Origin of the sequence: Methylibium sp. (assembly GCF_013817345.1) — a bacterium.
In the GTDB taxonomy this organism is placed as follows: domain Bacteria; phylum Pseudomonadota; class Gammaproteobacteria; order Burkholderiales; family Burkholderiaceae_C; genus Methylibium.
The window spans coordinates 1-54,590 of the sequence record NZ_JACDCW010000008.1 but is presented as its reverse complement, the minus strand read 5'-3'; the positions used below and the strand labels follow the sequence as shown (position 1 = coordinate 54,590).

General features: G+C 68.1%; 59 protein-coding genes (1 of these 59 running past the window's edge). 29 read left to right on the top strand and 30 right to left on the bottom strand.

What is annotated here, in order from left to right:
- The 6 genes from H0W40_RS02860 to H0W40_RS02835 all read left to right on the top strand — a co-directional run.
- Positions 1–230, top strand: partial view of a GspE/PulE family protein gene (locus H0W40_RS02860; protein ID WP_292442996.1) — the 3' portion only. 1,642 nt of this gene lie to the left of the window's left edge; the window shows 230 of its 1,872 coding nt (coding positions 1,643–1,872); the start codon falls outside the window, past its left edge; the stop codon is at positions 228–230.
- 183 nt (positions 231–413) lie between these two features.
- Positions 414–875: a tripartite tricarboxylate transporter TctB family protein gene (locus H0W40_RS02855; protein WP_292442994.1), complete on the top strand. Its 462-nt coding sequence runs from the start codon at positions 414–416 to the stop codon at positions 873–875.
- Between the two features lie 11 nt (positions 876–886).
- Positions 887–2,395, top strand: a complete 1,509-nt coding sequence (locus H0W40_RS02850) for a tripartite tricarboxylate transporter permease (RefSeq protein WP_292442992.1) — start codon at positions 887–889, stop codon at positions 2,393–2,395.
- 344 nt (positions 2,396–2,739) lie between these two features.
- On the top strand, positions 2,740–3,480 hold the full coding sequence (locus H0W40_RS02845; protein WP_292442989.1) for a PIN domain-containing protein: 741 nt from the start codon (positions 2,740–2,742) through the stop codon (positions 3,478–3,480).
- The gene (locus H0W40_RS02840; RefSeq protein WP_292443008.1) at positions 3,372–4,100 is read left to right on the top strand and encodes an SDR family oxidoreductase; all 729 of its coding nucleotides are present in this window, start codon (positions 3,372–3,374) and stop codon (positions 4,098–4,100) included. Before H0W40_RS02845 ends, H0W40_RS02840 begins: the two co-directional genes overlap by 109 nt.
- Positions 4,101–4,376: 276 nt before the next feature.
- Positions 4,377–4,778: a hypothetical protein gene (locus H0W40_RS02835; RefSeq protein ID WP_292442988.1), complete on the top strand. Its 402-nt coding sequence runs from the start codon at positions 4,377–4,379 to the stop codon at positions 4,776–4,778.
- A gap of 40 nt (positions 4,779–4,818) precedes the next feature.
- On the opposite strand, the gene H0W40_RS02830 is transcribed toward H0W40_RS02835, so the two are convergent.
- On the bottom strand, positions 4,819–5,775 hold the full coding sequence (locus H0W40_RS02830) for a DMT family transporter (protein WP_292442986.1): 957 nt from the start codon (positions 5,773–5,775) through the stop codon (positions 4,819–4,821).
- Positions 5,776–5,782: 7 nt separating this feature from the next.
- A complete protein-coding gene (locus H0W40_RS02825; protein ID WP_292442985.1) occupies positions 5,783–6,094 on the bottom strand; it encodes a DUF2007 domain-containing protein in 312 nt (103 codons plus the stop codon).
- Between the two features lie 69 nt (positions 6,095–6,163).
- Here H0W40_RS02825 and H0W40_RS02820 point away from each other — a divergent pair, with 69 nt between their 5' ends.
- Complete coding sequence (locus H0W40_RS02820) at positions 6,164–7,159, top strand: quinone oxidoreductase (protein WP_292442983.1); 996 nt, start codon at positions 6,164–6,166, stop codon at positions 7,157–7,159.
- On the opposite strand, the gene lspA is transcribed toward H0W40_RS02820, so the two are convergent.
- The 6 genes from lspA to pqqA all read right to left on the bottom strand — a co-directional run bounded on the left by lspA (position 7,149) and on the right by pqqA (position 12,619).
- Entirely contained in the window at positions 7,149–7,664 is a 516-nt protein-coding gene (gene lspA / locus H0W40_RS02815; protein WP_292442982.1) for a signal peptidase II, read from the bottom strand. The two genes, H0W40_RS02820 and lspA, sit on opposite strands and share 11 nt — an antisense overlap.
- A 27-nt stretch (positions 7,665–7,691) precedes the next feature.
- Entirely contained in the window at positions 7,692–7,868 is a 177-nt protein-coding gene (locus tag H0W40_RS02810; RefSeq protein WP_292442980.1) for a DUF5615 family PIN-like protein, read from the bottom strand.
- Positions 7,865–8,098, bottom strand: a complete 234-nt coding sequence (locus H0W40_RS02805) for a DUF433 domain-containing protein (RefSeq protein WP_292442978.1) — start codon at positions 8,096–8,098, stop codon at positions 7,865–7,867. Before H0W40_RS02805 ends, H0W40_RS02810 begins: the two co-directional genes overlap by 4 nt.
- Before the next feature lie 59 nt (positions 8,099–8,157).
- On the bottom strand, positions 8,158–11,250 hold the full coding sequence (ileS, locus tag H0W40_RS02800; RefSeq protein ID WP_292442975.1) for an isoleucine--tRNA ligase: 3,093 nt from the start codon (positions 11,248–11,250) through the stop codon (positions 8,158–8,160).
- A 118-nt stretch (positions 11,251–11,368) separates the two neighbouring features.
- Positions 11,369–12,391: a bifunctional riboflavin kinase/FAD synthetase gene (locus H0W40_RS02795; protein WP_292442974.1), complete on the bottom strand. Its 1,023-nt coding sequence runs from the start codon at positions 12,389–12,391 to the stop codon at positions 11,369–11,371.
- 153 nt (positions 12,392–12,544) lie between these two features.
- The gene (gene pqqA, locus H0W40_RS19980; protein ID WP_367153720.1) at positions 12,545–12,619 is read right to left on the bottom strand and encodes a pyrroloquinoline quinone precursor peptide PqqA; all 75 of its coding nucleotides are present in this window, start codon (positions 12,617–12,619) and stop codon (positions 12,545–12,547) included.
- Positions 12,620–12,884: 265 nt separating this feature from the next.
- Here pqqA and H0W40_RS02790 point away from each other — a divergent pair, with 265 nt between their 5' ends.
- From H0W40_RS02790 to H0W40_RS02780, 3 genes are all read left to right on the top strand, one after another.
- The gene (locus tag H0W40_RS02790; RefSeq protein ID WP_292442972.1) at positions 12,885–14,261 is read left to right on the top strand and encodes an ATP-binding protein; all 1,377 of its coding nucleotides are present in this window, start codon (positions 12,885–12,887) and stop codon (positions 14,259–14,261) included.
- Positions 14,258–14,887: a response regulator transcription factor gene (locus H0W40_RS02785; protein ID WP_292442970.1), complete on the top strand. Its 630-nt coding sequence runs from the start codon at positions 14,258–14,260 to the stop codon at positions 14,885–14,887. Before H0W40_RS02790 ends, H0W40_RS02785 begins: the two co-directional genes overlap by 4 nt.
- 88 nt (positions 14,888–14,975) lie before the next feature.
- On the top strand, positions 14,976–15,863 hold the full coding sequence (locus H0W40_RS02780; protein WP_292442968.1) for a LysR substrate-binding domain-containing protein: 888 nt from the start codon (positions 14,976–14,978) through the stop codon (positions 15,861–15,863).
- 18 nt (positions 15,864–15,881) lie between these two features.
- Here the strand turns inward: H0W40_RS02780 and H0W40_RS02775 are convergent, their stop codons facing one another.
- The 10 genes from H0W40_RS02775 to H0W40_RS02730 all read right to left on the bottom strand — a co-directional run bounded on the left by H0W40_RS02775 (position 15,882) and on the right by H0W40_RS02730 (position 26,284).
- Positions 15,882–16,679: an amino acid racemase gene (locus H0W40_RS02775; RefSeq protein WP_292442966.1), complete on the bottom strand. Its 798-nt coding sequence runs from the start codon at positions 16,677–16,679 to the stop codon at positions 15,882–15,884.
- A gap of 27 nt (positions 16,680–16,706) precedes the next feature.
- A complete protein-coding gene (locus H0W40_RS02770; RefSeq protein WP_292442965.1) occupies positions 16,707–17,591 on the bottom strand; it encodes a transporter substrate-binding domain-containing protein in 885 nt (294 codons plus the stop codon).
- A gap of 111 nt (positions 17,592–17,702) precedes the next feature.
- The gene (locus H0W40_RS02765) at positions 17,703–18,122 is read right to left on the bottom strand and encodes a GtrA family protein (protein WP_292442963.1); all 420 of its coding nucleotides are present in this window, start codon (positions 18,120–18,122) and stop codon (positions 17,703–17,705) included.
- The gene (locus tag H0W40_RS02760) at positions 18,119–19,150 is read right to left on the bottom strand and encodes a UbiA family prenyltransferase (protein ID WP_292442962.1); all 1,032 of its coding nucleotides are present in this window, start codon (positions 19,148–19,150) and stop codon (positions 18,119–18,121) included. Before H0W40_RS02760 ends, H0W40_RS02765 begins: the two co-directional genes overlap by 4 nt.
- 3 nt (positions 19,151–19,153) lie before the next feature.
- Positions 19,154–20,599 (bottom strand): hypothetical protein, encoded by a 1,446-nt coding sequence (locus H0W40_RS02755; RefSeq protein WP_292442961.1) that lies wholly within the window; start codon positions 20,597–20,599, stop codon positions 19,154–19,156.
- Between the two features lie 879 nt (positions 20,600–21,478).
- A complete protein-coding gene (locus H0W40_RS02750; RefSeq protein WP_292442960.1) occupies positions 21,479–22,207 on the bottom strand; it encodes a 16S rRNA pseudouridine(516) synthase in 729 nt (242 codons plus the stop codon).
- Positions 22,208–22,356: 149 nt separating this feature from the next.
- Entirely contained in the window at positions 22,357–23,490 is a 1,134-nt protein-coding gene (locus tag H0W40_RS02745; protein ID WP_292442959.1) for an acyl-CoA dehydrogenase family protein, read from the bottom strand.
- Between the two features lie 86 nt (positions 23,491–23,576).
- Complete coding sequence (locus H0W40_RS02740) at positions 23,577–24,758, bottom strand: acyl-CoA dehydrogenase family protein (RefSeq protein WP_292442958.1); 1,182 nt, start codon at positions 24,756–24,758, stop codon at positions 23,577–23,579.
- A gap of 260 nt (positions 24,759–25,018) precedes the next feature.
- The gene (locus H0W40_RS02735; RefSeq protein WP_292442957.1) at positions 25,019–25,777 is read right to left on the bottom strand and encodes a TIGR02281 family clan AA aspartic protease; all 759 of its coding nucleotides are present in this window, start codon (positions 25,775–25,777) and stop codon (positions 25,019–25,021) included.
- Between the two features lie 6 nt (positions 25,778–25,783).
- Positions 25,784–26,284: a YajQ family cyclic di-GMP-binding protein gene (locus H0W40_RS02730; RefSeq protein ID WP_292442956.1), complete on the bottom strand. Its 501-nt coding sequence runs from the start codon at positions 26,282–26,284 to the stop codon at positions 25,784–25,786.
- A 55-nt stretch (positions 26,285–26,339) separates the two neighbouring features.
- Here H0W40_RS02730 and murB point away from each other — a divergent pair, with 55 nt between their 5' ends.
- The 3 genes from murB (at position 26,340) to H0W40_RS02715 (ending at position 28,560) form a co-directional block, all read left to right on the top strand.
- Positions 26,340–27,380: a UDP-N-acetylmuramate dehydrogenase gene (gene murB / locus H0W40_RS02725; protein WP_292442955.1), complete on the top strand. Its 1,041-nt coding sequence runs from the start codon at positions 26,340–26,342 to the stop codon at positions 27,378–27,380.
- A 31-nt stretch (positions 27,381–27,411) separates the two neighbouring features.
- The gene (locus H0W40_RS02720) at positions 27,412–27,810 is read left to right on the top strand and encodes a 4a-hydroxytetrahydrobiopterin dehydratase (RefSeq protein ID WP_292442954.1); all 399 of its coding nucleotides are present in this window, start codon (positions 27,412–27,414) and stop codon (positions 27,808–27,810) included.
- 132 nt (positions 27,811–27,942) lie between these two features.
- On the top strand, positions 27,943–28,560 hold the full coding sequence (locus H0W40_RS02715; RefSeq protein ID WP_292442953.1) for a DUF924 family protein: 618 nt from the start codon (positions 27,943–27,945) through the stop codon (positions 28,558–28,560).
- 21 nt (positions 28,561–28,581) lie between these two features.
- On the opposite strand, the gene H0W40_RS02710 is transcribed toward H0W40_RS02715, so the two are convergent.
- Both H0W40_RS02710 and H0W40_RS02705 read right to left on the bottom strand, forming a co-directional pair.
- On the bottom strand, positions 28,582–28,944 hold the full coding sequence (locus H0W40_RS02710; RefSeq protein WP_292442952.1) for a general secretion pathway protein GspB: 363 nt from the start codon (positions 28,942–28,944) through the stop codon (positions 28,582–28,584).
- 530 nt (positions 28,945–29,474) lie between these two features.
- Entirely contained in the window at positions 29,475–31,169 is a 1,695-nt protein-coding gene (locus H0W40_RS02705) for an AAA family ATPase (protein WP_292442951.1), read from the bottom strand.
- A 57-nt stretch (positions 31,170–31,226) separates the two neighbouring features.
- Between H0W40_RS02705 and H0W40_RS02700 the strand changes: the two genes are divergently transcribed.
- Positions 31,227–31,652 carry a hypothetical protein gene (locus H0W40_RS02700; protein WP_292442949.1) on the top strand — a complete coding sequence of 142 codons (426 nt, stop codon included), beginning with the start codon at positions 31,227–31,229 and terminating at the stop codon, positions 31,650–31,652.
- Between the two features lie 64 nt (positions 31,653–31,716).
- On the opposite strand, the gene H0W40_RS02695 is transcribed toward H0W40_RS02700, so the two are convergent.
- Together H0W40_RS02695 and H0W40_RS02690 are read right to left on the bottom strand one after the other, a co-directional pair.
- Entirely contained in the window at positions 31,717–32,103 is a 387-nt protein-coding gene (locus tag H0W40_RS02695) for a cupin domain-containing protein (protein ID WP_292442947.1), read from the bottom strand.
- A 77-nt stretch (positions 32,104–32,180) separates the two neighbouring features.
- Positions 32,181–33,047 (bottom strand): methyltransferase domain-containing protein, encoded by an 867-nt coding sequence (locus H0W40_RS02690; RefSeq protein WP_292442945.1) that lies wholly within the window; start codon positions 33,045–33,047, stop codon positions 32,181–32,183.
- A 126-nt stretch (positions 33,048–33,173) separates the two neighbouring features.
- Between H0W40_RS02690 and H0W40_RS02685 the strand changes: the two genes are divergently transcribed.
- A complete protein-coding gene (locus H0W40_RS02685) occupies positions 33,174–35,240 on the top strand; it encodes a transcriptional regulator (protein WP_292442944.1) in 2,067 nt (688 codons plus the stop codon).
- A gap of 4 nt (positions 35,241–35,244) precedes the next feature.
- Here the strand turns inward: H0W40_RS02685 and H0W40_RS02680 are convergent, their stop codons facing one another.
- Positions 35,245–36,573, bottom strand: a complete 1,329-nt coding sequence (locus H0W40_RS02680) for an argininosuccinate synthase (protein ID WP_292442941.1) — start codon at positions 36,571–36,573, stop codon at positions 35,245–35,247.
- A gap of 347 nt (positions 36,574–36,920) precedes the next feature.
- Here H0W40_RS02680 and H0W40_RS02675 point away from each other — a divergent pair, with 347 nt between their 5' ends.
- Positions 36,921–37,244: a hypothetical protein gene (locus tag H0W40_RS02675; RefSeq protein ID WP_292442940.1), complete on the top strand. Its 324-nt coding sequence runs from the start codon at positions 36,921–36,923 to the stop codon at positions 37,242–37,244.
- A 34-nt stretch (positions 37,245–37,278) separates the two neighbouring features.
- Here the strand turns inward: H0W40_RS02675 and H0W40_RS02670 are convergent, their stop codons facing one another.
- Positions 37,279–37,818, bottom strand: coding sequence for a hypothetical protein (locus tag H0W40_RS02670; RefSeq protein ID WP_292442939.1), 540 nt, complete (start codon positions 37,816–37,818; stop codon positions 37,279–37,281).
- A gap of 157 nt (positions 37,819–37,975) precedes the next feature.
- Here H0W40_RS02670 and H0W40_RS02665 point away from each other — a divergent pair, with 157 nt between their 5' ends.
- Genes H0W40_RS02665 through H0W40_RS02655 form a run of 3 tightly spaced genes read left to right on the top strand, consistent with a single transcriptional unit; the run spans position 37,976 to position 39,554 of the window.
- Entirely contained in the window at positions 37,976–38,419 is a 444-nt protein-coding gene (locus tag H0W40_RS02665; protein ID WP_292442937.1) for a hypothetical protein, read from the top strand.
- A gap of 51 nt (positions 38,420–38,470) precedes the next feature.
- A complete protein-coding gene (locus H0W40_RS02660; RefSeq protein WP_292442936.1) occupies positions 38,471–38,671 on the top strand; it encodes a DUF3460 family protein in 201 nt (66 codons plus the stop codon).
- A gap of 52 nt (positions 38,672–38,723) precedes the next feature.
- Positions 38,724–39,554: a ScpA family protein gene (locus H0W40_RS02655; protein WP_292443006.1), complete on the top strand. Its 831-nt coding sequence runs from the start codon at positions 38,724–38,726 to the stop codon at positions 39,552–39,554.
- Between the two features lie 88 nt (positions 39,555–39,642).
- On the opposite strand, the gene H0W40_RS02650 is transcribed toward H0W40_RS02655, so the two are convergent.
- Complete coding sequence (locus tag H0W40_RS02650; RefSeq protein WP_292442934.1) at positions 39,643–40,794, bottom strand: FAD-dependent oxidoreductase; 1,152 nt, start codon at positions 40,792–40,794, stop codon at positions 39,643–39,645.
- Positions 40,791–40,958 (bottom strand): rubredoxin, encoded by a 168-nt coding sequence (locus H0W40_RS02645; RefSeq protein ID WP_292442932.1) that lies wholly within the window; start codon positions 40,956–40,958, stop codon positions 40,791–40,793. The genes H0W40_RS02650 and H0W40_RS02645 overlap by 4 nt, the downstream gene beginning before the upstream one ends.
- A gap of 94 nt (positions 40,959–41,052) precedes the next feature.
- On the opposite strand from H0W40_RS02645, the gene panB reads away from it, so the two are divergent.
- The 3 genes from panB to H0W40_RS02630 all read left to right on the top strand — a co-directional run bounded on the left by panB (position 41,053) and on the right by H0W40_RS02630 (position 44,954).
- Entirely contained in the window at positions 41,053–41,892 is an 840-nt protein-coding gene (panB, locus tag H0W40_RS02640; protein WP_292442930.1) for a 3-methyl-2-oxobutanoate hydroxymethyltransferase, read from the top strand.
- A 63-nt stretch (positions 41,893–41,955) separates the two neighbouring features.
- Positions 41,956–42,795 (top strand): pantoate--beta-alanine ligase, encoded by an 840-nt coding sequence (gene panC / locus H0W40_RS02635; protein ID WP_292442927.1) that lies wholly within the window; start codon positions 41,956–41,958, stop codon positions 42,793–42,795.
- A gap of 2 nt (positions 42,796–42,797) precedes the next feature.
- Positions 42,798–44,954, top strand: coding sequence for a S9 family peptidase (locus tag H0W40_RS02630; protein WP_292442926.1), 2,157 nt, complete (start codon positions 42,798–42,800; stop codon positions 44,952–44,954).
- Between the two features lie 21 nt (positions 44,955–44,975).
- On the opposite strand, the gene kefC is transcribed toward H0W40_RS02630, so the two are convergent.
- Both kefC and H0W40_RS02620 read right to left on the bottom strand, forming a co-directional pair.
- Positions 44,976–46,778: a glutathione-regulated potassium-efflux system protein KefC gene (gene kefC, locus H0W40_RS02625; RefSeq protein ID WP_292442925.1), complete on the bottom strand. Its 1,803-nt coding sequence runs from the start codon at positions 46,776–46,778 to the stop codon at positions 44,976–44,978.
- Positions 46,775–47,422 carry an NAD(P)H-dependent oxidoreductase gene (locus H0W40_RS02620; protein ID WP_292442922.1) on the bottom strand — a complete coding sequence of 216 codons (648 nt, stop codon included), beginning with the start codon at positions 47,420–47,422 and terminating at the stop codon, positions 46,775–46,777. The genes kefC and H0W40_RS02620 overlap by 4 nt, the downstream gene beginning before the upstream one ends.
- 121 nt (positions 47,423–47,543) lie before the next feature.
- On the opposite strand from H0W40_RS02620, the gene H0W40_RS02615 reads away from it, so the two are divergent.
- The 7 genes from H0W40_RS02615 (at position 47,544) to H0W40_RS02585 (ending at position 53,133) form a co-directional block, all read left to right on the top strand.
- Positions 47,544–48,164 carry a ParA family protein gene (locus tag H0W40_RS02615; RefSeq protein WP_292442921.1) on the top strand — a complete coding sequence of 207 codons (621 nt, stop codon included), beginning with the start codon at positions 47,544–47,546 and terminating at the stop codon, positions 48,162–48,164.
- Positions 48,165–48,234: 70 nt separating this feature from the next.
- Entirely contained in the window at positions 48,235–48,687 is a 453-nt protein-coding gene (locus tag H0W40_RS02610) for a MaoC family dehydratase (RefSeq protein ID WP_292442919.1), read from the top strand.
- A 131-nt stretch (positions 48,688–48,818) separates the two neighbouring features.
- Positions 48,819–49,574 carry a response regulator transcription factor gene (locus tag H0W40_RS02605; RefSeq protein ID WP_292442917.1) on the top strand — a complete coding sequence of 252 codons (756 nt, stop codon included), beginning with the start codon at positions 48,819–48,821 and terminating at the stop codon, positions 49,572–49,574.
- A gap of 116 nt (positions 49,575–49,690) precedes the next feature.
- Positions 49,691–50,320 carry a hypothetical protein gene (locus H0W40_RS02600; RefSeq protein ID WP_292442915.1) on the top strand — a complete coding sequence of 210 codons (630 nt, stop codon included), beginning with the start codon at positions 49,691–49,693 and terminating at the stop codon, positions 50,318–50,320.
- The gene (locus H0W40_RS02595; protein WP_367153719.1) at positions 50,321–51,490 is read left to right on the top strand and encodes a hybrid sensor histidine kinase/response regulator; all 1,170 of its coding nucleotides are present in this window, start codon (positions 50,321–50,323) and stop codon (positions 51,488–51,490) included.
- 114 nt (positions 51,491–51,604) lie between these two features.
- Positions 51,605–52,564, top strand: a complete 960-nt coding sequence (locus H0W40_RS02590) for a PQQ-binding-like beta-propeller repeat protein (protein ID WP_292442912.1) — start codon at positions 51,605–51,607, stop codon at positions 52,562–52,564.
- Positions 52,565–52,605: 41 nt separating this feature from the next.
- Positions 52,606–53,133 (top strand): SRPBCC family protein, encoded by a 528-nt coding sequence (locus H0W40_RS02585; protein WP_292442909.1) that lies wholly within the window; start codon positions 52,606–52,608, stop codon positions 53,131–53,133.
- A 96-nt stretch (positions 53,134–53,229) separates the two neighbouring features.
- Here the strand turns inward: H0W40_RS02585 and H0W40_RS02580 are convergent, their stop codons facing one another.
- Both H0W40_RS02580 and H0W40_RS02575 read right to left on the bottom strand, forming a co-directional pair.
- Complete coding sequence (locus tag H0W40_RS02580; RefSeq protein ID WP_292442906.1) at positions 53,230–54,240, bottom strand: inorganic phosphate transporter; 1,011 nt, start codon at positions 54,238–54,240, stop codon at positions 53,230–53,232.
- 90 nt (positions 54,241–54,330) lie between these two features.
- Positions 54,331–54,590 (bottom strand): DUF47 domain-containing protein (locus H0W40_RS02575; RefSeq protein ID WP_292442905.1); only part of this gene is annotated, 260 nt, incomplete at its 5' end.

The window sequence follows — 54,590 nt, the reverse complement described above, 5'->3', positions numbered from 1 at the left end:
GCCTCGAATGCCGCCACACGGGTTTTCGCGGGCGCAGCGGCCTGTACGAACTGCTTGCGGTGAGCGATGCGCTGCAGCCGACCATTCATCCCAATTACGACGGCGCGGCGCTGCGCAAGCAGGCGGTGCAGCAAGGGCTGCAGCCGCTGCGCCTGGCCGGCGCCATGAAGGTCGCGCAGGGTTCGACGACGATCGAAGAAGTACTGCGCGCCACCCCCCGATGGGAGTGAGTGACGCCGCAAGCGCACCATGCGAGCCGGCTTATGCACCGCGGGTGCCTTGCTTTGCAAGTGCTGACGCGAGAGTACGGTCTAGGCCGAGCTACGTAGTTACCCACTGAGGTGCGCAGCGCCTCATTCCTAGAATGCGAGCACCGCGCCTCGGCGTGGGTGACGACAACGGGGAGACAACGCTTGAAGATCAAGAGTCAGCGCGATTTCGGATCGGCCATCATGTTCATCATCGTTGGCGTGAGCTTCGCCATCGGCGCTCTGAACTACACCTTCGGCAGCTCGGCACGTCCCGGACCGGCCTTCTTTCCCTTCGGCCTCGGCATCATCCTGGCCTCGCTCGGCGTGGTGGTGCTGTTCACGTCGCTGACGATCGAGAGCGAGGACGGCGATCCGATTGGCGCGATCGCGTTCAAGCCCTTGCTCATCGTGCTGGGCGCGGTGATCGCGTTCGGCCTGGCCCTTCCGCCGCTCGGCATGGTGGTGTCGCTGCCGATTCTCATCATCCTGTCGGCACTGGCCGGTGAAGAGTTCCACTGGCTCAGCGCGATCATCATGTCCATCGCTCTCACCGTGCTGTCCTGGGCGGTATTCATAAAGGGCCTCGGGCTGACCATCCCGCTGTGGCCCGCTTTCATGGGCTGAGGACGACAAGCATGGAACTGTTCGACAACCTCGCCCTCGGCTTCGAGACCGCGCTCTCGCTCGAAAATCTTCTGTACGGCTTCTTCGGCACCGTCATCGGCACGCTCGTCGGTGTGCTGCCCGGCCTGGGCCCGACCGCCACGATGGCCATGCTGCTGCCGTCGATCTACGCGCTCGACGCCACGCCCGCCCTGATCATGCTGGCCGGCATCTACTACGGCTCGCAGTACGGCGGCTCTACCACGGCCATCCTTATCAACGTGCCGGGCGAGTCGAGCTCGGTGGTCACCGCGATCGACGGCTACGCGATGGCGCGCCAGGGCCGTGCCGGCCCGGCGCTTGCCGCCGCGGGCCTGGGCTCGTTCTTCGCCGGCTCGGTGGCCACCATGGTCATCGCGGCCTTCGCGCCGCCGCTCACGGAGCTGGCCTTCAAGTTCGGGCCGGCAGAGTACTTTTCGTTGATGGTGGTGGGCCTGATCGGCGCCGTGGTGCTCGCTTCGGGCTCGCTGATCAAGGCGCTGGGCATGATCGTGCTCGGTCTGTTGCTCGGCCAGGTCAACACCGACGTCATCTCCGGCACGCCGCGTTTTTCGTTCGGCATTCCCGAGCTCACCGACGGCATCAGCTTCATCGGCATCGCGATGGGTATCTTCGGCCTGTCCGAGATCATCGCCAACCTGGGCAAACCGGCCGAGCACCGCGAAGTGTTCACGAAGGACGTGAAGGGTCTGTGGCCGACGAAAGACGACTTCCAGAAGGCGTGGCCGGCGGTGGTGCGCGGCACGGCCCTGGGCTCCTGCCTGGGTGTGCTGCCAGGCGGCGGATCGATTCTTTCCGCCTTTGCCGCCTACACCCTGGAGAAGAAGGTTGCCAAGGATGCGAGCCAGTTCGGCAAGGGTGACATCCGCGGCGTCGCCGGGCCGGAGAGTGCGAACAACGCCGGCGCGCAGACCAGCTTCATTCCGATGCTCACGCTCGGCATCCCGCCCAACACCGTGATGGCGCTGATGGTGGGTGCGATGACCATCAAGGGCATCCAGCCCGGCCCGCAGGTGATGACCAGCAACCCGGATCTGTTCTGGGGCCTGATCGCCAGCATGTGGATCGGCAACCTGATGCTGGTGATCCTCAACCTGCCGATGATCGGCATCTGGATCAAGCTGCTGACGGTGCCCTACCGCTTCCTGTTCCCGGCCATCCTCACCTTCTGCAGCATCGGCCTGTACACCCTCAACAACAACAACTTCGATGTGTTCGTCGCGGCGGGCTTCGGCCTGGTCGGGTACACGTTCTACAAGTTCCAATGCGAGGGTGCGCCGCTTTTGCTGGGCTTCATCCTCGGGCCGATGATGGAGGAGAACCTGCGACGCGCATTGCTGCTCTCGCGCGGCGAATGGAGCACCTTCGTCACGCGTCCGCTGTCCGCGGGCCTGCTGGTCGCAGCGATGCTGATGATCGTCATCGTGATGCTGCCCGCCATCCGCAAGAAGCGCGAAGTCGCTTTCCACGAAGAAGATTGACGGGCTGCGTCGCTCGTTCGGCGCCATCTGCTCACGGGCGGCGTGCTCACGGACGGAGCCAGGTTGTGGACGCGCGATCACCGTTTGCACGCCGTGGCTCATGAACTCGGCTGTGCTCACGGCGGTGCCGGCCCGCATTGATCCGCTGTTCGCGCCGGGACCGCGAGAAGACCGCTCTCGACGTTGCCGCCTTGCAAGTCCGCGCGTCCCCTGTGGCGGCAGCGCCGACGTTGGCGCCGTGAACCTTTCTCGATGACCCCACCCGATCGCCTGCCCTGGGCGGGTTTCGCCCTCGCGATGACCGGCGCCATCGCCTTTTCGGGCAAGGCCATCGTCGCCCGAACGTGCAGCCGCCCGATTTCGATTTGCTGCGGCAGGGGTCCTTCAAGATCAAAGTTTTCCTGGCTGCTCACCAGAGCAGGTTGCCGCGCGACCTCGTGAAGTCGCTGCAGGCCTTCGGCGATCGCGCGGAGTACATCGACCTCGAAGTTCAAGGCAAGAATGCGCTCGACTTCCATATCGCTTATGTCATAGGGCGCTTGAGCGCGTCGGAGCCGGACGCCTATGTTCACGTCATTTCGCGCGACGAGGACATCGAGCTGCTGTTCCCACACCTCAGAGCCGGCAAGATCAACATCGGGCGCTATGAGCGGATCGCCGACATCCCGCTGCTAAAGCCGCTGCCGGCGAGCCAGGAGGAAAAGATGCAGTTGGTGGCCGGGCACTTGGAGAGGCTCGGGGGAAAGCCGCGTACGCTCAAGGCGCTCGAGGCGACGATCGGCAGCGTGTTTCGCCGAGGACTGCCAGTCGAGAACGTGGCATTGCTGGTCAAGCGGCTCGAGCTCGAAGGCTATGCACGAGTTGTCGGCAGCAAGGTCGAATACGGGCTGCCGCTGGCCTGGGGACAGCATCGAGGAAAAACATGGATTTCGGAATCGAAGGCAAATGGGCACTGGTCTGCGCGGGCAGCAAGGGCCTGGGCAAAGGCTGCGCGCAGGCGCTGGCCGGTGAGGGCGTCAACCTGGTCATCATGGCGCGGGGCAGTGAGGCGCTGGAGGCGACGGCGGCCGAGCTGCGTGCCCTGAACGGCGCCATCGAGGTGCGCGCCGTGGCGGGCGACATCACCACGCCCGAAGGGCGTGCGGCGGCACTGGCGGCCTGCCCGCAGGTCGATATTTTGGTGAACAACGCCGGGGGGCCGCCGCCCGGCGATTTCCGCGACTGGGACCGTGCGGCCTGGATCAAGGCCCTGGACGCCAACATGCTCACGCCCATCGAGCTCATCAAGGCGACGGTCGATCCCATGATGGCGCGCGGCTTCGGTCGCATCGTCAACATCACCTCGGCCGCCGTGAAGGCGCCGATCGACATCCTGGGTTTGTCCAATGGTGCGCGTTCGGGACTCACCGGTTTCGTCGCAGGCCTGGCGCGCAAGACCGTGTCGCGCAACGTGACCATCAACAACTTGCTGCCCGGCCCCTTCGATACCGACCGCCTGGCCGCGACGATGGCCGGCGCTGCCAAAGCGAGCGGGCGCCCCTTGGCCGAGCTGATGGCCGAGCGCGCGGCGCAGAACCCGGCCCGCCGCTTCGGCACCGCGGCCGAGTTCGGCGCGGCCTGTGCTTTTTTGTGCAGCACGCAGGCCGGCTACATCACCGGGCAGAACCTGCTCATGGACGGCGGCGCTTATCCGGGGACCTTCTAGGGTCTGTCAACGCTGCGAGAGCTTTCCCGAAGGGTTTAACGGCACCCCGGTGGGTACCTGCTGGTGGACGCTGGACATCGACGCTGCCGCCCTGCGCTTTATGCGCCAACGAACGCCCATGGCCTATGCGTGTCGTTCAACATGAACCAGCGGCGAATGCTCGATCCCACTTCATCGCACGGTCGCCGTGCAACGCAGCAAGACAGTGATCTCGATGGGCGCTGGTGGCGCCGCGCTCGGCGATCCCTTGTCTGACCCCGATTTGAGGAGGCTCTCATGAACCGCATCGCAAGCAAGTTGACTATCGCCCTTTTCGCCGCCGCCGGTTTGGGCGGAACGGCTCTGGCCGCCGAAACAGCCGCCAAGCCCGCGCACAACGCGGACAAGACCCAGGTAGTGCCGAGCCGCGACGATCTGCAGCCAGGCAATCCTTCGCTGAGCAGCATGGACGACAACGCGCAGCGCCCGCACGACAACGATCGAGACGGCAACACCAGCACCCCGAACACCTCGACCAGCTATGAGGCGGGGTCCGGGAACGCGGGGCAAGCCGCAGCCGGCGACGCAGCGACGCGTGACTGGAACGCCATCGACACTAACAACGACAACCTGATCCAGCCCGCCGAAATGGAAGTTGCGCTGGAGGCGGTCGGACCGCAGGCCAAGACCGCGCAGTAAACCGTCCCGGCTTGCAACCGCCCCGCGACCGCGCTTGGAATCAGGCGCGGTCGCGGCCTCGGGCCGAGGACACCACGATCCCCGCCAGGATCAGCAAGAAGGCGACTGCGTGGTAGCCCCGAGGCGCGTCGCCCAGCAATGCCGCCGAGAGCAGCGCGGCGAAGACGGGAGTCAGGTTGCCGAAGAAGGCCGCCACCGCCGGCCCGGCCTGCGCCACCCCCAGCCCCCAGGCACGGTAGGCGATCAGCGACGGGCCGATCGCCACGAAAACGAGCGCCGCGACCACCCAGCCGCTCCAGCGGATCGGCTCCGCGCCGGCCAGTTGCTCGAGCCCGGCGCTGCCGCCGGCAAAGACCAGGCCGAACACCACCTGCACCAACAGCATCTCTGACCAGTCCCAGCCGCGCCGGGCGCCGACCGTGCCGGTGGCGATCGTCGGTCGGGCGTCGCCCCGCATGCACCGCGGCGGTCGCGCCAGCATCCAGCTATAGAACGCCCAGGCGATGATGGCCAGAAGGATGTACGCATCGCCCGCGACGAACTGCACGCGTGCCAGGGTGGCCCAGTCGCCACGCGCGATCACCAGCGCCACGCCGGCAAGTGACAACACCGCACCGAGCAGCTCTCGGCGCCGAGGCCGCACGCCGTAGCGCAAGGCGCCGATGGCAAGCATCCACACCGGCATGCTGGCGGCGATGAGCGTCACGTTGATCGGCGTGGAGCTGACCAGTGCAAGGTACTGCATCGCGTTGTAGGTACCCACGCCCAGCGTGCCGAGCAGCAGCAGGTGACGCCAGCGCGCGGCGAGTTCGCCCGGCGCCTTGAACACCCGCCAGCCGAGCGGCAGCAACAGCAGCAACGCCAGAGACCAGCGCATCGCGTTGAGCGTGAGCGGCGGCACGCTGTCCACCATCAGCCGGCCGACCACCGCGTTGCCGGCCCACATCAGCGGCGGCAAGGTGAGCAACCACGCAGTGCGCGCGGTCAGGGCCGACATGCGCGCTCTACAGCGCCGAGGGCATCGCTGCGCCGCAATTCCAGCATTGCTCGAACGGGCCGTCGATGTGCTCGCCGCAGGCCGGGCAGTCCCACAGCTGCGTGGGCGCGTTCGTCAGCTCCTGCAGCAGTGCCAGTGCACGTGCATGCTGCTCGTCGTGCTGCACCCACAACTCGGGCAAGGCTTGATCGGGCGGTATCTCGCCGGCGATGCCGCTCGAAAACTGGCGCTGCACCGTCACCGACAAGCCGGCGTGGCAAAGCAGGTCGGCCCACAGCGTGGCGAGGGCGAGGTTGGGAGCGTGTTGAAGACGGCGCATCGGCAAGGCGGGACGATCGCTGGCACGATACCGGAGATTTCCCTCCCCGCCTTTTGCAGAAAGACCGCCATGCCCCACCAGACCGTCAAAGCCATCCAGATCGCCCAAGCCGGCGACGCCGACACCCTGCAGCTCGTCGAACTCACCCTCGGCGAGCCCGGTCCCGGCGAGCTGCGTATCCGCCACCACGCCTGCGGCCTGAACTACATCGACGTCTACCAGCGCAGCGGCGTCTACGCCTTGCCGATGCCGCTGACCCTGGGCATGGAAGGCGCCGGCATCGTCGAGGCGGTGGGCGAGGGCGTCACTCACTTGCGAGCCGGCGATCGCGCCGCTTACGCCAGCCAGCCGCCGGGCGCGTACAGCGAGGCGCGGCTGATGCCGGCCAAGTGCGTGGTCAAGCTGCCCGAGGCTATCTCCTTCGAGACCGGCGCGGCCATGATGCTCAAAGGCCTGACCGCGCAGTACCTGCTCAAGAAGACGCTGCCGCAGGGCGGGCTGCAGCCGGGGGACTTCGTGCTGTTCCATGCCGCGGCCGGCGGCGTCGGCCTGATCGCCTGCCAGTGGGCGCGCGCGTTGGGCCTGCAGCTCATCGGCACCGCAGGCAGCGACGAGAAGTGCGCGCTGGCGGCCGAGTACGGCGCGGCCCACACCATCAATTACCGCCGCGAGGACTTCGTGGCGCGGGTGAAGACCATCACCGGCGGGCGCGGCGTGAAGGCCGTGTACGACTCGGTCGGCAAGGACACCTTCGAGCGCTCGCTCGACTGCCTGGCGCCCTTCGGCCTGATGGCCAGCTACGGCAACGCTTCCGGCAAGGTGCCGCCCTTCGACCTCGGCGTGCTCGGCGCGAAGGGCTCACTTCACCTGACCCGCCCGACCGTCTTTTCTCACATTGCCACGCGCGAAAGCACGCAGGCCATGGCCGAAGAACTGTTCGAGGTCGTGCTGAGCGGCGCGGTGAAGATTCCGCTCGAGCGGCGCTACGCGCTCGCCGATGCGGCGCAGGCGCACCGCGATCTCGAGGCCCGCGAAACCACGGGCTGCAGCGTGCTCATCCCTTGACGACGGCGCTGCGGCGCTCGCGCCGCATGCGGCGAACTTCGTCCAGGATGAGCAGCGCTGCGCCGACGCTGATGGCGGCGTCGGCCACGTTGAAGGCGGGGAAATGCCAGCCGCCCCAATGAAAGTCGAGAAAGTCCACTACGTAGCCGTGCAGCAGCCGGTCGATCACGTTACCTAAAGCGCCGCCGAGGATCAGCGCGAGCGACCACCCGAGCAGCTTCTGGGGCGCCTGCGTGCGCAGCATCCAGACGATGAACACGGCGGCCGCCAGCCCGAGCCCGACGAAGAACCATCGCTGCCAGCCCGAGGCGCCGGCCAGGAAGCTGAACGCGGCGCCGGTGTTGTGCACGCGCACGATGCTGAAGAAGCCGGTAAGCGGGCGGGCGTCGCCGAGCTGGAAGTGCTGGAGGATGAGCAGCTTGGTGAGCTGATCGAGGGCGATGATGGCCAGGGCGATGAGCAGCCACGTGGCGAGCTTGCGGTGATCGGTCGGTGAGGCGGGCATGCGGTCGGGGAGACGGTTCTTAGAGGGTCAGCTCGTCTGAGCAACGAGTTTGATGAGAGCCACGTCCGGATTGGCGTGCTGCCATACCGTCGCATCGCTGGCTTGCTGCAGCCCTTCGAGCACCACCTGGCTCGTGCCGGGATACGCCGCCTGCAGCGCCGGCACGATGCGGCGCGACAGGTTCTCGTCCAGGAGCAGTTTCACGCCGCCACGCGCACCCAGGCGGCGTGGCGCTCACGGTCGGCCGCGTAGGCGAGCACTGCGCGGATGTCTTCCAGCACCAGCTCCGGATAGTCGGACAGGATGTCGGCTTCGCTCATGCCAGCGGCCAGCCAGTCGAGCACGTCCTGCACGGTGATGCGCAATCCGCGCACGCAAGGCTTGCCGCCGCGCTTGCCGGGCTCGAGGGTGATGCGGTCTTGGTGGGCGGCCATGTCGTCGCTCGCAGTGTGCAACGCGGCCATTGTGGCGCCGATGAATCCTGCGGCACGGTTCAAGCGGCCACACGGGTTTCGCCGGGACCGTCCAGATTGCTGACGCAGCGCCCGCAAACCGCGGGGTGCGCGGCATCAATGCCCACATCCTCGCGGTAGTGCCAGCAACGTTCGCACTTGGGCGCGCTCAATGCCGTAACTGCGATCCGCCCGCCGCCGTTCATGTCTTCTTCGAGTTCGGCTTTCGAAACGATGAAGACGAACTTGAGATCGTCGCCGAGCGATCGCAAGATTTCGAAGTCATTGCCCTCCCAGGTGAAAGCGGCGCTCGTTCCGGACGGCTTGACATCGATGGCATGGAGTTGTTTTCCAGGAGCAAATAGCTTCACCGCCGCTTGCAGGGACGAGCCCACCTTGCCGCCTTCGCGCAAGGCCTCGATGTCTTTCAACACGTAGGACCGGATCTGCCGGATGCGTCCCCACTTGGCAAGAAGCGCTTCGTCCGGTGCGGCAAGCCTGGCGTAGGTTTCGACGAAGATCGACGATGAGCCGCCGCCGGCGAGCATCGGCCACGCCTCCTCGGCCGTGAAGCTCAGGAACGGCGCCATCCAGCGCAGCATCGCGTTCGTGATGCGCCACAGCGCCGTCTGCGCACTGCGCCGGGCCAGCGATTTCGGCGCGGTGGTGTAGAGCCGGTCCTTGAGTACGTCGAGGTAGAAAGCGCCGAGGTCCTCGCTGCAATAGACCTGCAGCTTGGCGACCACCGGGTGGAACTCGTAGACGCCGTAGTGGCCGCCCGTGAAGACCCCGCTTGCCGCGTCGAACGTGCCCAGGATTTCGGTTTGCAATTGCGCCGCGCGCGCCAGCGCGTAGCGGTCGATCTCCAGCAGCTCGCTGTCCGCCACTGCGTCCTTCGACGGATCGAAGTCGCTCGTGTTGGCGAGCAGGAAACGCAGCGTGTTGCGGATGCGGCGGTAGGCGTCGACCACGCGCGCGAGGATCTTGTCGTCGATGTTGAGGTCGCCCGAATAGTCGGTGCTGGCCACCCACAGCCGCACGATCTCGGCGCCGAGCTTGTCGCTCACCTGCTGGGGGGCAACCACGTTGCCGAGCGACTTGCTCATCTTGCGGCCCTTGCCATCGGTGGCGAAGCCGTGGGTGAGCAGGCCGCGGTAGGGCGCGCGGCCTTCGAGCGCGCAGCCCAGCAGGAGCGACGAATGGAACCAACCGCGGTGCTGATCGTGGCCTTCGAGGTAGAGGTCGGCTTCGGGGCCGGCTGCGTGCCGGCCGAGAGGCCGGCCCTGCACGTCTCGTCCGTCGTGCGAGCCGCGCAGCACATGGAAGAAGGTCGAGCCGGAGTCGAACCACACGTCGAGGATGTCGCTGCTCTTGGCGTACTGCTCCGCGGAGTGTTCACCCTGCGCGCCGAGCCACTCGGCCGCATCGAGCCGCGCCCACGCTTCGACGCCGCCTGCTTCGACCATTGCGGCGGCGCGGTCCATCAGCGCCAGCGTGTTGGGGTGCAGCTCGCCCGTCACCTTGTGCAGGAAAAAGGGCAGGGGCACGCCCCAGTTGCGCTGGCGGCTGATGCACCAGTCGGGTCGGTTCGCGATCATGTCGCGCAGGCGGGCGCGGCCGCTTTCGGGGTAGAAGGCCGTGGCGGCTCGTCCGTGGGCCGGGTCGCCGTCGATCGCGGCCAGCGCGGTTTGCCGCAGCGTGCCGGGCGCCTTGTCCAACGTGAAAACGCCTTCGCCCTCGTCCATGCGCACGAACCACTGCGCGGCCGCGCGATAGATCACCGGCGTCTTGTGGCGCCAGCAGTGCGGGTAGCTGTGCTCGAGCTTGCTCGTGGCAAGCAGTCGGCCGGCGTTTTGCAGTGCCTCGACGATGAGCGGGTTGGCTTTCCAGATGAACTGGCCACCGAAGAGCGGCAGCGCTGCCTCGAACACGCCGTTGCCCTGCACCGGGTTGAGGATGTCGTCTCGCGCCACGCCGTGGGCGATGCAGGAGTTGAAGTCTTCCACGCCGTAGGCCGGCGCGGAGTGGACGATGCCGGTGCCGTCTTCGGCGGTGGCGTAGTCGGCGAGGTAGATGGGAGCGAGGCGGCGGTAGCCCTCATGCACGTCGGCAAGCGGGTGATGGAAGCGTAGGCCGTCGAGTGCCTTGCCTTGGGTCGTGGCGACGACCTTGCCGATCAGACCAAAGCGCTCGAGGCACTTCTCGACGAGGGCGCTGGCGAGCAGAAGAAGGCCGCGCTCGGTATCGACTAGCGCGTAGTCGAGATCCGGGTTGAGATTGAGTGCCTGGTTGGCGGGAAGGGTCCAGGGGGTGGTGGTCCAGATCACCGCGAAGACCGGTTTGTCTTGCGGCAACCCCCTCACCCCAACCCTCTCCCCCGTTGCCGGGGGAGAGGGAGTATTTGCTCGCTCTCCCGCGTTCGCGGAAGAGGGCTGGGGTGAGGGCAGGCCGAAGGCCTCCAGCACTTGCTGCGGCTCGGCGGCCAGGAAGGCCACGTCCACCGTCGGCGAAGCCTTGTCGGCGTACTCGATCTCGAACTCGGCCAGCGACGACCCGCAATCGAAGCACCAGTACACCGGCTTCAAGCCGCGGTACACGAAGCCGCGCTCGATCAGCCTTTTCAGTGCACGAATCTCGCCCGCCTCGTTGCCGAAATCCATCGTGCGGTACGGATGATCCCAGTCGCCCAGCACGCCCAGGCGCTTGAAATCGGCCATCTGCTGCGCGATCTGCTCGGTGGCGTAGGCGCGGCTCCTGGCCTGCACCTCGTCGCGGGTGAGCTTGCGGCCGTAGGTCTTCTCGATCTGGTTCTCGATGGGCAGGCCGTGGCAATCCCAGCCGGGCACGTAGAGCGCATCGAAGCCGGCTAGCTGGCGCGACTTGACGACCATGTCCTTGAGCACCTTGTTGACCGCGTGGCCGATGTGCAGCGCACCGTTGGCATAGGGCGGGCCGTCGTGCAGCACGAACCTCGGCGCTCCGACCCGCGCGTCGCGCAGCCGCTGGTAGATCCCTTGCTCTTCCCACTGCTTCACCCAGCCGGGTTCGCGCTTGGGCAGGTCACCGCGCATGGGGAAAGGCGTGTCGGGCAGGTTCAGCGTGGCGCGGTAGTCGGCAGGTTCGGAGGAGGACATGGGCGGTCTCGAAATTTCTCCCGCATTCAGCGGGCGGCCACGCAAAGTTAAGGGCGATCGATGCGCTTTCCGCCGGGCGGGCGGGTGCGGCGCGCGGGAAGCGCCCGCGCCGGGCGCGTCAAATTCGGTCGCGCGTGGTCTGGCGGCGTTCGGCCGCGTGGCCGGCCAGGAAACTGCGCGCATCGAGCGCGTCGCGTGCGATGCCGGCGGCCAGCTCGGCCAGCGAGTCGTAGCGCCGTTCTTCGTGCAATTTGTGCAGCAGTTCCACGCGCACGAGTCTACCGTAGGCCCCCTCGGCGCCGAGGTCTTGCGGCCAGTCGAAACAGTGCGTCTCGAGCAGCACGCGACCGGCTTTGCCGAGCGTCGGCCGCACGCCCAGACTGGCCACGCCGTCGAGGGGCTGCGGCCCCAGACCATGCACCTGCACGACGAAGATGCCGCTGGCTGCGGGCCGCGGGTGAGGAAAGCGCAGGTTCAGGGTGCGAAAGCCGTCGCCGGCGCCCGGGCGGGCCGCGCCAAGTTCGCGGCCCAGCTTGGCGCCATGTACGACATGGCCGCTGATGCTGTAGGGGCGCCCCAGCAGGCTCGCGGCCAGCGCCATGTCGCCGGCGGCCAGTGCCTCGCGCACGGCGGAGCTGCTCACGCGCAGGCCGTGCACCTCGTAGCTCAACATGCGGGCCACATCGAAACCGGCAGCCTCGCCTGCGGCATCGAGCAGGGCGTAGTCGCCGGTGCGCCGCGAGCCGAAACGAAAGTCGTCGCCGACCAGCACGTAGCGCGCGTTCAGCCCGCGCAGCAGCACGTCGTCGATGAAGGCCTGCGGGCTTTGGCTGGCAAAGCGCTCGTCGAAGCGCAGCACGACCACGCGCTGGATGCCGCAGCGCGCCAGTTCGCCGAGCTTGTCGCGCAAGGTCGCGATGCGCGCGGGTGCGTTTTCGGGCGAGCCCGCGCGAGCGGCGAAAAAATCGCGCGGATGCGGCTCGAAAGTCAGCACGGTGCTGACGAGTCCGCGGTGCGCCGCTTCGTTGTTGAGCAGCGCGAGCATGGCCTGGTGGCCGCGGTGCACGCCGTCGAGGTTGCCCACCGTCACGGCGGCGCCGCCGCCGAGCGATGCATGGTGCAGACCGCGAAAGACTTGCATCGACCGATTATCGCGAGCTCGATGAGGCGTTGCGCCATTCGCTCGGTCGGGGCGACGGGTGCCGTAGGGGCAGGCCGAAAGGCGCAAAAAAACCCGCGCGAGGCGGGCTTCTTCGCACCGGCGCGGCACGCGGCCGGCCAGTGAACCTGGCTTTTAGCGAGCCGAGATGTACATCGTGATCTCGAAGCCGTAACGCAGGTCGGTCGCTTGCGGTTTGGTCCAGTTCATGGTGAGACTCCTTTTGAAGGTGGCGCCGTGCCAGGCGGCACGGCGAAGCGTTGAACAAGATTAGATCGTCTTCGCTTGCAATCATGGTGCCGGGAGCGCGGTGAGCCGACCAGACGCCGGCGCATGAAACGTCCATCATGAATTTCATGAATCGACCGCGCCTTGCGGGCCGGGCTACCGATAGCATCGGCGCCATGGAGTGCGCAACGAGTTCGATGCGAAGCCGCCGGGTTCGCCCGGTCGGCCGAGGCATTGCGGAGCCGACATGAGCCTGCGGCTGAAGATCCACCTCATCGTGGCTGCACTGGTCACGCTGTTCCTCGCGGCGATGATCGCCCTGCACCTGGGCAATCTTCGCGATGCGGTGCGCGAGGAGGTCGTCGCGGCCAATCGCGTGGCGCATCAACTGCTCAACCGCACCGTGCTGGTGGGCGCCTCTGCGGGCACGCCTGCGATGGCGCTGTACCTGCAGGGACTGGGCCGTGTGCGCTCCAACGAGATTACGCTGGTGGACGGCGAAGGGCGGGAGTTGTACCGCTCGCCGCCTTCGCCCTACAAGGCCGGCCGCGACGCGCCCGACTGGTTCGAGCGGCTGGTCGTGCCGGGGCCTTCGGAGCAGTCGATCGCTTTTCCCGACGGCAAGATGATCGTGCGCGCCGATGCCTCACGGGCCGCGGTCGACGCCTGGGACCAGTTCTTCCTGCTCGGCGTTACGGCGCTCGTCCTGCTGCTGGCCGTGAATGCGGTCGTCTATTGGGTGGTCGGCCGCACGGTGAAGCCCTTCGGGCAGATCGTGAAGGCGCTCGGCCGCATCGAGGCCGGGCACCTGGAAGAACGCCTGCCGCCGCTGGCCGGGACCGAGGCGGCCTCGATCGGCGCCGCTTTCAACCGCATGGTGGTCGGCTTGCGTGAGCGGCTCGAGGCCGAGCGCCGCGCCCTGGCGGCCGAGAGCGAGCTGTCCGACCGGCGCGAATTGGCCCGCTGGATCGACCGCCATCTGGAGCAGGAACGCCGGCTGATTGCCCGCGAACTTCACGATGAGCTCGGGCAGTCGGTCACCGCGATTCGCAGTCTCGCGTTGTCGGTGGCGCAGCGCACCGCCAGCCACGACCCGCAGGCCTCGCAGGCCGCCGGCGTGATCGCGGACGAGAGTTCGCGCCTGTACGACGCCATGCACGGCTTGATTCCGCGACTGGCGCCCCTGGTGCTCGATGCCTTCGGCCTTGCCGACGCGATGCGCGACCTGGTCGAGCGCACTCGCACCAGCCAGCCGGAGGCCGCGGTGGAACTTCAGGTGTCGCTCGGTGATGCCAGGCTCGGCACCGAGGCGGCCCTGGCGCTATACCGCGCCGCGCAGGAGGGCCTGACCAACGCGCTGCGCCACGGCCAGGCGCGGCACATGAGCGTGAGCCTGAAAGCCGAGGACGACGGTGCCCGCCTGGAAGTGCGAGACGACGGCCGCGGTCTCGCGCCCGATTGGGTGGCGAGGACGGAAGAAGACGGCGGCCACTACGGCCTGCGCTGGCTGGCCGAGCGCGTGGAGGCGCTGGGCGGCAGCCTGCACATCGGCAACATCGAGCCGCGCGGCGCGCAACTGCGCGTGTGGATGCCGTTCACGCCGGCCTTGGAGGGCGCCGCATGATCCGCGTCATGCTCGTCGATGACCATGCGCTCGTGCGCATGGGGTTTCGCATGCTGCTGGCCAATGCCGAGATCGAGGTGGTGGCCGAGGCGCAAAGCGGCGAGGAGGCCTGCCAGCAGGTGCCCAAGGTCAAGCCCGACGTGGTGGTGATGGACCTGTCCATGCCCGGCATGGGTGGCCTGGAAGCGGTGCGCCGACTGCTGGCGCAGGACCCCAAGCTGAAGCTGCTGGTGCTCTCTGCCCATGAGGACACCGCCCATCCGCAGCGGGTGCTGCGTGCCGGCGCGCTGGGCTACCTGGCCAAGCGCAGCGCCCCCGAGGCGCTGATCGCCGCGGTCACCGCTGTCGCGCGCGGCGAGCGCTACATGGACGCGCAGACCGCGCAGCGCCTCGCCGTGGCGCAACTCGACGGCGAGGCAAGCCCGGCCGACAGGCTCAGCGAGCGCGAGTTCTCGGTGTTCATCCAGCTCGCGCGCGGGGCGACGGTGGCGCAGATCGCCGAGACGCTCAATCTTTCACCGAGCACGGTAGGCACGCACCTCTATCACATCAAGCAAAAGCTCGGCGCCAGCAACCAGAGCGAAATCACGCTGGTGGCCTTGCGCTGGGGGTTGATCCAGGCCTAGTCGGGGTCCGGTTCACCGCGTCGAGGCGGGGCGGATTGCGCGCGCTCGCCGCACCATCGCCGCAACGCAAGGGCCACCCGATTCCATCATGCGTCTCAAGCACATCGAGGTGTTCAACGCCGTGATGCTCACCGGCACGGCGAGCGCGGCGGCGCGGCTGCTGCACGTGACGCAGCCGGCCGTCACGCAGACGCTGCAGCTCGCGGAGTTGCAACTCGGCTACGCCCTGTTCACCCGCCAGCGCAACCGGCTGGTGCCGACGCGGCAGGCGCAGTCGCTGTACCCGGAGGTCCAGCGATTGATGTCGCAGCTGGAGTCGGTGCGGCGCATCGCGGACGCGTTGGGCAGCGACGAAGAAACCCGGCTGCGCATCCTGATCGTCCCGTCGCTCGCCGTGCGCGCGCTGCCCGACGCGCTGCAGCGCTTTCGCAAGCGCTACCCGGAAATGCCGGTGTCGATCTGCACGATGCATTCGCGCGAGATCGCGCAGGCCATCGCGCTGCAGGAGGGCGATGTCGGCATCGTCTACGGCAGCCTCGCGCATCCGGCGCTGCTCGAAGAGCGCGTGGCGACGGGGCGGCTGGTGTGCGTGTCGCGCGTCGGCAGCGCGGGGGCCGATCGGCGCACGACCGTCGAACTGACGGACGTGCTGCGCACGCCTTTCATCCGCATCGACGAGCGCGACCCGCTGGGCACCATGCTGGCCGACCAATGGAGCCGGCTGGGCCTCGCGCCTCGCGGCGGCATCACGGTGCAGACCCACCACATCGCCATGGTCCTGGCGGAGCAGGGCTTCGGCCCGGCCATCATCGACTCTTTCACGGCGCAGGCGAGCCGCGACGACAAGCTGCATGTGCGCACGCTGCTGCCGGAAGTGCCGGTGGAGATCCGTGCACTGCTGCCGCAGGGGATTCGCTCGCCGCTGCCCGTCGCCGATTTCATTGCCGCGTTTCGCGCGGTGACGTCCTCGGCGTAGTTGCCGGACCAACGCTTGTCAGGAGCGCGTCACGCGGCGCTGTGCGAGCGACCACGCCACGGCTTGGCGGGCGAGCGCCGCGGTCGGATCGATGATCGGCAGCGGCGCATTGCCTGAGTCCAGTGCCAGCGGAATTTCCGTGCAACCCAGCACGAGCGCCTGAGCGCCTCGTTGCGCGAGTGCTTGCGCCGCCGCCTGCAGCAGTCCGGTCGCCAGCGCGACGTCGCCCGCCTTGACCGCGGCGATGCCCGGGATCACCAGCGACAGCATCTCGCCGGCCGTCGGCAGCAGCCACTCGATCTCGTGAGCCGGCCGTCCGGGGCGCGTGCGATCGACATACAGGCCGGAGGCGAGCGTGGCATCGGTTGCCAGAAGCCCCAGGCGCGCGTCTGCCCCGGCGAGGCTCGTCGCCTCCTCGAGCGCAGCGTCGACCATGTGCAGCATCGGCAGGCCGAGGGCCTGCTGCACTTCATTGAACCAAAGGTGCGCGGTATTGCAGGGAATCACCGCCAGGCCGGCGCCCGCGGCGCTCAGGCGCCGGCCGCTCGCGATCATGGCCGCCACCGGCGAGATGCCTTCGCCGCGGAAAGCCGCGGTGCGGTCGGGCACCTGCGGGATCGAGCTCACCACCACCGGCACATGCTCCTGATCGCAGGCGGCAGGCGTTGCCTCCAGCATCTTGCGCATGAAGTCGAGGGTGGCGAGCGGGCCCATGCCGCCCAGAACGCCGACCACCCCGAGCGGTCCCTCGGCGTCGCCTTCACCACCAGCGGGCGAATCGGCGGCGCGGGAGCGCTGCAGGGTGGCTTCGATCACGATGAGCGCGGCGTGCCTTCAGACCGATCAGGTCGCCGGCTTGTCCGACATGGCCTTCAGGTTGTCCTTCAGTTCGTCGCTCATCGGTGCGCTGAGATTGACGTTCTTCGGCGGGATCGGCGACTGGAACCACTTCTTGTACAGCGTCTCGAATTCGCCGCTCTTCATCAGACCGGCCACGACCCCGTCGACCAGCTTCTTGAACTCCGGATCGTCCTTGCGCAGCATGATGGCGTAGGGCTCGACCTGCAGGGCCTTGCCCACGACGTCCAGCTCCGCCGGGTCGCGCGAACTCGCGCGCAGGCCGTAGAGCAGGATGTCGTCCATGCCGAAGCCCTCGGCTCGTCCCTGCTGAACCAGCAGGGCAGACTCGTTGTGGTCCTTCGCGCCGATCAGCTTGAAGCCGAGCTTGCGCTCGTCGTTCACCCTGCGCAGGACCTGGTAGTTGGTCGTGCCGGTCGTCGAGACCACCGTCTTTCCGGCCAGGTCTTCCACCGATTTGACCGGCGAGCCGGCCTTCACCAGGAAGCGGGTGCCGGTGTAGAAATAGTTGATCGAAAAGGCGACCTGCTCGGCGCGCTCGCTGTTGTTGGTGGTCGAGCCGCATTCGATGTCGATGGTGCCGTTGCGCATCAGCGGAATGCGGTTTTGCGACGTGACGGCCTGGGTGGTGATCTTCAGGTCGGAGCGGCCGGTCACCTTCTTCACTTCGTCGACGATCTTGCCGCAGATTTCCCAGCCGAAGCCGGTCGGCGAGGCATCGCTGCCGAGGTAGGAAAACGGAATCGAGGCTTCCCGGTAGCCCACGCTGATGCTGCCGTTGGATTTGACCTTGTCGAGCGTCTGCGCCTGGACTCCGGCGCCGATGCCTGTCATCAGGAGGGACAAAACGAAGATCTTGGAGGTATGCATGCAGAGGTCCTTTGAGGAGAGGTTTGCGACGGATGACACGCCCGATGCTAGCCACGAGCGCCCGCGAGGGCCATCGGGATAAAACTGCAAACGATAAGTGCGGCTTATGGATTAGGGCCTGTTGTCGCTCGTGATCGATTGCCGAAAGGTGAAACGCCGGTTCAGATGGAAATTCATGACGAACACTACCGCCGTGGACAGCAGTTGCGCGGGAAGGTAATGAAGCTTGCCAGTCAACCAGTCGAAGAGGGCCGCGTTGATCGTCAGGGTCAGCAGGGCGAAGCCGACGAACAGCGCGCCGCCGGTCGCGAGCGGCACGCTGGAGCGAAAGGTGTAGCGGCGCTGAAGCAGGAAGTTGACGCCTAACGAGACGGCCAGACCCAGGCTGGAAGCCCATGTTTCCCACATGCCGACGAGCTCGATCGCCGCGCTCATCACGGCAAGATGCACGGCCAATGCCGCGCAGCCGACGACGAAATAGCGGGCAAACTGCCCGCGCACGGCCGCCGAGCGAACCGGGGCGGCGCTCAAGGCGCCGGATCGATGGTGATCAGATAAGGCACGGTCAGCGACTCCAGCATCGGGACGTCGATAAACGTCAGGCTCAGCAAGGCTGCCGTCGTCGCGCTGCTCAGCAGCATCAGCCGGCGTTCGCGAAAAAGTTTCTCGGGCTTTTGCGCCACTGAGCCGCTGCCGAGCGACAGCCGCAGGTAGTGGACGAACAGGGCCACGATCAGCGGGAAAGCCAGCGCGTACTCGATCCGGTACTTGATCAGGAAGACGGCAAGCAGCGAGGTGCAAAGCATCGCGTACAGGAAGCACGACAAGGTCAGGCTTCGTTCGGTGTAGAACCTGAACGAGCGGCGGTAGCGGTGCAGCACCTCGACGCCCGCGTTCGCGGCGATCTCGCGGTACTCGGACAGGCGCTTGGCGGCCATGAGGAACGCGCCGCCCATCCAGTACGCCACCAGCAGCGACAGCGGCGCCAGAGACTGCTGGTCGATCATGGTCCAACCGAGCATGAGGCGGATCGGATTGTTCAGCGATTCGGACAGCACGTCGAAGTAGCTCTTGTCCTTGGAGCGGAACGGTTTGACGTTGTAGACGATGCCGGAGAGCCAGAAGACGATCGCCACTGCGGCGAAGATCGGGCCCACCCACCAGGCGAGTAGCAGGCCGAGCGTGGCGCAGGCGGCGTAGCTGGCATAGACGACCGGCGCGTGAAGCTGTTTGTTGACCGCGGTGCGCTTGGATTTCTCGGGGTGAAAAGCATCGAACTCGCGGTCCAGCCATTCGTTGATGATGTAGTTCGCGGAAGCGATCAGGATCGCGCTAGCGAAGCCCAGGATGATGGCCAGCACGGCACCGTCGAGCGGCGGTTCGACCAGGGCGTAGGCCATGATGATTCCGGGCACGATGAACACGTGCTTGGTCATGTGGTCCAGCCGCGCGATGTGCACGTAGTCCCGCCAGGACGCCTCGGAGCCCGTTCGGCTCGCCGCGAGAATGTCTTGCGTCGAAATCGTCTTTTCAGCCGCTGTCTGCATCGTGTGCCTCATGCTTTAAGTTCTTGCTGCCAGTGCGTCGGCGGTTTGTAGTGCTGCGATCGAACGTCGTGACCTGGCTGTGGTGTCAAGGACGATGGCCAGAGCGCCCAGCGCGAGGAAAGGCAGCAGCCAGATGACGCGCGCCTGAAAGCGGTCGAACGGCGACGCGAGGCTGGCGCAGACGAGGGCGTTGCACACGACGCCGGCCACCACCAAGCTGGTAAACAGCGTGAAATCGCTCCACGCAGAGCCGGCCTGGGCTGCAAGCGGAATGCGCCTCTGCGGCAGGCTCACGGCCAGCCCCAGCGCAATCAGCAGCGCCGCGAACACCGAAACGTGGGTGGCGAAGCTCAGATTGCGATCCCAGGGGTTGCTCTTGTCGGCGGCCCGGCTCTGCAACAGCGTCTTGAACGTTTCCGGCGGCAGCCGGGCGCCGTAGCGCAGCGCATCGTTGCGGTAGCCGAGGATATCGACGCGGAACATGACGAGCTGGCGCAGCAGGTCGGCGCTCAGACCGCGCGCGACCGTGAGCGGGTCGAAGCGGACGACGTCCAGGAGAAAAGGGAACTGCTCGCCGGCGATGCGGCGCTTGGTTTCGGCATCGGCCAGCGTGAAGGCACCCTTGGACGGATCAGCCGAGAAAATGAAGTCCACCCAGGGCGTTGGAAAGTTGCCCACGTAGGCGCAGGCCGCATAGCCGGAGCCGGGGCAACTCGCTTGCAGGAACGCGGTGCCCGGCCCCATGTCGATGAGCCGGGCCATCGGATGCGGCATGCGCAGCGGCGGCTGGCCGATGGCGACCGTGACCGCCTTGAAGAAGACCCACTCGGCCGCGAAGCCAGCCGCGACGCAGGCAACAGCCAGCGAGAGGCCGGCGATGGACAGGCGCCGTGCCTTGCGGCTCACCATCCGTGCCGCGCATACCGGCAATAGCAAGGCCACCGCCAGCGCGAGATGGCTGGGGTGGCTGATGAGCCCGAACGTCATGATGACCGCCAGCGCAACCCGGTCTGCCCGCCCCAGCCGCGCCCAATACACCGACAGCGTCGCCACCGCAAGAATGATCAGCGGCGCAAAGACATCGGGCATCAGCAAACCGGCGAACGCGCTCAGCGGCGTGAAGAGCGTCAGCGCGCCGACAGTAGCGAGGAACGCCGGCGGGCGGACGGCCCACAGGCGCACCATCAACAGGTGCAGCAGGTAGGCGGCGCCCAGGGCTTGCATAACGACCACCAGCCACAGGTCGCTGCTCACGTAGCCCAAGTACAGCAGGGCGCCGTAGTAGACCGAGCGGCCGGCAATCACGAGCTTGTCCTCGATCGAGGTGAACCGCCGCGCGGGAGGCACTGCGGGGAGGGAGGCTTCTCCGTCTCTGTTCTGCGCCGCCGCTGCGGCTGCTTCGGCGGCTTGCGGCGCCCAGGCGGTTTGGAAGCGGGGCCCGAGCAGTTTGGTGATGCCCATGTCCGCGCCTCTCACGTAGGTCGCGGTGTCTGGATAAAAGAACGGCTGCCCATTCAGCAAGGCGAGCAGGCAAAGCATCAACGTCGCGAACCCGACGGACAGAAGCTGGCGAGGCCAGGCGCTTACTGCGTGAGGTACAGGCACGGTTAGACGCTTCGAGGCAGGCGGGTTCGTTGGGCCGAGGGCACTGTGCTCAAGCATGTTTCCGGCGGGAACCGCGGGCGGTCTCTTTCGGTTGATGCAACGATCGGACGACCGCGATCAGGGCACTCCGGTCGGAGCGCCGTGCGGACCGCGGCGAAGCGAAGCGTACGCAGGCAGCGCGGTTATGTCTCCACCCTGAACAGGTGCCGCCCGTTCGCCGACGTCCGGCCGCGCCATACACAGGCGTGAACGAGACTCACGCTGCCGGATACATTGCACTCTGCAGGGCGCTGACGCCCCGCAACTCGTTCAACCACCGACTCGAGTCGGTGGTTAAGCAAAGGCGTCCATGCTTGCAGCCTTGCTCGCCGCAAAGCTTGCCAGCGCGGTCCTTCGAAAGCCATAGGGGTTCTCGATCAGGGTGCCGCTTGACCGACCGCAGGGTCACGCCAGCGCTGCGACGGCGAGCCGCAGCAGGCCCACCCCGCGATCGGCACACTCATCGCAACTGGAAGCCGTCTTCGAGCGGGATGTGCCGGACTGCGTCGAACTCGAGCATGCAAGCCGGATCAAGCGTTGAGCATGGCACCGCTTCCAGGATGAGACGCTGTACCTTTTGAGCCAGCAGTGATGTGCTTGGGTGCTCGCTGGCAGCATCTGCAACCGTAGCCGCAGCCGCCGCGGCAACCGCCGATCCGTCGCGCCGCGCCGTTGCGCGCGCTTTGCGGCCCCGCCTCAGGCGGCCGATGCCGCGGGGGCGTCTCTCGAGGCGAGCTGTTCACGCGCCGACTCGTCCAGCCAGCGCCACTGCCCCGGCGCCAGGTCCGCCGGCAGCGTGATCGGCCCGAAGCGGCTGCGGTGCAGCGACAACACGTGATTGCCGGCCGCCGCGATCATCCGCTTGACCTGGTGGTACTTGCCTTCGGTGAGGGTCAGCCGCAGCGAGCGCTCGCCGCTGACCTCGCAGGCCGCGGCGCGCACGGACGTGGACTCGTCCTTGAGCGTCACGCCGGCGAGCAACTTGGCAATCTGCTGCGGCGTCACCGGCTCCGCAGTCTGCGCTTCGTAGACCTTGGGCACGTGGTGCTTCGGGTGCGTGACCCGGTGGATCAGCGTGCCGTCGTCGGTGAGCAGGAGCACGCCGGTGGTGTCCTGGTCGAGCCGGCCGATCGGCTGCACGCCGCGGCTTCGCAGGGGCGGCGGCAGGAGCGTCAGCACGCTGGGCCAGGACTTCGGCTTTTGCGAGCATTCGTAGCCGACAGGCTTGTTCAGCAGGAGCAATGCCCGTTCGCGGAAGAGCCAGGAGCGGCCCTCGACCTCGAATTCAAGATCCGCGACCTCGACTTCATCGTCCGAATACTCCACCGCGCGGCCCTCGTGCTTGACGCACTGCCCAAGGATCAGTTGCTCGCACTCGCGCCGCGTGCCGAAGCCTTGGCTGAACAGCACCTGCGACCAGCGCATCCGCGTCTCCTCGATCAAAGCAGGAGGCCGCCCGCAGGCGGCCTCGAAGGCGAGAGTTTAGTCAGCTGCCGCCAGCGCTGGCCGAGCGGCTCACAGGAGCGCGGCTCACCCTCGTCAGGAGCGGCACTGGCACAGGGGGACCGTGCCGCTCAGGCAAACACGCCGGCCGTGTCCTGCATGCGGCCGGACACTTCGCCCAGGTGGTGCAGGGTGTCGCCGAAGCTCATCTCCAGTACCGTCAGGCGCTTGAAATAGTGGCTGGCGATGTACTCGTCGGTCATGCCGATGCCGCCGTGCAGTTGCACGCACTGCTGGCCGACGAAACGCATCGAGTGGCCGAGCTGCACCTTGGCCTGCGACAGCGCGCGGCGCCGCACCGCGGGCGCATCGCCGAGCCGGAGCGTGGCGTAGTAGCTCATGGAGCGGGCCAGCTCGAGCTGCATCTTCACGTCGGCGATGCGGTGGCGCAGTGCCTGTAAGCTGGCGATGGGCACGCCGAACTGCTTGCGCGTGTTCATGTATGCGACGGTGATGGCCAACAGCTTTTCCATCAAGCCCACGCCTTCGGCACAGGCTGCGGCGATGCCGATGTCCGCCGCCTGTTCGAGCGCCGCATGGCCCTCGGCCGTGATCAGCGTCGCGGGCGCGGATTGCAGCACAAGCTCGGCGGCCCGCGCGCCGTCCTGCGTGGGGTAGCCCCGCAGCGTGACGCCCGCCGCGCCTTTTTCCACCAGGAAGAGGGCGATGCCCTCGGCTTCGTCATCGGCGCCGGCTGTGCGCGCCGGCACGATGAAGGCATCGGCTTCGTCGCCGGCGGCAACGACGGTCTTCGCGCCGGTGAGCGTCCAGCCGGTGGCGCTCTCGACGGCTCGGGTTGTCACGTGATCGAGCCGGTAACGCGCCGCACGTTCCTGATGCGCGAGCACCACCAGCGCGGAGGCGTCGGCGATCTTCGGCAGCCAGGCCGAGCGAAGTTCGCCGGGGGCGAGCGAAAGCAGTGCCGGCGCGATCAGCGCGCCTTGCGCATAGGGCGCGTTGACGAGGCCACGACCCAGCTCCTCCATCACCACCATCGCATCGACGGGACCGAAGCCCATGCCGCCTTCGGACTCCGGCACGGCCAGGCCGGTGAGGCCCAGCTCGGCCAACTCGCGGTACACGTCGCGCGTCTTGCCGCCGGCCTTGGCGATACCGTGCCGGCGCTCGAAGGTAAAGCCCTTGTCCACCCAGCGCCGCACGGCGTCGCGCAGCGATTCCTGCTCGTCGGAGAAATCGAAGTCCATGTCAGGCCTCCCGCCGGGCCGTCCCAAGGGAGGCCTGCGCCCCCTCGGGGGGCAGTGAACGAATGTGAGCGTGGGGGTTGTTCATCTCAGTTTCCCAGCACCGTGTTCGCCACGATGTTCTTCTGTACTTCGCTCGATCCGCCGTAGATCGTGGTCTTGCGCATGTTGAAGTAGGTGCCGGCCAGCGCTGCGCAATGCGCGGCGCCGACATGGTCGCCCTGCCAGCCGGCTTCCATCGCGTCGTGGATGAAGGGCAGGCTGCAGGGCCCGGCGGCCAGCATCATGAGCTCGGTGTAGCGCTGCTGGATCTCGGAGCCGCGGATCTTGAGCAGGCCGGCCACGTCGAGCGATTGCTTGCCGGTCTTTTCGGCCGAGAGCACGCGCAGCACCATCATCTCGAGCGCAACGATGTCGACTTCCAGCAGCGCGATCTGGTCACGAAAGCGCTGATCTTCGTACACGCCCTCGGCCCGGGCGATGCGCTTCAAGCGCTCCAGCTCGCGCTTGCCGCGGTTCACGTCGGCGATGTTGGTGCGCTCGTGCGCCAACAGGTACTTGGCGTAGGTCCAGCCCTTGTTTTCCTCGCCGACGAGCTGGTCGGCGGGCACCTCGACGTTGTCGAACCAGACCTCGTTGACCTCGTGCTCGCCGTCGAGCGTGATGATCGGGCGCACGGTGACGCCGGGCGACTTCATGTCGATCAGCAGGAAGCTGATGCCGGTCTGCGGCTTGCCTTCATTGCTGGTGCGCACGAGGCAGAAGATCCAGTCGCCGTGCTGGCCGAGCGTGGTCCAGGTCTTCTGGCCGTTGACGATGTAGTAGTCGCCTTTGCGCTCGGCGCGGCACTTCACCGAGGCGAGATCGGAGCCTGCGCCCGGCTCGCTGTAGCCCTGGCTCCACCACACGTCGCCGCTCATGATGCCGGGCAGGAAGCGCTGCTGCTGCTCGGGCGAGCCGAAGGCCATGATCACCGGCGCCACCATCACGGGTCCGAACGGAATGACGCGCGGGGCCCCCGCGAGTGCGCACTCTTCTTCGAAAAGATGGCGATGCACAGCGTTCCAGCCCGGCCCGCCGAACGTCTTGGGCCAGGCCCAGCCATGCCATCCCTTTTTGCCCAGGATGCGGGCCCAGCGCTGGTGGTCGTCTTTCGACAGGCGCAGCGCGTTGTGGACCTTGTGGCGGATGTCCTCAGGCAGGTTGTCGGCCACCCAGCCGCGGATCTGCTCGCGAAAGGCCTGCTCTTCGGGCGTGAAATTCAGGTCCACATCCTTCTCCCGTCATGCCCGGCAAACCGGCGATCGGTCAGTTTAGGCACGAGCGTTCGCCGTGTCGGTCGCGTGGGCGACAAGGGGTGCCGCCGTTCGGGGAGCGCTGCGCGGCGGGCGATGGGCAGCCGGTGCGCGGGGTCGCGGCTGAAGACGAAGATGCGGCGGCTCGCGGCCGGGCGGCTCTCGAGGAAACGATGGGCCGCCCCCGAGTTCTTTGACCCCGCGGGGGGCTCGGCGCCGCCGAGCCCTGAGGGCACTCAGAACCGGCGCTGCAAGGTGAGCGTGTCGTTCTCGCGCTTCATCTGAAAGCGCGTGAGGAAGCTGTTGCCGAGCAGGACGAAAGGCATGGGCGCCGGTTGCACCACCGCGTCCACGTTGAAGACCTCCACGTCGCCCAGCCGCACCGAGTCGAGCGCGATGCGCCAGCCGACGGTGTCGCCGTTGGCCGTGCGCAGGCCGATGCGCTGGCCTTTCTGGTAGTTCAAACCCAGCCGCTCGGCCTCGGCTTGGCTCATAGCAATCAAGGTGGCGCCCGTATCGACCAGGAAGGTGACGCCGCGGCCGTTGATCTGACCGTTCGCCTGGAAATGCCCCGACGCGTCGCCGCTGATCGTGATACGGGTGCCGCCGCCCGGGCTCGGCGCACCGCCCAGGTTCACCGCCGCGGCGCCGAGGCGCAGCGTTTCACGCAGGCCATCGACCTCGATCACTGCCTCGGCACCGTTCACGCTCAGCAATCGCACGCCCTTCAGCGTGCCGCCGATGGCGACGGCACGCGGCGCCGCGCCGTCGATGACCAGCAGCGCCTGCTGGCCCATGCTGCCGGCGAAGGCGACGCGCTGGGCCGTTACCACCGCAACACGTGCAGCCGGCGCCGTGGGCGCGGAGGCCGTTGCCGCGGCAGGCCCCGCAAGCGCCGGCCGCGGTGCGTCCGGCTGCGCTGCCGGCGTTCCCGGCTGCGCGGCGCCGCCGCCGGCGACCAGCGTCAAGGCCACGAGCGGCAGCAGCCGGCGCATCGGGTGTCAGTCGCGGAAGTTGTCGAAGGACAGCGGCACGTCGGCCACTTCCTTGCGGATGAGCGCCATCGCCGCCTGAAGATCGTCGCGCTTGGTGCCGGTGACGCGCACCGCATCGCCCTGGATGGCGGCCTGCACCTTCATCTTGTTGCCCTTGATGAGCGTCTGGATCTTCTTGGCGGTCTCGCTGTCGATGCCGGCCTTGATCTTGACGAGCTGCTTGACCTTGTCGCCGCCGATCTTCTCGATCTTGGCGGTCGAGTCGAGAAAGCGCGCATCGACGCTGCGCTTGGTGAGCTTGAGGGTCAGGATGTCCATCACCTGCCCGAGCTGGAATTCGCTGTCGGCGTAGAGCGTGATTTCCTTGTCCTTGCCCTTGTCGGACAGCTCGACCTTGGCGCCGCCGCCCTTGAAATCGAAGCGCGTGCCGATCTCCTTGGCGGACTGGTCGACGGCATTGCGCACCTCGACGAGGTCGGGTTCGAGCACGGTATCGAAGCTGGGCATTTTTGTGCGATCGGTTGAAAGCCAAGGATAAGAGGGGATGCGCGAAAATTCTGCCATGTCTGTCACGCCCGCCGTGGAAAACAGGGTCAGCCTGCGGCCCTACAACAGCTTTGGCCTGCCCGCGCTGGCCGAGCGGCTGGTGCGCGTACGCAGCGAGGACGACGTGCGCCGCGTGCTTGCCACGCCCGCGCTCGCGCGGCGCCCGAAGTTCGTGCTCGGCGGCGGCAGCAACATCGTGCTGACGACCGATTTGCGCGCCGTGGTGCTCAAGGTGGAAGTCGCCGGCAAGCGTGTCGTCTCGCGCGACGAGAACGCGGCGGTGGTCGAGGCGGGCGCCGGCGAGTCGTGGCACGGGCTGGTCGAGTGGACGCTCGAGCAGGGCCTGCCCGGGCTGGAGAACCTGGCGCTGATCCCGGGCAGCGTCGGCGCTTCGCCCGTGCAGAACATCGGCGCCTACGGCGTGGAGTTGCAGGACCGCTTCGAGTCGCTCGACGCGGTCGATCTGGAAACCGGCACCAGCCTCACGCTCGACGCGCCTGCCTGCCGCTTCGGCTACCGCGACAGCGTCTTCAAGCACCGCGGCCCCGACGGCCTGGCCGGCCGCTGCCTGATTACGCGCGTGCGTTTTCGCCTGCCGCAGCCGCCCAGGGCCGTGCTCGGCTACCTCGACATAGAACGCAAGATCGCCGAGACCGGCATCACCCATCCCACGCCGCGGCAGGTGTTCGACTGGGTCTGCGCCATCCGTCGCGCCAAGCTGCCCGACCCGGCCGTGATCGGCAACGCCGGCAGCTTCTTCAAGAACCCGGTGGTCACGCCCGAGCAGTGCCGCGACATCATCGCCCGCGACCCGGCCATCGTGCATTACCCGCTCGGCGACGGCACTTTCAAGCTCGCGGCAGGATGGCTGATCGACGCCTGCGGATGGCGTGGCAAGTCGATCGGCCAGGCGGGGGTGTACGAGAAGCAGGCGCTGGTGCTGGTCAACCGCGGGCAGGCCATCGGCGGCGAGATCGTGACCCTGGCATGCGCGATCCAGGAAAGCGTCTACGGCCGCTTCGGCATCCGGCTCGAGCCGGAGCCGGTGCTGCTGTAGTCCCGACAGATCACCGCAAGAGGAGACGGCAATGACACAGTGGCGCAAGAAGACACCGGACGAGGTTTACACCGCAGAGGAGGTCGAGGCCCGGCTGAAGGCCGAACTGCCGCACTGGACCTTCGAGGACGGCTGGATCCGCCGCAAGTACAAGACCAGCGGCTGGAAGGCCACGCTGATGGTCGTCAACACGGTCGGCCACCTCGCGGAAGCGGCCTGGCATCACCCCGACCTCGCGGTGAGCTATGCCTTCGTGATCGTGAAGCTGGTCAACCACGCCGCCAAGGGCATCACCGAGAAGGACTTCGCCCTGGCGAAGAAGATCGAGGACGTGGTGCAGTGGCAGCCGGCCAAGGAAGAAGGCGCGGTGCTGGAAGGCACGCCGAACGACGACGCCCGCTTCAAGTACCTGAAGTACGACACGCCATAAGAAAGCCTGCCTGCGCCGGCGTGTCGAAGCGCGGCCTGCAAGCCGGGCAGAGACTGACAAGCCTGCATGCCTGCCCACCCGTCGCTGCAAGGCCTGCAAGCCGAGCGTGTGTGAGAAATCCGGAACCGCGAAATGTCCAGCACCGAAACGCCGCAAACCGTCGCCGAGTTCTGGTTCGGCCCTGACGCAGGCAACGCCGCGGACGCAGCGGTTGCCGAGCGGCAGGCGGCGCTCTGGTGGCGCAAGAATCCCGAGACGGACAACGCCATCCGGCGGCGCTTCGAAGACGTGATCACCGAGGCCGCGATGGGCACGCTCGATGCCTGGTCGCAAACGCCGCCCGGCCGGCTCGCGCTGATCCTGCTCACCGACCAGTTCTCGCGCAACATCTATCGCGACACGAAGGCGGCCTTCGGCCACGACCTCCTGGCGCTCGCGTGGTCCAAGGAAGGGCTGGCGCGCGGCGACGATGAGCGGCTGCGCCCGATCGAACGGGTGTTTTTCTACCTCCCGCTGGAGCACTCCGAGTCGCGCCAGGATCAGGAACGTTCGGTGGCGCTTTATCGCGCCTTGAGTGCGGGCGTGCCGCCTTCGCAGCGGGCGGTGTTCGACGGCTTCCTGGACTTCGCGCTGAGGCACCGCGACATCGTGGAGCGCTTCGGCCGCTTCCCGCACCGCAACCGGCTGCTCGGTCGCGCGTCGTCGCCGCAGGAGCTGGCTTTTCTCGAGGAGCCGGGCTCGTCGTTCTGATGCCGGCCTGCGGTGGTGGGGTCAGTAGCCGATCGAGTAGCGGTAATTCTTGAAGCGTAGCACGGCGCTTTTCAGACCGATCTGCTCGATCACCAGCCCCGGGGTCGGCTCGGCGCCTTCGTAGAACACCTGGCCGTTGATGATGAGGAAACGGTTCGCGCGATCTTGCGAATAGATGGAACCGCCGATGGAAAGCGTCGGCAGTTGCCGGCGGATTTCTTCGGGCAGTTCGTTGCGGGCGTAGATGCGCGGCGGCGCGGGTTGGCCGCGCTGGGCTTGCGGCGGCGCGGCCGGCGAAGCGGCTGATCGCTCGGCCGAGGGCGTGGCGGTGGCCGGGTCGGCCGGGCCCGCGCCGCCGGCCGGCAACGAGCGGCGTGGCGACACGGGCGCGGCTGGCACATCGGCAATGACGGGCGGCTTCGTGAGCGGTGCTCGAGCGGCAGGCGCCGCTGTCCGGGGATTGCGGGGCGTGGTTGCCGGCTTCGGCGCAGGCTCCGGTGCGGGGGGCCGTGTCGCCGCTGGGGGTGCCGGGGGCGCCGGTGCGGCGGGCCCAGCTGCCGGCTTGTCTGCGGGCGGAGGTGAAGACGTGGCAGATGGCGCCGGAGCCGGTGCCGGTTGTAAAGGTGCTTCCGCGACGGCCCGCGCCGGTGCGGTCCCGGTGAGCGCCCCGCTCACCGCCTCCCGACGGCTCGCCGGCGCTTCGGGCCGCAGCCACTGCCACGCCAGCGCGCCGCCCGCCAGCAGGCACACGAGGGCGCCGCCGGCGAACCACACGACGGGCCTGATGCGAGGCCCCGACTCGGCCTCCGACGGGTCTTCCTGCGCGAAGCGCTGCGCATGGATGCCGGGCACCGCGCCGCGTTCGCGTTCCGCATCGGCCCGCCTCAAGGCGTCGAGGATGTATGACATCTGCCCTAGTCCTCTTTTTGCAGGCGCGGTTCTTCGACGCCGAGGGCGCGGTTGAGCTGCATGAAGGTGATGGGGCCGGCCAGGCCGTCGGGCACGAGCCCCTGGGCCAGCTGGAAGGCGTAGATGCGCGAGCGCAGCGCCGCGTCGGCGGTGCCCGGTTGCGGGCGGCCCTGCAGGCTTGTCAGCTGCGCCGACAACCATTCGGCCACCGGGCCGGAGCCGCCCTCGACCACCTTGTTCTCGTAGCCGGGCGGTGCGCGCCACAGCGTGGCGAACTCGCCGCGCCAGCGCTCGGCCAGTGCGACGAGCGGCACCGTCTGCGCGAGCTCGCCGATGCGCAGCGTCGCTTCGTTTCCGCTCAGGCCCGTGAGCAGCGCGTAGGCGGCGCCGCCGTCCTCGCCTTGCAGGGTGACGATGCCGGGCCGGTTCAGTTGCCGGATCAGCGCCAGGCTGCTGGCACCGCGATGGCAGTGAACCTCGCTGCGCCGTGCGGCCAGGCAAGGGTCACCCTCGCCGAGCTCGAGCTTCCACAAGCCGGCGAGTTCGCGCCAGGCCTGGCTTTCGTCGCGCAGCGGCGCTTCGAAAAAGCGCTGGGAGTCGGCGGCAGCAAGCACGCTGTTCGCCGGTATCGCAGCCGAGGCGCCAGTGGACATGGCCCCGCTGGCTGCGCTGGCCGCAGCCGAGTTCGCCGCAGCGGCGCTGGCTGGCACAGCGGGCTGCGAAGCCGCGCTCGCCGATGCGCCGGCCCTGGGGGTTGCCGGATTCGCCCGGCCGTCCATGGCCGAGTCGACGACGCCGAACAGGGCCGCGCCACCGAGCAGGCCCAGGCCCAGCATCGCCAGTTGCAGTCGGCGCGAGCGCGGGTCCGCGGCGGGCCGCGGCTTGACGAAGACTTCGCGAGCGGCCTTCTCGACGGTGGCGATGTCCACGCTCGCCTTGCCGTCTGCGTAGGCGCCGAGCAGGGCGCGGTCGCACAGCAGGTTGATGCGCCGCGGCACGCCGCGCGAGAGCTGGTGGATGCGCTGCATCACCGGCCGCTCGAAAGGCCGCGCCCGCTTCAAGCCGGCCACGGTCAGGCGGTGGCGGATGTAGCGCCGCGTCTCGGCCTCGGACAGCGCCTCCAGGTGGTAGCGGGCGATCACGCGCTGGGCCAGTTGCTCGAGTTCCGGCCGGGCCAGCATTTCGCGCAACTCGGGCTGACCGATCAGGATGATCTGCAGCAGCTTGCGCTCGTTGGTCTCCAGGTTGGTCAGCAGACGCAGTTGTTCGAGCACGTCGACCGAAAGCGCCTGCGCCTCGTCGATGATCAGCACGTTGTTCTGGCCGACCGCGTGCGTCTTGAGCAGGAACTCGTTGAGCGGATCGAGGTAGTGCTTGACCGTGGCTGCACCCGCCCCGGGCTGCGGATAAGGGATGCCGAACTCGTCGCATACCGACTTGAGCAGCTCCGGCACGGTGAGCTTGGGGTTGAAGATGTAGGCGACGTTGCAGCGCTTGGGGATCTGCTCCAGGAAACAGCGGCACACGGTGGTCTTGCCGGCGCCGATCTCGCCGCTGAGCAGCACGAAGCCGCCGCCGCCGTCCACACCGTAGAGCAGGTGCGCCAGCGCCTCGCGGTGGCGCTCGCTCATGAACAGATAGCGCGGGTCGGGCGCGATCGAGAAAGGCTCCTGTTTCAGGCCGAAGAATTCCGCGTACATGGTGCGAAGGATATGCCGGGCGACGGACTGCTCTGCGCCGCACGAAGAATGCGACGGATGATTCGTGCATTGCCCACACCGCTAGCAGGCCACTCGTCCGGCGGCAGTATGGTGCTGTGCTCGTTTGCAGAGCACGGCAAGGCGCTGCATCAGGCTTCGGTCCGGGAACAGGCCTTGCCCCCGACGGACGAAGCAACACCGCACCTCAACACGAAGGAGTTCCCGATGCAGCAAAACGGCGACGGTTCCGCATCCGACGACGACATCGCAGCCATCTACCGCCAGCTCAGGAAGGGGCTGGGTCACGAACGGGTGAACGACGGCAATGTCTTCGCCCTGATCGAGTTGGCGGCACTCAACGGCCACCGGCAACTGGAAACGGAGTTGCGCGAGTGGCAGGCGCCGTGCAGCGACGGCTCCGAAGGGGTGCCGAGCACGATCGCGCCGACGCGCGGCTTCAACCGGGAAAACGCAAAGCACTGAGCGGCAGTTCGAAGCGTGCTCGGGGTGCCGGCTCTTGGACGCGGCACGCCGGCCTCGCGGCGCATCAGCCGGCCAATGCGCACCGCATGTGATCGATGACCTTGCCGTGTTCGTGCTGCGGGCTGAAGAGCACGAGCTCGGCGTCCGCACCGACCTGGACCGTGTGCCCGGGCGGCCAGTAGAAGAGATCCCCGCCGTTGATCGCCTCCTGCTGGCCGTTTGCATACGTGACGGTGAGTTCGCCCTGCAGCACGTAGCCCCAGTGCGGAGACTGGCACAGGTCGCCCTCCAGTCCCTTGAGCAGCGGCGAGATGTCGGTACCGGCGCTCAGGGAAAAGTACTCGCCGCTGATCGTGCCGTAGCCGGTCGGATCGCCGAAGTCGGTCTGTTGTCGGGCGATCGCACCGGGCACGTTGATGCGCACGGGAATGTCGTTCTTGGCAATTCGCATTGCATGCTCCTGTGGCGGCGGTGGAAGAGGCCGGCTGGACTCGCCCTGTCCCGGCCGGCGTGGGCCCCCGGCCCGGTTCAGCGACGGGTGATCACGATCTCGAGGTATTCGCTGGGCACGACCACCCCGCCGTCGCCCGAGCGGTTGGACCGTTCGATCAGCGCCACGAGATCGCCGCTCAGGGCCGCCTGCGCCGCCGGCTCCAGCGCGGCGAACGCCTTGAGCACCGGGCCGTAGTAGGTCTTGAAGACCTGCAGCCAGTGCTCCGGTGACTTGTAGCGGAACACGAAGCTGCGCGGCTCGGCCGAGACCGCCGTGGCGTGCGGCCCGAACATCTCGGCGATGCGCTCGCGCGTTCCCCACAGCGCCGGCGACTTGACGCCTGCAGGCGGCGGCAGGTGCTTGCCGATCGTCTTGAAGAGCTGACCGATGAAGCCTTCGGGCGTCCAGTTGGCCAGGCCGATCTTGCCCCCGGGCCGGCATACGCGGATCAGCTCGGCGGCGGCCCGGTCCTGGTCGGGCGTGAACATCACGCCGAAGGTCGAAACCACCGCATCGAAGCTGCCGTCCGGGAACGGCAGCGCCTCGGCGTCGGCCTCGCGGAACTCGATCGCCAGCCGTTCGGCGGCGGCGCGCTCGCGGGCGCGCACCAGCAGCGCCGGAACGTAGTCGGTCGAGACCACGTCGCACCAGCGGCGCGCGGCCGCCAGCGAGACGTTGCCGTTGCCGGCCGCGACGTCGAGAACCTTCTGCCCGGCACGGATGTCGAGGGCTTCGCACAGCGCTTCGCCGACAATTTGCAGTGTCGTGCCGACAACGGCATAGTCGCCCGAGGACCAGGCGCCCTGCTGGCGGGTCTTCAAGGCGGCGAGGTCGGGTTGAGCGGGTTCGCTTGCTTGACGGGTCGGGGCGATCGCGGTCGCGGTGGCAATGGATGGGGACATGGTCGTTCTCCTTCGGGGCGTTGATCGAGCGGCAGGACTCTTCGCCGTCCTGCCGGCGGCATCGCGATCGGCGCCGAAAAGACCAGCACGCGCCGCGACTCTCGATGCGAAGGGTAGGAGCCTGCCGTGGACGTCAACGTGGTAGCTGGCGTGGAATCTCCCGTGGAATCGGGTGTGACTGCCCGTGGCGGCGACGAGCCGGCCGTCCACCTGCGCCTGCTCGGGCCGATGGCGATCAGCCGGCACGGCGCCGCGCTGGCGCTGCCGGCATCGCGCAAGCTGCGCGCGCTCATCGCCTACCTCGCGCTCGCTGCGCAGGCGCCCACGCGTGCCCACCTGTGCGAACTGCTCTGGGACATCCCGAACGATCCCCGCGGAGAGCTGCGGTGGTGCCTCAGCAAGGCCCGGGCCCTCCTCGACGATCCCGGTTGTCGAAGGATCGAAACGTCGCAGGGCACGGTACGGCTCGATCTCCGCTGCTGCCGCGTCGATGCGATCGAGATCGGCCAGGCGATGCAGCAGGGCATCGACAAGCAGGATGCCGAGCGGCTGCGCGCACTGTCGGCGCTTTTCGCCGGTGACTTCCTGGACGGGCTGGAGATCGACCGCAGTCCGCACTTCAACAGTTGGTTGAGTGCGCAGCGCCGGCGCTTGCGCGCCTGCCGCGTCGCGGTGGTGGAGCACCTGTTCGCGTGCCTCGCCCCCGGCTCCGAAGAGGGCTTCGCCTGTCTGGAAAAGTGGCTGCAGCTCGCCCCGTTCGACCGGCGCGCGCACGAATTGCTCCTGAACGCACTCGCGCAACGCGGGCAGATCCGCGAGGGCGAGGAGCACCTGGCCGCGACCGGCCGCGCGTTCGAGGCCGAGGGCCTGGACTGGCGCTTCCTTCGCGAGGCCTGGCGGGATGCGCGAAAGCGTCCTGCGAATGCTTCGCCGGCGGCGCAGTTGCCGGCGGCCGGCGCGGTGCCGGCCTCGCCCGCTGGCCCGCCGGAAATCCCCGCAGCCGGCCCGCGCCGCGCCTCGATCGCGGTCATGCCGTTCGTCGATCGATCGGCCCAGCGCAGCGTGCGAGGTGGAATGGCCGATGGGCTGGCGCACGACATCATCACGCGGCTGGCCAAGCTGCGCAGCCTGTTCGTCATCGCGCAGGGGACCGTCTTCGCCCTCGATCAGCGCAGCGTGGGCCCGGAGGAAGCCGGCCGCACGCTGAACGTGGACTACGTCGTCGGCGGTTCGGTGCGGCGCCAGGCCAAGCGCATCACCGTGGAGGTGGAACTGGCCGAGACGAGAACCGCCCGCATCTTGTGGGCCGAGACCTTCGATCACACGCCGGACGATGCCTTCCTGGCGCTCGACGAGATCGGCAACCGGATCGTCGCGTCGATCGCCAGCGAGATCGAGACCGCCGAGCGCAACCGCGCGATCCTGAAAGCCCCGAATTCACTGGACGCCTGGGAAGCCCATCACCGAGGCCTGTGGCACATGTACCGGTTCAACCGCGCTGACAACGAGCAGGCGCGGCACTTCTTCGAGATGGCGGTGCGCCTGGACCCGGGGTTCGCGCGCGCCCATGCCGGCTTGTCCTTCACCCACTGGCAGAACGCCTTTCAGGGCTGGGTGGACCGCGCACGGGAGACCGATCTCGCCTTCGAGGCGGCCGGACGCAGCCTCATGGTGGATGAGCGCGATCCGGCGGCGCACTGGGCCATGGGCCGGGCCCTGTGGCTGCGCGGCTGCCAGGAGCAGTCGCTGGCCGCACTGGAAAGCGCGGTCGAACTGAGCCCGAACTTCGCCCTCGGCCACTACGCGCTCGCTTTCGTTCACAGCCAGTCGGGGGACCCCGAAGCGGCGATCGAATCGTCCGACCATTCACGCCATCTGAGCCCGTACGACCCGTTGCTGTTCGGGATGCTGGGGGCGCGCGCCATGGCGCTGGTTCGCCTGGGCCGCTTCGAGGAAGCGGCCGAGTGGGGCGTCAAGGCGGCCGCCCGTCCCAACGCCCATGCCCATATCCTGGCGATCGCTGCGCATTGCCTCGCCTTGGCCGGCCGGACGGACGAGGGGCGCGCCTTCGCTGCCTCGATCCACAAGTTGCTTCCGCACTATCGCGTCGGCGACTTCCTGGACGCGTTCCGGTTTCCGGCGGACGCCGCGGCGCTGTTTCGAAGCGGCGCGGGGCAAGTCGGGCTTCAATGATTTGCTAGCGCTTGCCCTTGGCGCCGCGCGCAGCCCTGGCATTGGCCGCGATGCGCAGGCGCAGGGCATTGAGCTTGATGAAGCCGCCGGCATCGGCCTGGTTGTAGGCGCCGCCGTCGTCGTCGAAGGTGGAAATCTTCGCGTCGAACAGCGAATCGGTGGTGCTCTCGCGGCCCACGCACATGATGGTGCCCTTGTAGAGCTTCAGGCGCACGGTGCCGTTCACGGTGGCCTGGGAGGCGTCGATCAGGCCCTGCAGCAACTCGCGCTCCGGCGCGAACCAGTAGCCGTTGTAGACCATGCGCGCGTAACGCGGCATGAGGTCGTCCTTCAGCGCGACCACCTCGCGGTCCAGCGTGATCGACTCGATGGCACGGTGGCCGGCCAGCATGATCGTGCCGCCCGGCGTTTCGTAGCAGCCGCGGCTCTTCATGCCGACGTAGCGGTTCTCGACCTTGTCGAGCCGGCCGATGCCGTGCGCGCCGCCGATCTTGTTGAGCAGGCTCAGCACCTGTGCCGGCGACAGCTTCTTGCCGTCGACGGCCACGATGTCGCCCTTCGCATAGCTCAACTCCACCACCTGCGGCTTGCCGGGCGCCTTCTCGGGGCTCACGGTGAGCCGCCACATGCCGGCCTCGGGTTCGTAGTTCGGATCCTCCAGCACGCCCCCCTCGTAGCTGATGTGCAGCAGGTTGGCGTCCATCGAGTACGGCGCGCCGCCTTTGCGCTTCTTGAAGTCGACCGGGATGCCGTGCTCGTCGGCATAGGCCAGCATGCTTTCGCGGCTCGAGAGGCTCCATTCGCGCCAGGGGGCGATCACTTTCACATTCGGCATCAGCGCATAGGCGCCGAGCTCGAAGCGCACTTGGTCGTTGCCTTTGCCGGTGGCGCCGTGGCTGATGGCGTCGGCCTTGGTCTTCCTTGCGATCTCGACCAGCCGCTTGGCGATGAGCGGCCGCGCGATCGAGGTGCCGAGCAGATATTCGCCTTCGTAAAGCGCGTTGGCGCGGAACATCGGGAACACGAAGTCGCGCACGAACTCCTCGCGCAGGTCGTCGATGAAGATGTTCTCGGGCTTGATGCCCATCTTCAACGCCTTGGCGCGCGCCGGCTCGATCTCTTCGCCCTGGCCGATATCGGCCGTGAAAGTGACCACCTCGCAGTGGTACTCGTCCTGCAGCCACTTGAGGATGATCGAGGTGTCCAGGCCGCCGGAATAGGCGAGGACCACCTTGCCGGGTTGGCCGGCTTTGGCCGCCAATGCCCGCGGAGTGCCAGCGCGGGCGGGGGCACTGACAGAAGAGGTCGCGGACAACTGGGGGTTCTTGGCCATGGGTGTTCTGGGTCAAATCGGAGCGCGGATTCTAGGCGGGGCTTCCCTCGTACCAGCTCGCAATTCGACCGCCGAGACCCAGCGATGCCCGGAGATTTCTTGCCGCCCCACGCCGTTGAAGCCCGCGGCCCGCGCCGCCTGCTGTGGTTCGCGCGCAATGCACGCGAGAAGAGGGGGCCAAGGTTGACGCCGCACGCCGCAGCGGTTTGTGGGGCCGGCTCGCAGGTGTCTGAAGCAAAGCATCGGTACACCGATTTAGACACTGACGCCATAGCGGCCTTGCCTCGTGACTAGGATGGTTTCGCTCGCCCGTGTGCCGCCCGTGCCGAGAGCTTCGAAAGACATCCATGACCGACCTTCCGTTCCTCGTTTTGCTTCACCGCTACTTTTTCTTTCTGTGGTTGTTCGAGGACGTCAATCGCGGCACCCGATTCCAGCGTGCCGCGGCCTGGCGCCACAACCAGGCGCAGGCGCGGTGGCTGCCGACCTACATGCGGCGGTGGGTCGCGACGGGACTGCTGCTGTATGGGCTGGGCGCCGTGATCGAACTGGCCCTTGTCATGCCGGTGATGTCCGCGTTGTTCTACACGCCCGGTGTCCTCAGCGTTCCGGTCACAGTCGTGTTGGGGGTGGCCTGGTTCGGGCTACGCCGCCTTCCCGCGCCGGTCTGAGCGGGCGACGCGCTTGCCGCCGACCGCTCGCCTTTCAGCGCGGCAGTTGCGGCCCGTGAGGCGACGCGGGCTCGGCAGGCACGGTGTCGCTCAAGCCGTCCCGAGACGGATCGACGCGCATCGGCAGGCTGGTGTTCCCGTTCGCGGGCGGCGCTTCGTCGGCAGGCGTTCGATCGCGCACCACGAGTTCGCGCAGGATGCCGCCTTCCTCGACGCTGCCGCTCACCGTGCCGTCGCCACGAATGCGCGCTTCGCAGGCGGGTTGCTCCGCAGCGGGCAAGGCGCGGCAACGGAGCAGGGCGTTGCGCCGGTAGGCTGCGTCACCCGTTTGCAGCTCGCCCTGGGAGGCTGCCTCGCGCGCCGCCAGCGTCTCTTCAACGCATGCTGCCGGGTTGGCGTTGGGGCGGTTCAACAAGCAGGCCGCCCGGTAATGTTCCAGACGTTCGTTGCGGCCGTCCGCGGCCGATGCCTCCGCCGCGCTCACGGTACCCGCTCCGAACAGCAGGGTGGCCGATGCCACGAGGGCAGCAACCGTGCCACGAGTCAGGAAATGGTTTGAAAGGTGTGAGCTCATCGAGCGCTCCTCGGCAAGGGAATGGCAGATTTTTTCAAGGCTACGCGCCTGTCTTCTGGCCGCCATCGGACAGTGCGGCGAGCGGGCGTGGGTCGAGTCCTACGTGCAGGAGTGCGGCGGATAGACAATCCGGCCTGGATCATCAAACCGCAGAAAAATGGGTGAAGCAAAGCGCCGCCAGGCACAAGGCCAGCAGCTGGCGGGTGAGTTGGGCCGCCGCCTGCGCGCGGGCGAGTTCGGTCCGGTGGGCACGGCCCGCCTCTATCTCATCGTGCTCGACAAGTCGCCGAACGGTCGCGAGACGCTGGCCACCCTGCGCAGCACGGCTGGACTCGAAGGTTTGCCGGCTCTGTTCGATGCCGAGCCGTTCCGGTTGTGGGAGGCTTCGGCGCTGTTCGAGTTTCTCGTGTTGATCGGCGGCGACGGCACGCCCGAGCAGCGCAGCCTGGTCGCCGCCGGAGTCGAAAGACTCGTGCAGGACGTTTTGCCGCGGGCCTGGCGGCGGTTGGGCGCTGCGGACGGGTCGGTGGGCCTGGTCTGCGGGCTCGAAGAGGCGGTGCGCGGCGCGGTGCTGACGGCCTTGCAGCGACTGCGCGGCTGAACGGCTTTGCCGGCGTCGTTAAAATCGTCGGCTCGACTCTGAAGTGCTGCCATGCCGCTGTTCTGGAAAGCCTACCGCTCCGACGTCACCGATTTCATCGCGACGCTCAAGGAGCGCGATCCCCTGCTCGAGGAGCGCCAGCGCAGCGGCCGCGCGCTGCTGTGGGACCGCCCGCAGGACCGCGAGCGGCTGGCCGAGCAGCGCTCGGATCGGATTCCGCAGCAGTCCTACGTCTACCAATCCAAGGTTTGAGCGCAATTCCCCCGGGGCCCTGCTGCGCGACATGAGCAGCGACGAGACGGTGATGCCCGATGCGCCGGTGCTGGGCACCGAAGCGCGTGCCGACGTGGTCGATCACATCGCGCTGGCGCGCCTGTACGGCGAGCCGCTCTTCGCGCTGCCGAACGACCTGTACATCCCGCCCGACGCGCTGGAGGTCTTTCTCGAAACCTTCGAGGGCCCGCTCGACCTCCTGCTGTACCTGATCCGCAAGCAGAACTTCAACATCCTCGACATCCCGATGGCGGATGTGACGCGCCAGTACCTGGCCTACGTGGAGCAGATCCGCAAGCGCAACCTCGAACTCGCCGCCGAGTATTTGCTAATGGCGGCGATGCTGATCGAGATCAAGTCGCGCATGCTGCTGCCGCCCCGGCGCAGCGAGGAGGGCAAGGAAGCCGAGGATCCGCGCGCCGAACTCGTGCGCCGGCTGATCGAGTACGAGCAGATGAAGCTGGCCGCCGCGCGGCTCGAGCGCCTGCCGCAACTCGGCCGCGATTTTCTGCGCGCGCAGGTGCACATCGAGCAGTCGCTGGCGCCGCAGTATCCGGAGGTGGAGCCGTCCGAATTGCGTGAGGCCTGGCTGGACATCCTCAAACGCGCCAGCCTGATCCAGCACCACAAGATCAGCCGCGAGGAGCTGTCGGTGCGCGAGCACATGAGCATCGTGCTGCGCCGGCTCCAGGGCCGGCGCTTCGCGATGTTCGAGGACCTGTTCGACGCCGAGCGGCCGCCGCAGGTGAAGGTGGTGACCTTCATCGCCACGCTCGAGCTGGCACGCGAGCACCTGATCGAGTTGACGCAGGCCGAAGCCTTCGCGCCGATCTACGTCCGGCTGGCCTACCAGCCGGCCTGATGCTTCGTCCGCGCAGCCGGACGCGGCAGCCGTTGCGATAGCCAAGACACCTGCTGGCCGAAACGTGGCCGCTAGCCCGAACTCGCCGCTAGAACAGCGCGGGCACCTGCGCTGCCAGCGCCTGCTTGCGCGGCGTGGCATTTCCCAGCAGCGCGAAGCCGAGCAGCCGGCCATTGGCTGAGACGAAGCGGGCTTCGAGACCCGCTTCGTCGGAGTCGACTTTCCAAATGCCGGCAGCGTCCATCGGCGGCGGACACACCACCGTGGGGCAGGCGGGCGTCTTCACGACCACCGGCATGGCCGGGTAGGCCAGCGGCGTGCGCGTGCCGGCCAGGGTGGCGGCGAGCGCGCGGGCCTGCTGCATCAGCGGCATCACGTAGGGCAGGCAATGGCCTTCGACCTGCGCGCAGTCGCCGATGGCGTGGACATGCAAGGCCGAGGTGGTGAGATGCCGATCGACGACGACGCCGCGCTCGACCGCCAGGCCGGCGACCTCGGCCAGCGAGGTGCGCGGGCGCAGGCCGATGGCCGAGAGCAGCAGGTCGCACTCAAGTGCACTGCCGTCGGTGAGCTGCAGGCGCAGCCCGCCGCCTTCGCGGTGATCGACGCGTGCGACTGCCACGCCGAAGCGAAACGCCACACCGGCGGCTTCGAGCTTTTCGCGCAGACGGCTGCTGGCCTGCGGCGGCAGCAAGCGTGAGAGGGGTCGGTCGGCGAGGTCGAGGACCATCGGGGCCACACCCCGGTGCAGCAGGTCGTTGGCGAACTCGCAGCCGATCAGGCCGGCGCCGAGGATGCAGACCTGCCGAACCCCTTCCAGGCGTTCGGCGAAGCGCGCGTAGTCGTCGATGTCGTTGACCGAGAGCACCTGATCGGCCGCGTCCCCAGCGAGCGACAGGCGGATCGGGTCGGCGCCGAGTGCCAGCACGAGGTCGCGGTAGCCGAGCCCCTGGCCGTCGTCGAGGGTGATGCGTCGTGCCGCGGTGTCGATCGCCGCGACGCTGCTGCGCGCGAGCACGGTGGCGTTCAGGTCGGCGGCCATCGTGGCAGCGGGCTTCATCACCAGCGCGGCCGGCGACTTCTTGCCGGCCAGCGCGTTCGACAGCATCGGTTTCGAATAGAAGCCGGCCTCGTCGCGGCTCACCACCACCAGCGGCGTGGTCGTGTCGAGCTTGCGAAACTCACGGGCCAGCGTGTAGCCGGCCAGGCCGCTGCCCAGGACGATCACTGGAGCAGTCATCGGATCTCCGTCATCTCAAAGTCGCTCTTGGCCACACCACAGTCCGGGCACAGCCACTCTGCGGGAATGTCCTCCCAGCGGGTGCCGGGCTTGATGCCTTCGTCGGGCAGGCCCAGCGCTTCGTCATAGATGAATCCGCACACGCCGCACTCGTACTTTTTCATGAGGCAATTTTGTCCTGTCTTCGCGAGCCGCTGGCAAGGGTGCGAGGCAGGCAGGTGCATGTCTAGAATCCACGACCCATTGCCGCACCGCACCATGAGCAGCCAAACGTCGCCCGCCGACCGTCCCTCCGCCCGCAAGCCGGTGACGCTGCACACCTTGCGCGAGATGCACGCGCGCGGCGAGAAGATCGCCATGCTCACCGCCTACGACGCCAGCTTCGCCGCGCTGGTCGATGCGGCCGGGGTGGACTGCATCCTCGTCGGCGACTCGCTCGGCATGGTGCTCAAGGGCCAGCCCAGCACGCTGTCGGTGACGATGGAGCAGATCGGCTATCACACCCGCAGCACCTCGCGCGGCACCCGGTCGGCCTTCCTGATCGCCGACATGCCGTTCGGCAGCTACCAGGAAAACCCGGTCCAGGCCCTGCGCAATGCCGGCACCCTGATGGCCGCCGGCGCGCAGATGGTCAAGCTCGAAGGTGGCGGCTGGACGCCGGAGACGGTGAACTTCCTGGTCGAGCGCGGCGTGCCGGTGTGTGCGCACCTCGGCCTCACCCCGCAAAGCGTGCACGCGCTGGGCGGCTATCGCATTCAGGGCAAGGACGAAGCCGGCGCCGCGACGCTGCGCCGCCATGCCAAGGCGCTGGCCGAAGCCGGCGCCGCGATGATGGTGCTGGAACTCATGCCCGCCGCTGTGGCACGCGACGTGCAAGCCGACAGCCCCGGCCTCATGACCATCGGCATCGGCGCCGGCGCCGGCACCGCCGGCCAGGTGCTGGTGCTGCACGACATGCTCGGCGTCACGCGCGGCAAGCTGCCGCGCTTCGTGCGCAACTTCATGGACGGCCACGCCTCGATCGAAGCGGCGGTGCAAGCCTACGTGGCCGCGGTGAAGGACGGCAGCTTCCCCGACGAAGCCGTCCACGCCTACTGAGCGTTCCGGATTCACGAGAAGCCGCGCGGTCTGCTGCCCGGCCGTCAAGGAGGCCAAGAGCCGATGCGCATCGTTCACACCCTTGCCGAGTTGCGCGCCGCGCTGGCCGGTGCACCGGCGCCTGCCTTCGTGCCGACGATGGGCCATCTGCACAAGGGCCATCTCGCTCTGTTGCGACTCGCCCGAGAGAACGGCGGGCCCGTGGCGGCCAGCATCTTCGTCAACAGGCTGCAATTCGGCCCGAACGAGGACTTCGACCGCTACCCCCGGAACCTGGGGCGCGACTGCGAACTGCTCGAAGGCGCAGGCTGCGACCTCGTGTTCGCGCCCGACGAGGGCGAGTTCTATGCCGAGCCGCAGACCTACACGATTCAACCGCCCGCCGAGCTGGCCGGCATTCTGGAGGGCGCCTTCCGGCCCGGCTTCTTCACCGGCGTGTGCACGGTGGTGATGAAGCTGCTGCAGTGCGTCCAGCCCCGCATCGCTGTGTTCGGCAAGAAGGACTACCAGCAGCTGATGGTCATTCGCGGCATGGTGCGGCAGTTCGCCTTGCCGCTCGAAGTGCTCGCCGGCGAGACCTTGCGAGCCGACGACGGCCTGGCCCTGAGTTCGCGCAACGGCTATCTCAGCGCGAGCGAGCGCGCCGAGGCGCCGCAGTTGCAGGCGAGCCTGCGCGCGGTGCAGGCGGCGGTGAAGGGGGGCGAGAGGGATCTCGTCGCGATCGAGGCGCGGGCGATGGACACGCTGCGCTCGCGCGGCTGGCAGCCCGACTACGTCGCGGTAAGGCGGCGCAGCGACCTGCAGTCGCCGAGTGCGGACCAGGTTGCCGCCGGCGAGGCGCTGGTGGCGCTGGCGGCGGCGCGCATCGGCAAGACGCGGCTGATCGACAACCTCGAGCTCTGAGCTTGGCTGCCGGGTACTCCGCGCGCCACAAGCCGCGCCGGCCCGCGGCACCCGCGGCACCGGTCGCGCCGCGCGAGCCCCGCGACGTGAGCCTGCACGGCGAGCGCCGCATCGACGACTACTTCTGGCTGCGCGATCGCGACGATCCGCGCGTGCTCAGGCACCTGAAGGCCGAGAACAAACACACCGCGGTTTGGTTCGCACCTCATGCCGCCCTGCGCAAGCAGCTCTACGAGGAGATGCTGGCCCGCATCCAGCAGGACGACGAGGACGTGCCCTGCCGCGACGGACGGTGGTGGTACTCGAGCCGCACGCTGGCCGGCCGCCAGTACCCGGTGGAAATCCGCCGCGCAGCAGCGGGCCCCGAGCGGCGCTTCGATGCGCATGCCGCTGACGAGGTGCTGCTCGACCTGAACGAGATGGCCGAAGGCAAGGCGTATCTCGAGCTCGGGAGCTTCGACGTGAGCCCAGACGGCCGCTGGCTCGCGTTTTCGCTCGACGAAACGGGCGGCCTCGACTACACGCTGCACGTCAAGGACCTCGCCAGCGGCGCCGTCCTGCCCCTGGCCATCCCGGGCACCGAGGGCGCGGTCTGGGGCAACGACAACCGCACGCTCTACTACCTCACGGTCGACGAGGCCCGGCGTGCGCACCGGCTGTGGCGCCACGTCATCGGCAGCGGCCGGCCCGACCGCCTGCTCTTCGAGGAGGCCGACGAGGCGTTCAGCCTCGGCCTCGGCAAGACGCGCGACCACCGCTACGTGGTACTGCAGATCGACAGCGCCGACACCAGCGAGGTCCGGGTGCTCGACGCCGACCGCCCGCTGGCGAGGCCGAGGGTCGTACTGCAGAGGCGCAGCGGCATCGAATACTCGATCGACCACCGCGAGGGCCGCTTCTACCTGCTCGTCAACGACACCGGCCGCAACAACCGGCTGGCGAGCGTCGATGCGCGTCGGCCCAAATTGGCGCGCGCCACCGAGCTGATCGCGCACCGCGGCGACGTGATGCTCGAAGAGGCCGACGTCTTCGCGCGGCATCTGGTCGTCACCGAAAGGATCAAGGGCTCGCTGCAGTTGCGAGTGCGCGATCTGCTCAGCGGCGAAGAGCACCGCGTCGCCTTCGACGAGCCGGTCTACAGCGCCAGCGGCTTCGACAACGCCGAGTTCGACACCACACAGTTCCGCTTCGAATACACCTCGCTGGTTACGCCGGCCGCGGTCTACGACTACGACCTCGCCACGCAAGAGCGGGTGCTTCGCAAGCGCGAGCCGGTGCTGGGCGGCTTCGATGCTTCGCTCTATGCCAGCGAACGACTCGATGCCACGGCCCAGGACGGCACGAAAGTGCCGATCTCGCTCGTGTACCGGCGCGATCTCCGGGCGAACGCAGGGGCTAACACGAAAGCGGACGAACGCACGCTCGAACAAACGAACGAGGCCGGCCCGCAACCCCTGCTGCTCTACGGCTACGGCAGCTACGGCATCCCGAGCGAGCCGGAGTTTTCATCGGCGCGGCTGTCGCTGCTCGACCGCGGCGTCGTGTTCGCCATCGCCCACGTGCGCGGCGGCGGCGACCTCGGCCGCACCTGGCACGACGCCGGCAAGATGGCCGAGAAGCACCGCAGCTTCAGCGACTTCATCGCCTGCGCCGAGGCGCTCATCGAGCAAGGCTGGACCGAGCCGTCGCGGTTGATCATTCAGGGCGGCAGCGCTGGCGGGCTGCTGGTCGCCGCCGCGGTCAACCAGCGGCCCGAGCTGTTCAAGGCCATGGTCGCCGAGGTGCCCTTCGTCGACGTGATCAACACCATGCTCGACGAATCGCTGCCGCTGACCGTGGGAGAGTTCCTCGAATGGGGCAACCCGAAGATTGCCGCGCAGTACGGCTGGCTGCGTGCCTGGAGCCCCTACGACAACCTGCAGCGCGGCGCCTATCCGGCCATGCTGCTGGAGACCGGCCTCAACGACAGCCAGGTGCAGTACTGGGAGCCTGTCAAGTACGCCGCGCGGCTGCGCACCCTGAAAACCGACCACAACCCCGTGCTGCTGCAGATCAACCTCGACGCCGGCCACGGCGGCGCTTCAGGGCGCTTCGATGCGCTGTGGGAGCTGTCGCTGAGCTCTACCTTCATGCTGGATCAGTGGGGTTTGGCGCGCTGAAGCGCCACGCACTGCCGCGCGTCATTCGCCCCAGCCCTCGCGCCGCCGTTCTTCGCGGTTGGCGCGGTCCTGCGCGAACAGCTCCTCGAGCTGCTGGCGACCGGCGCGGGCCATGGAGACCAGCCTCGCCTGGTCCTTGCGGTGCGGCCACATCGCCTCGAGCTGATCGATGTTGTGACGCCGAAAGCGCATCGCCAGCGTTCGCGCGCGGTGCGGTTGCCAGCCGAGAAGCTCGAGCACGCTGCGCGCGCTCATCAGCGAGGCATCGAGCGTTTCGCGCTCGATGTGCGCAACGCCGCGGTCGCGGAGTTGGTACCAGTGCTGCACGTTGCGCGCGCGTGCCACGACGGTGAGGTCGGGAAAGTGCTCGCGTGCCAGATCGGCCACCTTGAGGCTTTGCTCGGTGTCGTCGATCGCCAGCACCAGCACCTTCGCGCTCGCCGCGCCGGCGGTGCGCAGCAGATCGAGCCGGGTCGCGTCGCCGTAGTAGACCGTGAAGTCGAAGCGGCGCAGGAAATCGATCTGCTCGGCGTCGTGCTCGAGCACCGTCGCCTTCAGGCCGTTCGCATAGAGCAGACGGCCGACGATCTGCCCGTAACGGCCGAAGCCGGCGATGATGATCGGCGCGTCCTGCGGCTCGGCCAGGCCGTCCGGCGTCGGTGGCTTGCCTCTGGCCGCGAGCCGGCCGCCCGCATAGCGGTCGATGGGGCCGACCAGCAGCGGCGACAGCAGCATCGACAACGCGACCGCTGCCACCATCACCGAGGCGAGCGCCGGCTCGATGGCCCCGGCCTGGGTGGCCGCCTGGAACACCACGAAGCCGAACTCCCCGCCTTGCGCCAGCATGAGCACGAACACCGGCCGCTCCGCCAGCGGCACCGGCATGGCGCGGGCGATCACCAGCATGACCGCCACCTTGACGAGCAGGAAACCGAGCACCACCCCGAACACCAACGGCCAGCGTGCCAGGACCACACCGAAGTCCACGCTCATGCCTACTGCGATGAAGAACAGGCCCATGAAGAGGCCCTTGAAGGGCTCCAGGTCGGTCTCCAGTTCACGGCGGTACTCGCTGTCGGCGAGCAGCACGCCGCCGAGGAAGGCGCCGAGCGCCATCGACAGGCCGAGCGCATCCATCAGCGAGGCCAGCGCCACCACCAGCAGCAGCGCCGCGGCGGTGAAGATCTCGGTGGAGCGGGTGTTCGCGATCCCGCGTAGCGCGGGGCGCAGCAGCAGCCGCCCGCCGAGCACCACCGCAACGATGGCGCCGAGCACCAGCAGGGCCTGCTTCCCACCGCCGCCGGCCGGTGCCTGCTGCGCGGCCAGCAGCGGCAGCACGGCCAGGAAGGGGATCGACATGATGTCCTGGAACAGCGAGATCGAGATCACCGACTGCCCGGAGGTCGTGGGGAGCATGTTGCGCTCGCCCAGCACCACCAGCGAGATCGCGGTCGACGACATGGCCAGGCCGAAGCCGACCACGAGCGCCGTGGCGGGCGACACGCCCAGCGCCCAGGCTGCGGCGCCCAGCAGCGCCGTGCAGCCGAGCACCTGCGCGCCGCCCCAGCCGAAGATCGGCGCTCGCAGCGACCACAGCCGGCGTGGCTCGAGGTCCAGCCCGACCAGAAACAGCATCAGCACCACGCCGAATTCGGCAAAGCGCAGCACCGTCTCGGCGTCGCCGACGAGCTGCAACACATGCGGGCCGATCACCACGCCGGCGATCAGGTAGCCGACGATGGAGCCGAGCCCGAGCGCCCGCGCGAGCGGCACGGCGAGCACGGCCGCAGCCAGAAACACGAGGCTGTTGCCGAGCCAGTTCATGCCGCCTCCTGCACGGCCTGCGTCGCCGGCCGGTCGCCCGCCGGCACGTCGCAATCGGGGCACTGCTCCAGATCAGCCAGCTCCGGCCACGCGGGATAGGTCGCCAGCCGTTCGCGCCAGGTGCTCACATGCACGGCCAGCCGCTCGGTGCCGACCGCATGCGCGCCATGCAGCACCAGCGGCGGCAAAAAGCGCAGGCCGCACAGCGCGGCGGTCTGCTCGTAGGGCGGCAGGAAGGCGTCGAAGAAGTAGCGGTTGTAGCCGTCCGGGCGGTAGGCGGCTTCGGCGCCGCCGGTCGAGGCGACCAGCCACAGGTCCTTGCCGCGCAGCGCCCGGCCGGGGCCGCTGCCGCTGCGGCCGTAGGCCCAGCCGAGGGTCAGCACCTCGTCGAGCCACAGCTTCATGAGCGGCGGCATCGAGTACCACTGCACCGGATGCAGCCAGACGATGAGGTCGGCGCGCTCCGCGGCGGCCTGCTCGTCGTGCACGTCGATCACGTAGTCGGGGTAGAGCGCATAGAGGTCGCGCACCTCCAGCGAAGCGCCGGGCGCGGCCGCCAGTTCATGCGCCGCACGCAGCAGGGCCAGGTTCACCTTCGAGAGGCGCAGATCGGGGTGGGCGGCGAGCACCAGCACGTGGGCCATGGGAGCGGTCCGGTTCAAGGCAGCGCGCGGCTGCGGGGTGCAGTGGCGGCGTTGCGGGGCGCTGCAGCCGCTACCATCGCCGGGCATTGTCCGGCGACAACCCGGAGCGTGGAGGCGAGCGATGACGGTGATCGTGGTGGCCAATCCGAAAGGCGGCGTGGGCAAGTCCACGCTCGCGACCAACCTTGCGGGCTATCTGGCGCGCGAGGGGTGCGCGGTGATGCTGGGCGACGTCGATCGCCAGCAGTCGTCCCGCACCTGGCTCGGGCTGCGCCCGCAGGCGGTGCCGGCGGTGGCCGGCTGGGAAGTGACGATCGACCGCCTGGTCAAGCCGCCCAAGGGCACGACCCACGTGGTGCTGGATACGCCCGCCGGGCTGCACGGCAGGAAGCTCGACGAGGTGATGAAGCTGGCCGACCGCGTGCTGGTGCCGCTGCAGCCGAGCATCTTCGACATCTACGCCACGCGCGACTTCATCACCGAGCTGCTGGCGCGCCGCAAGAGCGAGCGCGTCGCCGTCGCTGTGATTGGCAACCGGGTGCGCGAGGGCACCATCTCGGCCGATCAGCTCGCGGCTTTCCTGGGCACGCTGGGCGTGCCGCTGCTCGGCCATTTGCGCGACACGCAGAACTACATCCATCTGGCCGCTCGAGGGCTGGCCCTGTGGGACGTGGCGCCGAGCCGGGTCGAGAAGGATCTCGAGCAATGGCGCCCGGTGACGCGATGGGCGCAGGCCGAATGAGGGCGGCCGGTTCGCCGCGAATTCCGGCAGGGCGCGGCGCGCGGACGCCGGCTGCGGGGCACTGCGAACGATGAGAACCTTCGATCGCCTCGCTGAGTTGCAATCGCTGGTCGGTGCGCCTCTCGGCACGAGCGAATGGGTTCTCATCGAACAAACGCGCATCGACCGCTTCGCCGCGGCCACGGAAGACCACCAGTGGATCCACACCGACGCCGAGCGCGCGGCGGCCGGTCCGTTCGGCGCGACCATCGCGCATGGCTTTCTCACCCTGAGCCTGCTGCCGGTCTTTTTCCAGACCGCCTTCGCGGTGGCCGATACCCGCATGGGCATCAACTACGGGCTGAACCGGGTGCGCTTCACCGCCCCGGTGCCGGTGGGCAGCCGCGTGCGAGCCCACATGCGCCTGCTTGCATACGAGCCCATCGCCGGCGGTGCGCAGCTCACCGTCGAAGCAACCGTGGAGCGCGAAGGCGCCGACAAGCCGGTCTGCGTGGCCGTATCGCTGACGCGGCGCTACCTCTAGCGGCTGCTCCGTTGCAGCCAGGGGCGGTGTCCCCGGGGCACGGGGCTACCCCCAGAACGCCAGCCGCCGGCGTGGCGCTGCGCCGCTGCCCTCCGCTACCATCGACGCGGGTTCACTGGAAAGCCGCCGCGATGAAAGTGCTGTTGATCGACGACCACCCGCTGATCCTTTCTGCTCTCAAGTCAGTCATTCAGGGCCTGGGCGACGACGTGACCGTGGCCGGCGCGAACAGCGCCGCCGCGGCCCGCGCCACGCTGCAGGACGACGCCGAGTTCGACCTGGTGCTGCTCGACCTGCAACTCGGCGACGCCAACGGCTTCGATCTGCTGACCGAACTGCGCACCGCCTACCCGGCGCTGCCGGTGGTGGTGGTGTCGGCATCGGACCGCACCAGCGATGTCATCCGCGCCATCGACATGGGCGCCATGGGCTTCGTGCCCAAGCGGGCCAGCAACGAGACGCTGTTCGAGGCGCTGCGCCTCGTCATGTCGGGCGGCATCTACGTGCCGCCGATGACGATGGGCACCGATGGCGGCAGCAGCGCCGACAGCAGCGCGGTTTCGCCGGCCGATGTTGACACCACACCCGGGTATTTGCGCGTGGTGGGCACGCAATCGACGCAAGGCGGCTTTCAGCAAAACCCGCCCAGCCTCGCCACGATCGGCCTCACGCCGCGCCAGACCGACGTGCTGGCGCTGCTGCTGCAGGGTAAACCCAACAAGCTGATCGCGCGCGAACTGGGCGTCTCGGTCGAGACGATCAAGGACCACGTTGCCGCCGTGCTGCGCGCGCTCAACGTCAACTCGCGCACCCAGGCCGTGCTGGCAGTGAGCCAGATGACGCAGCAGGCGGGCGGCATCACCGCCTGGCGGCGCAGCGGGCGTTGAGCATGGCCGGCGGCGCCGTAGCGGTGGGTACTGCGGCGGCCAAAGTTCCGGCCGCTGTCTCCACCGGTGCGAGCGGCGCGTCCGGCCCGGCGCCCGTCGCCACCGGCGACTCCCCGATGACCGAGGCGCCGCATACACCGCCGGCCTCGCGAGCCGAACTGCTGCCCGACGCGGTGCGTTTCGCCTACGCGCAGGGCCCCGTTTCGCTGGGCGGCAACATGCTGGGCGCGGTCGTGCTGGTGCTCATCTTCTGGCCGGTGGGGCCGCGCACCGAGGTGCTGGTCTGGGCGTCGATGTTCGCGCTGCTCTGGGTGTTGCGGGCCGTCACGCTGCGCGCCTATCACCGCGCCGGCGAAGGCGCTGCGCGCGACGCCGCGCTCACCTGGCAGCGCCGCTGGAACGCGGGCGCGCTGGCGTCCGGAGCGATGTGGGGTCTGGCGGGCTGGCTGTTCTACGGCGAGGGCGGCCCCTTCCACCAGACCACGCTGCTGCTCACGGTCTACAGCTACTGCGTCGGCGCGGTGGCGATGCTCGCCTCGCAGTACCGAGTCTTCTTTGCCTTCATCTCGCTGTGCTTCCTGCCGACGATCGCGCGCGTCGCCACGCACGACGACCCCAAGGCACTGCAGATGGCCGGCGTGGTGGCGCTGATCTACGGCATGTCGATGCTTCTCGGGCGCACCTACCGCCGCAGCTTCGCCGAGTCGGCGCAGCTCAGGCTGCGCACCGAGCGTCTTGCCAAGTAACTGCTGGTCGAAAAGGCCGCGGCCGACCAGGCCCGTGGCGTCGCCGAGGCTGCCAATCGCGCCAAGACCCAGTTCTTCTCCGCCGCCAGCCACGACCTGCGCCAGCCGCTGCACGCCATGGGCCTGTTCGCCGAGGCGCTGCGCGCCAAGAGTCGCGGAGACGAGGAAGTGACCCACCTCGTCAACAGCATCAACAGCTCGGTCGATGCGCTCGAAGGCCTGTTCAGCGAGCTGCTCGACATCACCAAGATCGACACCGGCGGCGTCGATCCGCGCCCCGAACATTTCGCGTTGCGAGACGTGTTCCAGCGTCTCAAGCTGCAGTGCGAGCCCACCGCCTTCGAGAAAGGCCTGGCCCTGCGCTTTCGCGGCGGCGACCTGCCGGTGTTCGGCGATCCGGTGCTGATCGATCGCATCGTGCGCAACCTGCTCTCCAACGCCATCCGCTACACCGAAGACGGCGGCATTCTGGTGAGCGCGCGCCGGCGCGGCCCGCAGGTCCAGGTGCAGGTTTGGGACACCGGCCTGGGCATCGCGCCGGCCGAGCAGTCGCGCATCTTCGAAGAGTTCTACCAGGTGCAGGCCCATGCGCCGCTGCAGGCCAACCAGTCCAAGGGCCTCGGCCTGGGCCTGGCCATCGTGCAGCGCCTGGCGCGCCTGCAGGATGCGCCGCTCGCCCTGGCCTCGGTGCCCGGGCGCGGCACGGTGTTCACGCTGACCCTGCCGCTCGGCAAGCCGCCGCGCCCGCACCCGCTGGCGCCGGCCGCGCGCAAGCCGGGCCTGGGCCTCACCCTGGAGCGCCGCGAGATCCTCGTGGTCGAAGACGAGCCGGCCGTGCGCGAAGGTCTGGTGGTGCTGCTCAAGGGCTGGGGCGCGACGGTTCACGCCTTCGAGTCGGTGGAGGCCGTGGAGGCCTGGGCGCGCGGCGAGCCGCCGGCGCCCGACCTGGCCATCGTCGATTACCGGCTGCCGAACGGACGCACTGGCACCGAAGCGCTCAAGAGCCTGCGCACCGCCTTCGGCAGCACGCTGCCCGCCATCCTGGTGACCGGCAGCACCATGAGTGGCCACGAGGAGGAAGCCAGCCGCGACGACTTCCACCTGCTCATCAAGCCCGTGGCGCCGAACAAGCTGCGCGCGATGATCGCGTTCAAGCTCGGCGTGCGCTGAGAGAGCGTTGCCGCGATCCTTCTCGTCGGTGGGTGGGCGGGTCGAGAGTCCGACCGCGGGCGTGGCACACCGGCACGCGGCAAGATCGGCCCTCCTTGCCGCGCACACCGCTTCATGTCCCTGACCACCAGATTTATCTTCGGCCTGAGCCTGCTTTGTTCTGCGGCGGCCGCACACACCGCGCCCTTCGCCTACATCACCAACCAGGGCGATCACAGCGTCTCGGTGGTCGACCTTGCCACCCGAGAGGTCGCGGCGACGATTCCCGTGGCCAAGTCGCCGGCCGGCGTGGTCGCGGTGAGCCGGGCCGGCAAGGTGTTCGTCACGGCACCCGACAGCAATGCCGTCTCGGTGATCGACATGCGCACCCAGCGCGTCATCGACACCTTGCCGGCCGGCAAGGGCGCCGTCGGCATCGACGCCTCGCCCGACGGAACGCGCGTGTACGTGGCCGACTGGTTCGGCGCGCATCTGCTCGGCTTCGATACCGACACGCACCAGGAAGTGCTCCGAGTGCCGCTCGGCCGTGCACCGGCCGGTGTTGCGGTGGCGGCCGACGGCAAGACGGTCTATGTGGCCGAACGCGACGACAACGTCGTGGCTGCCGTCGATGTCGCCAGCGGCAAGGTGCGCGCGCGCATCGCGGTCCAGGAGCACCCGTTCGCCCTGCTGTTCGATGCCGCGCGCCAACGCCTGTATGCCCTCAACGTCTACAGCGACAGCGTCTCGGTGATCGACGCGCGCACCGACAAGGTGATCGGCACCGTGAAGGTCGGCAAGGCACCCTACGGCGCGGCGCTGGCGGCGGGCGGCAAGCGCCTGTACGTGACCAACCAGCGCGACGACAGTGTCTCGGTGATCGATCCCGACACACTCCAGTCGGTGCAGACCCTGAGCGGTTTCAGCTACCCCGAAGGCGTGGCCTCGGTAGGTGACCGGGTGATGGTCGTCAACTGGATGGACGAAAATGTGGCGGTCCTCGAAGCCGCCACCGGCAAGCCGCTCTACACCGTGGCCACCGGCAGCAACCCGCGCGGCTTCGGCGCTTTCATCGGCGAAGCGCCTGCGCGCTGATCCGCCTTGCTTCTCACCCCCGAACGACAGGAGACTTTCGAATGCATTCACGGTGGCTCGCCCTTGCGGCGCTGACCTTCGCTACCAGCGTGACGCTGGCCCACGGCCCGACCCGCCAAAAGGTGGTCGAGAAGGTCACCATCGATGCGCCCGCCGACCAGGTGTGGGCGCAGATCAAGGACTTCGACGCACTCGCCAAGTGGCACCCTGCCGTGAAGGCCAGCCCGGCCGACAAGGGCAATGCCGAAGGCTCCGTGCGCACGCTCGAACTCGAGGGCGGCGGCAGCCTGGTCGAGAGCCTGGAGAAGTACAACGACGCCGGCAAGACCTACAGCTACCGCGGCAAGGACGGCGGCGCGCTGCCGGTCACGAACTACACCTCGAACATCACGGTGAGCTCGGCTGACGACGCCTCTAAATCGGTCGTGCAGTGGCGCGGTGCTTTCTACCGCGGCTTCCCGAACAACGACCCGCCGCCGGACCAGAACGACGAGGCGGCGCTGAAGGCGGTCACGGACGTGTACCAGGCGGGCTTGGCGAATCTGAAGAAGCTGATCGAGAAGAAGTAGGTAAAACGGCTGCGGCTGATGGCCGCGCCTCGATCAAAGAAGCGGCGGCCCTTGGCCGCCGTTTTTCGTGGTGATCGCCCGTCTCGTCGCAGACTCTCAAAACACCAGCCGACTCAACCCGTAGAACACCGCTGCAATCAACGCTGACGCCGGAATCGTGAAGACCCATGCCCACACGATCCGCCCAGCCAAGCCCCAGCGCACAGCGGAGAGCCGCCGCGTCGAACCCACGCCGACGATGGCGCCGGTGATGGTGTGTGTGGTCGAGACGGGGATGCCCAGGCCGGTGGCGAGAAACAGCGTGATCGCCCCGCCGGTCTCGGCACAGAAGCCGCCCACGGGCTTCAGTTTGGTGATCCTCTGCCCCATCGTCTTCACGATGCGCCAGCCGCCGAACAGGGTGCCGAGCGCGATGGCGATGTAGCAGCTCCAGATCACCCACAGCGGTGGCAAGGGGTCGCTGGCGGCCACGTAGCCCGAGCCGATGAGCAGCATCCAGATGATGCCGATGGTCTTTTGCGCGTCGTTGCCGCCGTGGCCCAGGCTGTACATGGCAGCCGAGACGAGCTGTCCGCGGCGGAACAGCCGGTCGATGCGCAGCGGCGTGGTGCCGCGAAACACATGCGCCACTGCCACCATCAGCAGCGAGCCGAGCAGAAAGCCGAGCACCGGCGAAACGAGGATGAAGGCCATCGTCTTCGACACGCCGCCGGTGAGCAGCGCGCCCGGCCCCGCCTTGGCCATCACCGCGCCGACGATGCCGCCGATGAGAGCGTGCGAGCTCGACGAAGGGATGCCGTACCACCAGGTGATCACGTTCCACGCGATGGCGCCGACCAGCGCGCCGAACACCACGTTGGCGTCCACCACGCCGGGCTCCACGATGCCCTTGCCGATGGTCGCCGCCACCGAGAGCTGAAAGACGAACAACGCGACGAAGTTGAAGAAGGCGGCGAAGAGCACCGCGTGCTGCGGCTTGAGCACGCCGGTGGAAACGACCGTGGCGATGGAGTTGGCCGCGTCGTGGAAACCGTTCATGAAGTCGAAGACGATGGCCAGGACCACCAGCATCGCCACGAGCCACAGGCTGAGCTGCACCGATTCCATCGGGCCCCTCAGCTTTCGACGGACCGTTCCCGAGAGAGCTGAGCGCCCCCTTGGCGGGTCACGAGCGCAGCGAGCTCGGGGGCCGTCATTTCAGGAATTCTCGAGGACGATGCCCTCGATCAGATTGGCCACGTCTTCGCACCGGTCGGTGATCGATTCGAGCATCTCGTAAATCGCCTTGAGCTTGATGAGCTCACGCACGTCGGGCTCGTTGCGAAACAGTTTGCTCATCGCCGAGCGCATGACGCGGTCGGCGTCGCTCTCGAGGTGATCGATCTCCTCGCAGATCTTGAGGGCTCCCTCGGCCGCGCTCGCTTCGCTGATGCGCCCGAGCAGCGACACGGCGTGCT

Excerpts from the sequence above, each read along its gene's own strand:
- panB (WP_292442930.1), top strand. The coding sequence starts at position 41,053 with ATGAGCAGCCAAACGTCGCCCGCCGACCGTCCCTCCGCCCGCAAGCCG.
- H0W40_RS02785 (WP_292442970.1), top strand. The coding sequence starts at position 14,258 with ATGATCCGCGTCATGCTCGTCGATGACCATGCGCTCGTGCGCATGGGG.
- H0W40_RS02795 (WP_292442974.1), bottom strand. The coding sequence starts at position 12,391 with ATGCAAGTCTTTCGCGGTCTGCACCATGCATCGCTCGGCGGCGGCGCC.
- H0W40_RS02695 (WP_292442947.1), bottom strand. The coding sequence starts at position 32,103 with ATGCGAATTGCCAAGAACGACATTCCCGTGCGCATCAACGTGCCCGGT.
- kefC (WP_292442925.1), bottom strand. The coding sequence starts at position 46,778 with ATGAACTGGCTCGGCAACAGCCTCGTGTTTCTGGCTGCGGCCGTGCTC.
- H0W40_RS02825 (WP_292442985.1), bottom strand. The coding sequence starts at position 6,094 with ATGCGCCGTCTTCAACACGCTCCCAACCTCGCCCTCGCCACGCTGTGG.
- H0W40_RS02660 (WP_292442936.1), top strand. The coding sequence starts at position 38,471 with ATGCCGCTGTTCTGGAAAGCCTACCGCTCCGACGTCACCGATTTCATC.
- H0W40_RS02590 (WP_292442912.1), top strand. The coding sequence starts at position 51,605 with ATGTCCCTGACCACCAGATTTATCTTCGGCCTGAGCCTGCTTTGTTCT.
- H0W40_RS02605 (WP_292442917.1), top strand. The coding sequence starts at position 48,819 with ATGAAAGTGCTGTTGATCGACGACCACCCGCTGATCCTTTCTGCTCTC.
- H0W40_RS02675 (WP_292442940.1), top strand. The coding sequence starts at position 36,921 with ATGACCGACCTTCCGTTCCTCGTTTTGCTTCACCGCTACTTTTTCTTT.
- H0W40_RS02670 (WP_292442939.1), bottom strand. The coding sequence starts at position 37,818 with ATGAGCTCACACCTTTCAAACCATTTCCTGACTCGTGGCACGGTTGCT.
- H0W40_RS02650 (WP_292442934.1), bottom strand. The coding sequence starts at position 40,794 with ATGACTGCTCCAGTGATCGTCCTGGGCAGCGGCCTGGCCGGCTACACG.
- H0W40_RS02700 (WP_292442949.1), top strand. The coding sequence starts at position 31,227 with ATGATTCGTGCATTGCCCACACCGCTAGCAGGCCACTCGTCCGGCGGC.
- H0W40_RS02790 (WP_292442972.1), top strand. The coding sequence starts at position 12,885 with ATGAGCCTGCGGCTGAAGATCCACCTCATCGTGGCTGCACTGGTCACG.
- H0W40_RS02850 (WP_292442992.1), top strand. The coding sequence starts at position 887 with ATGGAACTGTTCGACAACCTCGCCCTCGGCTTCGAGACCGCGCTCTCG.
- H0W40_RS02645 (WP_292442932.1), bottom strand. The coding sequence starts at position 40,958 with ATGAAAAAGTACGAGTGCGGCGTGTGCGGATTCATCTATGACGAAGCG.
- H0W40_RS02615 (WP_292442921.1), top strand. The coding sequence starts at position 47,544 with ATGACGGTGATCGTGGTGGCCAATCCGAAAGGCGGCGTGGGCAAGTCC.
- H0W40_RS02835 (WP_292442988.1), top strand. The coding sequence starts at position 4,377 with ATGAACCGCATCGCAAGCAAGTTGACTATCGCCCTTTTCGCCGCCGCC.
- H0W40_RS02730 (WP_292442956.1), bottom strand. The coding sequence starts at position 26,284 with ATGCCCAGCTTCGATACCGTGCTCGAACCCGACCTCGTCGAGGTGCGC.
- H0W40_RS02585 (WP_292442909.1), top strand. The coding sequence starts at position 52,606 with ATGCATTCACGGTGGCTCGCCCTTGCGGCGCTGACCTTCGCTACCAGC.
- ileS (WP_292442975.1), bottom strand. The coding sequence starts at position 11,250 with ATGTCCTCCTCCGAACCTGCCGACTACCGCGCCACGCTGAACCTGCCC.
- H0W40_RS02720 (WP_292442954.1), top strand. The coding sequence starts at position 27,412 with ATGACACAGTGGCGCAAGAAGACACCGGACGAGGTTTACACCGCAGAG.
- H0W40_RS02715 (WP_292442953.1), top strand. The coding sequence starts at position 27,943 with ATGTCCAGCACCGAAACGCCGCAAACCGTCGCCGAGTTCTGGTTCGGC.
- H0W40_RS02655 (WP_292443006.1), top strand. The coding sequence starts at position 38,724 with ATGCCCGATGCGCCGGTGCTGGGCACCGAAGCGCGTGCCGACGTGGTC.
- H0W40_RS02750 (WP_292442960.1), bottom strand. The coding sequence starts at position 22,207 with ATGCGCTGGTCGCAGGTGCTGTTCAGCCAAGGCTTCGGCACGCGGCGC.
- H0W40_RS02735 (WP_292442957.1), bottom strand. The coding sequence starts at position 25,777 with ATGCGCCGGCTGCTGCCGCTCGTGGCCTTGACGCTGGTCGCCGGCGGC.
- H0W40_RS02830 (WP_292442986.1), bottom strand. The coding sequence starts at position 5,775 with ATGTCGGCCCTGACCGCGCGCACTGCGTGGTTGCTCACCTTGCCGCCG.
- H0W40_RS02755 (WP_292442961.1), bottom strand. The coding sequence starts at position 20,599 with ATGGGCATCACCAAACTGCTCGGGCCCCGCTTCCAAACCGCCTGGGCG.
- H0W40_RS02680 (WP_292442941.1), bottom strand. The coding sequence starts at position 36,573 with ATGGCCAAGAACCCCCAGTTGTCCGCGACCTCTTCTGTCAGTGCCCCC.
- lspA (WP_292442982.1), bottom strand. The coding sequence starts at position 7,664 with ATGCCCGCCTCACCGACCGATCACCGCAAGCTCGCCACGTGGCTGCTC.
- H0W40_RS02770 (WP_292442965.1), bottom strand. The coding sequence starts at position 17,591 with ATGCATACCTCCAAGATCTTCGTTTTGTCCCTCCTGATGACAGGCATC.
- H0W40_RS02780 (WP_292442968.1), top strand. The coding sequence starts at position 14,976 with ATGCGTCTCAAGCACATCGAGGTGTTCAACGCCGTGATGCTCACCGGC.
- H0W40_RS02820 (WP_292442983.1), top strand. The coding sequence starts at position 6,164 with ATGCCCCACCAGACCGTCAAAGCCATCCAGATCGCCCAAGCCGGCGAC.
- H0W40_RS02745 (WP_292442959.1), bottom strand. The coding sequence starts at position 23,490 with ATGGACTTCGATTTCTCCGACGAGCAGGAATCGCTGCGCGACGCCGTG.
- H0W40_RS02690 (WP_292442945.1), bottom strand. The coding sequence starts at position 33,047 with ATGTCCCCATCCATTGCCACCGCGACCGCGATCGCCCCGACCCGTCAA.
- H0W40_RS02610 (WP_292442919.1), top strand. The coding sequence starts at position 48,235 with ATGAGAACCTTCGATCGCCTCGCTGAGTTGCAATCGCTGGTCGGTGCG.
- murB (WP_292442955.1), top strand. The coding sequence starts at position 26,340 with ATGTCTGTCACGCCCGCCGTGGAAAACAGGGTCAGCCTGCGGCCCTAC.
- H0W40_RS02805 (WP_292442978.1), bottom strand. The coding sequence starts at position 8,098 with ATGGCCGCCCACCAAGACCGCATCACCCTCGAGCCCGGCAAGCGCGGC.
- H0W40_RS02620 (WP_292442922.1), bottom strand. The coding sequence starts at position 47,422 with ATGGCCCACGTGCTGGTGCTCGCCGCCCACCCCGATCTGCGCCTCTCG.
- panC (WP_292442927.1), top strand. The coding sequence starts at position 41,956 with ATGCGCATCGTTCACACCCTTGCCGAGTTGCGCGCCGCGCTGGCCGGT.
- H0W40_RS02705 (WP_292442951.1), bottom strand. The coding sequence starts at position 31,169 with ATGTACGCGGAATTCTTCGGCCTGAAACAGGAGCCTTTCTCGATCGCG.
- H0W40_RS02600 (WP_292442915.1), top strand. The coding sequence starts at position 49,691 with ATGACCGAGGCGCCGCATACACCGCCGGCCTCGCGAGCCGAACTGCTG.
- H0W40_RS02580 (WP_292442906.1), bottom strand. The coding sequence starts at position 54,240 with ATGGAATCGGTGCAGCTCAGCCTGTGGCTCGTGGCGATGCTGGTGGTC.
- H0W40_RS02760 (WP_292442962.1), bottom strand. The coding sequence starts at position 19,150 with ATGAGGCACACGATGCAGACAGCGGCTGAAAAGACGATTTCGACGCAA.
- H0W40_RS02665 (WP_292442937.1), top strand. The coding sequence starts at position 37,976 with ATGGGTGAAGCAAAGCGCCGCCAGGCACAAGGCCAGCAGCTGGCGGGT.